Below are 55,952 nucleotides of genomic sequence, written 5' to 3'. Positions count from 1 at the left end.
GTGCTCGCGCAGCACCCGCACCTCCACCCGCCCGTGCAGCGGACTCCAGTCGGCGGACGCCAGGGCGGCGCCCTGGTAGTCGTCGAGCACGGCACAGCGCGGCAGCCGGTCGGGTGCAGGGGCAGGGGTCGGCGTCATACGGGCATGATCGCCCACCGTGATCGGGTACGACGACCCCCGGGAACAGCGTGACGCCCTCGCACGACGACCCGGGGGATCACCTGTCCGGACCCGCCCGGCGCGCGGACCCCCCGCCCCGCCCCCACATTGGCCCCATGGGAGCACCAGCCGGCGGGACCGACGACGAACTGACCGCTTTGCGGGCCCGGGTGGCGGCGCTGGAGGCGACGTCCGCCGGAGCCCCGCCCCGGCGGGAGCACCACCGCCTCCGCTCCTTCTTCTCCGGGCTCCTCGTGGTCCTCGGCTGTGTGCTCGTGCCGCTCGGCCTGGTCGCCGCCTGGACCGCGGACCTCCTCGGCGACACCGACCGGTACGTGCAGACGGTGACCCCGCTCGCCTCCGACCCGGACGTACAGGCGGCGGTCGCGAACCGGGTGACCGGCGCCGTGATGGAGCACATCGACCTCCCGGCGCTCCTCGAAGGCGTGGCCCCCGACGAGCGGCCGCTGGTCGAGAAGGCGCTCGGGAAGCTCGGCGGCTCGCTGGAGAGCGCGCTCTCCAGCTTCGTCCACGACCGGGCGCAGGACGTCGTCGCCTCCCCGGCCTTCGAGACGATCTGGACCGACGCCAACCGGGCCATCCACACCTCCCTCGACCGGGCCCTGACCGGCGACGAGGACGGGGCGGTGAAGATCGAGACGGACAGCGTGACGATCGACCTGGCGCCGGTCATCGAGCGGGTGAAGGAACGTCTCGTCGACGGCGGTCTCACGGTCGCCTCCAACATCCCCGAGATCCACACCGACTTCACGGTCCTGCGCTCCGACGACATCGGGAAGGCGAAGACCGGTTTCGCGCTGCTCCAGTCGCTGGGCCTGTGGCTGCCGGTGATCGCGGTGCTGTGCGTGGCCGGCGGCGTCCTGCTGGCCGTGCGCAGACGGCGGGCGCTGGTCGCCGCGGCCCTGGGCTTCGCGCTGGCGGCCCTCGTCCTCGGGATCGCCCTCACCGTCTTCCGTACCGTCTACCTCAACGCCCTGCCCGCCTCGGTCTCCCCGGCGGCGGCCGGCTCGGTCTACGACACCCTCGTGCGCTTCCTGCGCACCTCGGTCCGGGTCTGCGCGGTCCTCGGCGTCCTCGTCGCGCTGGCCGCCTGGCTGTCCGGGCCGAGCCGCCCGGCCGTCCTCGTCCGCGGACTGTGGCACTCGGGCATCGCCGCCACCCGCTCGACGGCGGACCGCGCGGGGATGCGACTGGGCCCGGTCGGCGGCTTCGTCCGCCGCTTCCGCACCTGGATCGTGTGGATCCTGGTGGCGGGCGCCGCGCTCGCCTTCGTCCTGTGGCCGCACCCGACCGGCTGGGTCGTGGTCGGCCTGGCCCTGGCCCTTCTCTTCGCCCTGGCGGTGACGGACTTCCTGGGGGAGGGCGAGGGGGAACCGGGCACGGACGGGAGGACCGGCGCGGGCGGCGACGCCGGTGGGGACCCGGGCGGGGGAGCGGGGATCGGCGGGGACGCCGGCGGGGGAGCGGGGACCGGCGCGGAGGGCAAGGTCTAGGGGAGCCGCGCGGCGAGGCCGTCGAGGAGCGCCGAGAGCCCGAACGCGAAGGTGTCGTCGGGCGCCTCGGCGTACGCGGCGGCGGCCGTGTCCATGGCCTCGACGCGGCTCATGAGGCGGGGGAGTCCGGCGGCGGCCGCGGCGGCCTCCTTCATCGTCGCGGCGAAGACCTCCTCGGGGTCGCGGCCCTCCCGCTGGATCCGGCGGGTGAGGACGGCGGTGGCGGAGGCGCCGGAGGCGTTGCCGAGGACGTACGTGAACACGGCGGCGGCGGCCCGGTCGGCCGCGCCGCCGGTGAAGCCCGCCGCCTCGTAGACGGCGAGGCTGTGGTCGTCGTGCCGGGCCTTGGCCTCGCCGTGGAAGAGGTACGTGCTGAGGGCCTGCACGAGCCACGGGTGGCGGGTGAGGACGGCGTGCAGGTCGTCGGCCATCGCGGTGGCGGCGGTGCGCCAGTCGACGGCGGCGAGGTCGGGCAGCCGGATCTCGGCCCAGACGCGGTCGCCGGCGAGGGCGACCAGGTCGTCCTTGTTCTTGACGTGCCAGTAGACGGCGGTGGCGGCGGAGTTCAGGCGCTGCCCGAGGGCGCGCATGTTGAGTCCTTCCAGACCGTCCTCGTCGAGGAGTTCGACGGCGGTGGTGACGATCTGGTCGCGGGTGAGGGCGGGGCGGGGCATGGGGTCACGATAGGTCACCCGGAAGGGACCTGCACTTAGTTCAAACGGTGCGGCGCCGAGTCCGCACAAGGGCTTGCACTTAGTTCAAGTCCGCCTCTATGGTTCCGGTGTCACCACTTGAACTAAGTGCAAGCGGTCCTGGACCAGAGAACGAGGACACCCTGTGAACACGCCCGCCGTCATCGCCGCCGTCGCCCAGATCGCCGTCGCCCTCGCCTTCCTGAGCATCCCCCTCCTGCGCCACCGCTTCGGCCCCGCCGCCAAGGCCGCCGCCGTCACCGAACTGAGGCGGCAGGGCGTCCGCCCCGAGGTCCTGGACGAGAACGGCCTCCGCTTCGACGCGAGCGGCCACGAGTGGTGGGCCCCCGGGTCCTTCGCCGCCGTCAACCTCGCCGTCGCCGCGCTCCACCTGACGGGCAACTCCTGGGGCACCACGCTGACCTGGGTCTTCTCCTCGATCGCCTTCCTCGCGAACCTCGCGATCCTGCACAGCCAGCTCGGCGCCGCGAAGTCCGTCACCGCCGCGTTCCGCCGCAAGGGCGACCCCGGGCTGGTCCGGATCGACGTCCCCGCCTTCCTCAAGGCCGCCGAGGGCGCCTTCCCGGCCTGGACCCGCACGCTGCAGAACGTGCGGCACGCGTTCGTCTTCGCCGGATCCGCTCTCGCCGTCACAGCGGTCACTCTGGTCTGACCGCCGCCTGCCACCGCCGCCCTCCACCGCCGCCCTCCAGTGCTGCCCGCACGCCCCGGCCGGCCCTCCGCCGGCCCTCGGTCAGCCTTCCACCGGCCCTCGGTCAGCCCCTCGCCCAGCCCTCGGTCGGCCTTCGCCCAGCCCTCGGCCGGTCCTCGGTCAGGATTCGAGAAGCGGCCCCGTACCCCGCCAACTACCGTGATCCGCATGGACATCACCATCCACACCACCGTCCTCCCGCACGAGGACCCCGACGCCTCCCTCGCCTTCTTCCGCGACGTCCTCGGCTTCGAGGTCCGCGGCGACGTCGGCCAGGGCAGGATGCGCTGGATCACCGTCGGCCCCGCCGGACAGCCCGGCACCTCGATCCTCCTCGCACCGCCGGCCGTCGACCCGGGCATCACCGAGGACGAGCGTCGCACCATCACCGAGATGATGGCCAAGGGCACGTACGGCTGGATCCTCCTCGCCACTCCCGACCTCGACGCCGTCTTCGAGAAGGTCTCCGCCGGCGGCACCGAGGTCGTCCAGGAACCGACCCGCCAGCCCTACGGCGTCCGTGACTGCGCCTTCCGGGACCCGGCCGGCAACCTGATCCGCGTCCAGGAACTCGGCTGAACCCCAGGGGGGACCGACATGTGCCAGCCGGCCTGGGCCGCGGCCCGTACCGAGGCGGTACGCCTCCGGGCGCTGAAGGACCTGCGCAGGGTCCGCGACCGCATCGACCGCGAGTACACCCGCCCGCTCGACGTACCGGCCCTGGCCAGGGCGGCGGGCCTCACCGCGGAGACCCTGCACCGCACGTTCACCCGGGCGTACGGCACCACTCCGCACGCCTTCGTCACCACGCTCCGCGCCACCCGGGGGAGAACCGCATGACCACCGCGTCCACATCCACATCCACGTCTGCGTCCACATCCACGTCTGCGTCCACGTCCGCGTCCGCACCGGGGGCCGGGGGTCCGGGGCCGAGGACCCGCGAGGAACGGCTGAAGGACACCCTGGCCCGCCTAAAAACGGACGTGGACCTGTGGGTCGCCACCCGGGGCCATCTGATCCCGCTCTCCTTCCTCTGGGACGGCGCCCGCGTCCTCGTCTCCACCCCGCGCGCCTCCCGCACCGCCCGCAACCTGCTCGCCGACGCGAGCGTCCGGCTCGCCCTCGGCCCGACCCGCGACGTCGTGATGATCGACGGCACCGCCGAGCCCGTGGACCTCGCCGACCTCCCCGCCGGCACCGGCGACGCCTTCGCCGCGAAGACCGGTTTCGATCCGCGCGAACTGGCCCGGCCGTACCAGTACTTCCTGATCACGCCCCGTCGCGTGCACGCCTGGCGCGAGGCCGACGAACTCGACGGCCGCACCCTGATGCGCGACGGAGCCTGGCTCGCCTGAGCCGCCCGTCCGGTCAGTTTCGGAGAAGCACCGGGAAGGCGCCGAACCTAGCCTGGGAACAGCACCGGGAAGACCGGCGAGGACGCGCCGGGAACGCCCACGACGAGGGGAAGAGCGACCGCCATGGCGACCAGGACCACCAGGACCACCAAGACCACCAGGGCCACCGACAGCACCGCGACCGCCGAGCCCGCCAAGTCCTACGACGGCTTCACCGAGGACGAGCGGGAGGCGATGAAGGAGCGCGCGAAGGAGCTGAAGGCCGGCAAGGCCCGCGCCTCCCGCGCCAAGGCGGCCGACGGCGAGGCCGACCTCCTCGCCAAGGTCGCCGAGATGCCCGACGAGGACCGCGTCCTGGCCGAGGGCGTCCACGCCCTGGTCAAGAAGGTCGCCCCGGACCTCACGGCCAAGACCTGGTACGGCATGCCCGCCTACGCCAGGGACGGCAAGATCGTCCTCTTCTTCCAGAGCGCCGCCAAGTTCAAGGCCCGCTACGCCACCCTCGGCTTCAACGACGCCGCCACCCTTGACGACGGCGACATGTGGCCCACCTCCTTCGCGCTCACCGCGCTGACCCCCGCCGTCGAGTCCCGCATCGAGGCCCTCATCGGGAAGGCCACCGCCTGAGGCCCGGTCCGAGGCACCCACCGCGCACGGGGGAGCCTCACATCGCCCGCATCCCCGCGCGGTGGTCCGCGTACCGAGGGGACCAGCCCAGTTCGCGGGTGGCCTTCGCGTGCGAGACGCGCAGGCGGGTGTCGAGCATGAGGGCGCCGAGGTAGGGGACGGCGAGCCGCAGCAGTCCGCCCGGCAGGCGGAGGCGGGAGCCGCGGGCGGCGGCCAGCTCGCCCCAGGTCGACGGCCGGTCGTCGACGATGTTGTACGCCTCGCCCGCCCGGCCCCGCTCCAGCGCCGCGACCGTCGCCTCGGCCGCGTCCTCGACATGGACCCACGACATCGTCCCGCCGCCGTTCATCGGGACGGGGAAGGGACGGCTGCCGGGCGTCGGGTCGAACCACGTGCCGGGACCGTAGAAGACGCCGTACCGCAGCGCCGTACCCGCCACGTGGTCCGCGGCGAACAGCCGGCCCTCCGCCTCGACCAGGCCCGTGATCACGTGGTCCGCGACGGTGCCGCTCCGGACGCCGAAGGGGTCCTCCTCGGTGACCGGCCGCTCGCCGCGGTCGCGGTACCCGTACCCCAGGACGAGGGACTGCGTGACGAACCGGGCCGCGCCGAGCACCCCCGCGGCCTCCAGCAGGTGCGCCGTGCCGCGCTCCCGCAGCACGTTGCTGGGGTCGTCCGCGGTGAGCCTCAGCTTCGGCGCCTTGAGCGCGGTCAGCTGGTGGACCACCGCGTCGGCGGACATCCCGTCGAGCGCCCGCAGCAGGCCCTCGCGGTCGAGGGCGTCCGCCCGCACGGGCGACGCGCCCAGCGCGCGTACCGCCTCCGCCGAACCGTCCGAACGGGCCAGGGCCAGCACCTCGTGCCCGTCCCGGACCAGAGCCCGGGTCAACGGCCGGCCGATGGCGCCGGTGGCACCGGCGAGCAGGATCCTCATGGTCCACAACCTCCAGATGGCTTTACCAGGAAGGTTGCCGAGCCCCCCGTTCCGTGACACCCCGACCCCCGCGAAGCGCGGTGATCCCCGTCACAGCGGGTGTGGGGCGGGGAGTGCGTCGTCGTACAGCCGGAACAGCCGCGGCCGTCCGGGACCCTGACCGCCCCCGTGCGCGTCCCCGCCCCCGCCTCCGTTCCGGTACTCGCCCCCGTCCCCCCTGTCCCGCCCGTCCCCGCCGTCCCCGAGGGCTTCCCAGCACTCCGCGGCCAAGGCGCGTGCGCGGCTGCCGGGCCAGGGGTGCGGGAGCAGTTCGGGGGGCAGCAGGGGGTCGGGTTCCATGGCGGTGGTGAAGGCCGCCGCCAGCTCGATCGCGTACGTGAGGCGCTCGGTGTCCGTGGTCCGGTCCGCCCCGGCCAGGCGGGCGAGGCGGGTCGAGGCGAGCGCGGCGAGGGCCTCGTGACGGTCCGCCACCTGCTGGAGCGGCCAGAGCAGGGCGGCCAGCCGGGCCGGGTCCGTCTCGTCCCCGACCCGCAGGTCGCGGCTGGTGAAGCGGGTGAGGGAGGCCAGGACGCCCAGCCGGCCGGCGTGGGCCTCGACGATCCCGCCGATGGCGTTGGCGCTGACGTAGAGCCCGCCCTGGAGAGGGGCCGCGCCGAGGTGCAGGAGGGTGTCGCGCAGGGTGTCGCGGGCCTGCCGCGCGGTCTCGGGGATGGCGAAGGCGAACAGGTGCCAGGTCCCGTCCCAGGGGGCCAGTCCCTGGTCCTGCCGGTAGGCGTGGCGGACGTACTCCACGTCCGGTGCGATCGCGCCGGTCGCGTCGGCGGTGGCGTGCAGCACCGCCTTGCGCCCCCGCCCGTCCTGGGTGAACCGGCCCTCGGCGACGAGCCGTTTCAGGCAGAGCCGGACCTGCTGGTCGGTCATTCCGAGGGCTTCGGCGACGGAGTACAGCTCACCGGCGTCGACGGTGCCGTCCTCGCGGACGAGGGCGAGGACCAGGGTCCGGGTGCCGATCTCCGGGGTGGCGGGCTCCGCCGCGCGGGCGTCCGTCGGTCTGCTGGTCATCGCTGTGGCTCCGAGGTCTCGTCGGGCGGGCCGGGCAGGTGGTCCGGGACGGTGCGACGCATCGTGGTGACGGCGCCGAAGCCCATCAGGTCCCGGAGGTACGGCGTCCGTTCGGTGTGTACGGCGGTGAAGCCGTGGCGTTCGTACAGGGCGCGGGCGCGCGGGTTGACGTCGATGACGTCCAGGCGGATCCGCGTGCCGCCGAGCTCGGCGGCGACGGCGGCGATCTCCGTCAGCAGCAGGCTCCCGATGCCCGTGCCGCGGCGGGCGGGGTCGACGGCGATGCCGTCCATGACGAGTTCCCCCGGCCTGGGGGTGCGTTCGAGCAGCGCCAGCAGGGCGAGCCGCGGCAGACCGCGGAGCGGCCCGTAGGCGGCGAGCACGTCGCGCGCGCCGCCGCCGGTGAGGCCCCGCGTCCCGAGCCGGTAGCCGGCCACGCCCACGACGTGTTCGCCGCCGGGGGCGAGCGCGACGACCGCGCGGTCGTGGTGGAGGTGGCGGGCGAGGAAGGCGCGCCCCCGCTCGTCCGGCCCCAGGGCGGCCCCGAGCTTGCGGCCGAAGGCCTCCCAGTACAGCTCGGCCACACGCTCCTCGGCGCCGGGGGGTACGCCGCGCCTGATGACGGTTGCCGCGTCCATGGCTCCTCCTCCGTGTTTCCGTCCCGCCCTCGCATTCTACGGACGAACTCGCTACGGTCGAAAGAGAAACGAGCGTTTTGATTTCGTTAGTTTTACAGTTCGTCCGTTCCCGTTCCTGGAGGGGCAGATGTCGACGAGACCTCGATGCGGGACCTCGACCCGCCGCCGTCGGGTGGCGCGGACCGTGCTCACGACCCTGGTGGCGCTCGCGCTGGTCGCGGCCGGCCTCGGCGGGGTGGTGGTCTGGCAGAACACCTACGACCTGCGGGAGGAGACGGTGACCGTGCGGCACGGCGGGCGGACCCTGCACGGTGTGCTGGCCCTGCCCGAGGAGGGCGAGGGGCCCTTCCCCCTGGTGGTGTTCGTCCACGGGGACGGCCCGGTCGACGCCACGCACGACGGGTTCTACCGGCCGATGTGGGAGTCCTTCGCGCGGGCCGGGTACGCCTCGCTCTCCTGGAGCAAACCGGGCGTGGCCGGCGCGCCGGGCGACTGGCTCGACCAGACCATGGAGGACCGCGCGCGCGAGGCCGTCGACGCGATCGCCTGGGCCCGGCAGCGACCGGACGTCGACGCCGACCGGATCGGCCTGTGGGGCGCCAGCCAGGCGGGCTGGGTGCTGCCCGGGATCGCCGCGAGGGACGGCCGGATCCGCTTCGCCGTCGCCGTCTCGCCCGCCGTCAACTGGCACCGGCAGGGCCGCTACCACCTCCTCGCCGAACTGCGCCGGGACGGCGCGTCGGAAGCCGAGGTCGCCGCGGCCCTGCGCCGCCGCGAGACCGGTCTCGAACTGCTCGGCAGGGGCGCCGCGTACGACGAGTACGTGCGGGCCGTCGGCGACCCGCAGGACATGACGGCCGCCCGCTGGCGGTTCGTCTCCAGGAACCACACCGCCGACGCGACCGCCGGCCTGCCGGCCCTGCGCGGGATCCCCGTCCTGCTGGTGCTCGCCGGCCGCGACGTGCACGTGGACACCGCCGAGACCGAGTCCGCCTACCGCCGCCTGCTCCCCGCGCCCCACCTGCGCGTCGCCCACTACCCCGACGCCACCCACGCCCTGCTCAGGCACGAGGTCGAGACGGACCCTCTGCGCCTCACCCTGACCGCCCTGTGCGCGCCGCGCTCCCTGTTCGCCGCCGGCTTCCTGTCCGACCAGCGGCGGTTCCTCGCCGACGTGGATACTTACGGATGAGAGCGCGTGACGGCCTCCCGCCGGCGTCCTCGAACGCCGCATCCGCGGATCCCCACCTCCACGACCGGGAGCACCCGTGACCGACAGCAAGAACATCAACAATCCCGTGGGCCAGGGCGGCGGTCAGCGCAAGAAGCAGTCCCGCGCCGAACGCCAGAACAACGGCCCCCACCGCAACCTCGACCGCCAGGGCGCCGCCGACCGCAAGGCGGAGCTGGTCCGCAAGATGCGCGAGAAGACCGGCACGGCCCCCGCCCCCGAGGGGGCGGACACCGGCACCACCCAGAACTGACGACGAAGGCCCTGGTCACCGACCAGGGCCTTCACTCACGAGCGGACGACGGGAACCGAACCCGCGCCACAAGCCGGGGACTCACCCGGCACCTGGCTGTGCGAGGGCTCCTGGCCTGCGGGAACGTTGGTTCACGGGGGGTGTCGTGGCGTTGTCCGGAGACCTCCGTCGTCCACGGTTCACCGCCCCTGCGGGCACGTCGGGGCGCGGCCCCGTCTCCCGGACGTCGTGTATGCGGCGGGGCTGTCCGGCTCCGGTACGCCGTGACCGGGCACGGCGGCCCTACAGTTTGCTCATCTTGGCGTACGGGCTCAGGATTCGCTGCTGCGTCGAGCCGAAATCCACGAGCGCCGCGATCTCGCCCTCGATGCCGATGACCCTGCCGAGGCCGTACACGTCGTGCGTGACCTGGTCGCCCACGGCGAACTGCCGGGGAGGCAGCGTGACCGGGGCCTTGAAGGGGCTGGTGGACAGATGGCGCTTCGGTGCACTGGACTTTGTCATTGCCGCCAGTATGCGCCCCCTGCGCAACCCTTCGCCCTGGCCGTTCATGTCCGCCGTGCGAGGCGGCCGAGGAGGGTCTTGATGAAAGCGCCAGATCCAGGCCGCTGACCAGCGGTTTCAGGCCTCGGCGGAATCGCCGGCAGGCCCCGCCTCAGTCCGAGGCCGGCGGCGGGGCCGATTCCGCGGCGCGGCGGTACTCGGCGTTGATGCGCTGGGCTTCCTCGAGCTGGTCCTCGAGGATGATGATGCGGCAGGCCGCTTCGATGGGGGTGCCCTGGTCGACGAGTTCCCGGGCACGTGCGGCGATGCGCAGCTGGTAGCGGGAGTAGCGGCGGTGGCCGCCCGCGGAGCGGAGCGGGGTGATGAGGCGGGCCTCGCCGATGGCCCGGAGGAAACCCTGGGTGGTGCCGAGCATTTCGGCCGCCCTGCCCATGGTGTAGGCGGGGTAGTCGTCGTCGTCGAGACGGTCGTACGAGTCATCTGCTGTCATTTGCACCTCTCAGGGAAACGCGTTGAGGGGCCCTGGTGCCGTACCGGCACCAGGGCCCCGAAGGAACTACTACACCACCTGCCGGCCCAGATACTGCGCGGGCCTTCTGTGTCCGCCGAACCGACCCGGTGACTGTCGGGTTCGCGGGGATCGCGGTTGCTCGACCGGAGACCACCTCACTGTCGCGATGTCCTGCGGTACCCGGGCTCAGGCGTACGCCCGGGCGATCCTGATGGCGTGGGTTCCTCCGTTCTTCCTCGGTGATCGAACTGTGCACTCACGGGTACCGCACCTGGCACGGCCACGGTCCCGCTCGTGGCGGCCCCTGATCACTGCGGGCCACCCGGTCCAGCCGTCAGTCCCGTCGCCGTCCTGCGAAAGCCCTGGCTCCGAAACTCCACCGCCGCACCGTCCTGCTCACTGCTACTGCCTGTACTGCCGGCCGGCAGTTCGTCTCTGCCAGGCCCTTGTTTCTCTCTGGGCTACGAGAGAAACCATAGCCAGGCTATGTCGCAATGTCTATCGCGGCCGACATAGATTTTTACGTGTCCGGCGAGCAGGTAATCGATCGCCAACGGCTCGGCCTCCCGTGAGGCCCCGTCCGGGCAGGACAGGGCAGGACCGGGCAGGACCGGGCAGGACTGGGCCAGGCAGGGCCCGGGCAGAGCAGGGCTGGGCGGGCGGCGGTCCGGTCAGGCTCTCGGGGCTCGCGAGGGCTCAGGCCGCCGCGTCGCCGGCGGAGCGCCGTCCGCCGGCGCGGCTCGCCGCCGAGGCGGGACCGCGCCGGCCGCGGGGGGCGGAGCCGCGTCGGCGCTGCTCGGCCGGCGGCGCGGTGATCGTCACGGGGATGCCGGAAGGGGTCCGGGCGCCCGTGATCCGGCGCAGCGCCTCCTCGCCGGAGCGGACCTGGGTGGTCGTGGGCACGATGCCGGCGGCCGACATGAGGCGGGTCATGTCGCGGCGCTGGCCGGCGGTGACCAGGGTGACGACGCTGCCGGACTCGCCGGCCCGGGCGGTCCGGCCGCCGCGGTGGAGGTAGTCCTTGTGATCGGTGGGCGGATCCACGTTGACGACGAGGTCGAGGTTGTCGACGTGGATGCCGCGCGCGGCGACGTTCGTGGCGACCAGGACGGTGACGTGCCCGGCCTTGAACCGGTCGAGGGTACGGGTGCGCTGCGGCTGTGACTTCCCGCCGTGCAGGGCGGCGGCCCGGACACCGCTGCGGAGGAGGTCCTCGGTGAGGCGGTCCACGGCGTGCTTGGTGTCCAGGAACATGATCACCCGGCCCTCGCGCGCCGCGATCTCGGTCGTCAGCCGCTGCTTGTCCGCGCCGTGCACGTGCAGGACGTGGTGCTCCATCGTGGTCACCGCGCCCTGCGAGGGGTCCACGGAGTGGACGACGGGGTCGACGAGGTAGCGGCGGACCAGGAGGTCGACGTTGCGGTCCAGGGTCGCGGAGAACAGCATGCGCTGGCCCTCGGGACGGACCTGGTTCAGGAGCGCGGTGACCTGGGGCATGAAGCCCATGTCGGCCATCTGGTCGGCCTCGTCGAGGACGGTGATCGCGACCTGGTTCAGCCGGCAGTCACCGCGCTCGATGAGGTCCTTGAGGCGGCCGGGGGTGGCCACGACGACTTCGACGCCGCTTCGCAGCGCGTTCGCCTGCCGGCCGATCCGCATTCCGCCGACGACGGTGGCCAGGCGCAGCTTCACGGCGCGGGCGTAGGGCGTGAGGGCGTCGCTGACCTGCTGGGCGAGTTCCCGGGTGGGGACGAGGATCAGCGCCAGCGGCTGACGGGGCTCGGCGAGCTGTCCGGCGGTGCGGGCCAGCAGGGCCAGGCCGAAGGCGAGGGTCTTGCCGGAGCCGGTCCGGCCGCGGCCCAGGACGTCGCGGCCCGCCAGGGAGTTCGGCAGGGTCGCGCCCTGGATGGGGAACGGGACGGACAGGCCCTGTGCGGTGAGCGCGTTCAGGAGGCGGCGGTCCAGGGCCAGTTCGGCGAAGGTCTCGACGGCGGGCAGCGCCGGAGTGATCGTCTTCGGCGGGGCGAACTCCCCCTGTACGGAGGCGGGACGCCTGCCTTGTCCGCCCGACCGGCTCGGGCGCGATCGGCTCGCGGCGGACGACCCGGCGCGACCGCCCCGGCCCGTTCCGGCGGAGAAGTCGTACGCGTGACCACCGTTGCGGCGGGTGCGGGAGGTGCGGCCGTCCGGGCGTGCGGGGTTCATTCAGAACCTTCCTGGAAACGGCGCGTTTCGAGGAATTCCGGCAGCGGGTGAACAGCCTCTGGAATGCCGGGGACGGCCGAAGGGGATGAGGAGGGGAGAGGGCCTCGACAAGGGGTGATCGGCGACAGCTCATCGGTCGCGGAATTGATATCGGCGAGGCGAGCGAGGCCGAGAATCGAATAAAATGAAGAAAGCTGGGTCCCGCACCCCGAGGGATGCGGGACCCAGCTGCCTACTGTGCGTCGGCGTCAGGCGGGAACGATGTTCTCGGCCGTCGGGCCCTTCTGGCCCTGCGCGATGTCGAAGGAGACCTTCTGGCCCTCCTGGAGCTCGCGGAAGCCCTGCGTGGCGATGTTCGAGTAGTGGGCGAACACGTCAGGGCCGCCACCGTCCTGCTCGATGAAGCCGAAACCCTTTTCCGCGTTGAACCACTTCACGGTGCCGGCAGCCATGTCATTTCTCCTCTGGGCAAGTACGACGGAATCCGTACCGTACGGATTCCGTGTCGCCGCGATGATGCCCTGCCCGGAAGACGACCGGAAATACGAAGCGTTCCCGTGCGGCGCGCGGCCGACGGGATGCGCTTGAAATTTTTGGGTACCAAAACTGCAACTGGCTTCGACGGTAGCACGTCGCCGCGGCCTGGGTGATGCGAAAATTTCCCTCTCCGTGTCACCAGTAAAAAGTCTGTCCGCGATGGCCGCTGAAATCTCAGGCCGCGAACACAGGTATGCGTTTTCCCCGAATGCGTGTTCCGGGAACGGGGCGGCGCCGACGCCTGCGTGGAGACGATCGGCCTGCTCGCGATGACGGACCCGGATCGGATCTCCCCGACCGCCGAGATGCCGGGACGCCGGCGAACGGGGCTCAACCCGACGCGGTGCCGCGGCACTTGTGGCACCAGGGCGGTGCGGGGGCTCTGCGGGATCCGGATGACGAAGGCTCAGGCCGGCGGTCCGGTGCGGCTGGACGGGTGTAGTTCGGTACCCGGCTCCGGCGCCGTCCGCCGGGAGCGCCGCTCGGCCGGATTACATGGGCCTGCGCCTCGGCGCGGGGCGTGCCGGTGGCCTTCACGGGCCCGGACCCGACGACTGGAAGAGCACCATGGCAGAGCGCCATCCTCGCAACCGCACCGGCCGCACCCCGCTACGTCGCGGGCTCGCCGCCGCCGTGCTCGCGGTCGGCATGCTGACGGCTTCGACGGGACCCGGACACGGGACCGGCCCGGCCACGCCGGCGCCCGGCCCCCAGTTCACGCCGTTGACGGCGGCCGTGATGACCGAACCGGCGCCGTTCCGCGCCACGGACGGCAAGACGCACCTCTCGTACGAACTGCTCACCACGAACGCGCTGCCCAGCAGCGCACGGGTGCGGCTGGACCGGGTCGAGGTCCGGGACGCCCGCACGCACCGGGTGGTGGGCTCGCTGAGCGGGCAGGCGCTGGCCGATGCCGCCAACCCGGTGGGCGACCCCCTGCCGGGCGCGGACGGGTACACGCCGGCGCCCCCGGGACCGACGCCGACCGTCATCCCGGGCTCCCAGCAGTGGGTCGTCTGGCTCGACCTGGCCCTCGACCGCGATCAGCGGGTGCCCAAGGTCCTCGAGCACCACCTCTCGGGTGCCGTCCTCACCGCTTCCGGGGCCTCCCCGTTCGAGGAGACGGTCCAGATCACCCCGACCGACCGCACCGCGCCGCTGAACCTGGAGGCGCCGGTCCGCCCCGGCACCTGGTACTCCAGCGAGTCGTGCTGCGGCAACACCCACCACCGGCGCGGCTTCGCCCCGATCAACGGCCGCTTCCACGTACCGCAGCGCTTCGCGATCGACTGGTACCGGGTCGGCGAGCGGGGACAGACCTGGGAAGGCGACCCCACGCGGCTCACCAGCTACCTGAGCTACCGACAGCCGGTCGTCGCCGCGGCCGGCGGCAGGGTGGTGGAGGTCCAGGACGGGATCCCGGACCAGACGCCGCCCGTATCGCCGCCGGTCCCGCCGATCGAGCAGACCGTCGGCAACCACGTCACCCTGGAGGTCGCGCCGGGCCGCTATCTGCTCTACGGCCACCTGAAGCCCGGCTCGCTCAGGGTCCGGGAAGGCGACCACGTCGAACCCGGCCGGGTTCTCGGGCTGATCGGCAACAGCGGCAACTCGACGACGCCGCACCTGCACTTCCAGGTGATGACCACGCCCGAGTTCTTCCCGACCGACAGCCCCCCGTTCACCTTCCGGGAGTTCCGCGTCGTCGGACAGGTCGAACCCCGGATCTGGGACGACAACCTGGGCCTGCAGCCGACCGGCGTCCTCCCGATCACGCCCTCGCCGTACGACGGTCCTCACCATGCGCGGTATCCGCTCGACCGCGAGGTGCTGGAGTTCTGACCGCTCCCGTCCGGCCCCGGCGCCCGGAGAGCCCCGGACAACGACGAAGCCCCAGGTCGCTGACCTGGGGCTTCGTTCAAGAGCGGATGACGGGAATCGAACCCGCGCTATAAGCTTGGGAATCACCGCCGCTCAGACCGCCCATATGGCCTCTGAACTGGGGATATGGCTTGTGATCGGCTGTGCCGAGACGGTCCTGAGAACCCGTGGTGACCGCTGTTCACCGCGTTGATGGGCACGGCTGGGGCACGCGGCCGGCAGAGTAACGACTGGGCGGCTCCCGGTGGGAGCACGGGATCCGGTTGCCCCGGTACCCGACTCCCCTCGCCGCGAGGAACACCCCTCCGGCGACGTGAGTCAGGGGAGGAGGACCAGGCCCGTCACCGCCACGGCGCAGATCGCCACACCCGCGAGAATCACGCACACCAAGAAGCGGATGTGACGCTCGGTCCCCGCGCGCTCATGGCGCACCTCGGCGATCGTCCCCATCCAGACGTTCTTGGACGGGTGCGCCGTCCGCACCATCGAATATGTCTCGCCCACGACGTGCAGGGGGTTGCGGCCGGCGGACGAGTTGTGGCGGGCCCGGGAACCGTCCGCGGTCGTGTACTCGTAGACGACCTGCAGGTAGGTCTTGTAAGGCTTCCGCGAGAGCAGGGTCGCCGGGACCTCGACGCCGGTGTCCTCCAGCTCCTTCATGTCACGGAGGGCGGCCGTGTGGAGGCCGATGATCACCAGACCGCCGACGAGCGGCACCAGGCCCACGAAGACGAACAAGATGAGTACCTGGGCGACTGCGTTCACAGCGCAGACCGTATGCCAGTGGGGTACTCACCGGGAACCCCCGCCCCTCACGATCGCCCGCATGTCGATCACCTTCCCGTCCGTACCCGTCCTCCTGGGCGCTCAGGGAGCTGAACTCCGTGCCGAGTCGGCCGGGTTGCTGCTGCGCGGCCCTCGCGAGGAGGTCCGCATCCCTCTCGCCGCCGTCGCGCGCGTGCACGCGGACGGGCGGGCGGTCGTCGTCGAGCTGACGGCACCCGCCGGGACCGAGCCGACCCGGTACCGGATCGAGGGGGTGCCCCGCGCCTCGGCGACCGTCTTCGGGGAAGCAGTGAACGGGGCGCTGCCCGAACGTCCCGCTGACGAGGAACCGGTGGACGGTTCGACGCTCGTGACGGTCACGCACGAGGGGGCGGAGAACGCCGAGCGGGAGGCGCGAGAGGAACGGGAAGCGCGGGCACTCAGGGAGAGGCAAGCCGAGGAGGACGCGGAGCCGAGAACGCCGGCCGCTCTCGTCCTCACCGGAGTGATGGCCGCACTCGGACTCGGACTCGCCGCCCTCTCCGTGGGCGTTGTCATAGCCGGGGACCACGTGTCGCGCGCACTCGCGGTGCTCCTGGTCGGTGCCGGCACACTGCTGATGACCCGGGTGACGATCGAGGCGTCGTCGGCCCCGTGGAACATCTGGTACCTGCCCCGCTATGGCGTCACGGTCGAGACGGTGCCCACCCTCATCCGCGGCCGGGGCCACTACGGCTACTCCGCCCCCGACGGAAAGGTCCGCCGCGCGCCCCACGACGGACACGCGGCGCCGTACAACATCGCCTACCACCTCAAGCACCCCGCCCGCGTGGTCGTGTGCAGGGGCCTGGACGCGTACTTCTGCAAGCGGCTGTTCTGGTCGGCCGTTTCGGCGGCCTTCACGGCCCTCCTCGGCTGGGGCACCCTCACACTGGCCCTTCCCGCCTTCGCCTAGCCCCCCTCGCAGTCCCATCCGCAATGGGCGACAACGACGAAGCCCCAGGTCGTTGACCTGGGGCTTCGTAGAAGAGCGGATGACGGGAATCGAACCCGCGCTATAAGCTTGGGAATCACCCGGCACTTGGGCGGGTGAACAGCGCCTGACCTGCGAGAATGACCATCGGTGGCCTCGTGTCAGTCGACTCGGCGAAGCCCCTGGTGACCGCTGTTTACCGCCTCTACTGGCACGTTGTGGCACGGGCTTCCGTTCAGGGGCCGGTGGAGGCGTCGCGCTCCTCCCGTGGGTGTCGCCGAGCCTTCCAACGTCGGCGGGCCCAGTCGCCGGTTTCGCCGATGGCAGCCATCACGGCGGCGGACGCGGCGCTCGCCGCGACACCGGCCGGGGGGCCCGTCGCGTGTCCCAGGAGCCAGAAGGTCAGGGTGAGCACGGCCCACCAGGCGGTGAGCGATACGGCCGCACGTCGCGCGCGGCTGGTCCGAGGTGCTGTTGTGGGCATGGGGTCAGCAGCCCTCGCGCGGAGCCACGGCAGGGCGGCGCTGACGCGTACGGGTGGTGAGTCCCAGAACCAGGCACCCGGCGACGGCGAGTACGCCGCCGGCTGCTGTGCAGGCGAGCGTCATCTCGGGGGAGGCGCCCGCTATGCGGGGGAGCGCGTTGGCGGGGGCGGTGGCATAGATCAGCAGGAGGGACCAGCCTCGTGGTCGTACAGGAGCCAGTCGGTGGCGCAGCCGCTCAGGGACTCGGTTCGTCGCCATGGCCAGGCCCCATGGCAGCAGGCCCGGTCACAGGAGGAGCAGCACCGCCGCACCCCACAGCGCCGACAGTGCCACGAGTGGCGGTCCGGCCGGCATGCCCTGCCGTCCCGCCGGTGCCTCTTCCCGCGGCCGTAGTTCCGGGTGGAGCAGCAGCGCCCGCAGCTCCTCGGCGGTGCGCACCGCATGCGGCTCGCGGCCGAGGCGGCGCTCCAGCCATGCCCAGCCGGTGGGGGACAGCTCGACGGGGGAGTCCTCGGCCCGGCCGATCCGGATGCCGTCGCCGGAGTGGTGCACGGACGTGATCACGTTCCACGGGACCCGCCTTACGCGCCACGCCCCGGTCACCCACAGCCCGTCACGGTCGGCAGTGATCCGCCAGGTGAGCGCCGTCGCCATGGCCGTCACCAGCCACGGCAGACTCACGGCGAGCCACAGCCAGTGCCACGACGGTCTGTCCTCGAGCGCGGCCCAGATGCCGCCGCCCTGCACCAGCAGCAGGTTGAGACCCACGACGCGCGAGAAGCCGTGGGCCGTCCACGTGCGCGGGCCCGCCGAGGGCGTCATGCCGGCGGCGATCTCGTCGTAGGGCCGCTGCGGGTTCTCCCGCTCGTGGCGCCGCTGTCCGCGCTCCACCGGCCCAGGGCCGGCCGGCTTCACCGCGGTGACGCTGCACTGCACCGACACCTCGACGTCGTCTTCGTCGTCGAACGCGACGAAGACGACTTCGGCGCCGGCGTAGGGGACGCCGTACAGAACGGCCTCCCGCAGCGGCGGGGGAGGATCCTCGCCCTTGAGGATCTCCGTGATCTTGTCGAGTTCGAGGACGGCTGCGTCGCCGTCGTCCTCGAACTCCTTTTCTTCCTTTTCTTCATCGAAGGCGTACAGCGAATGGAAGTGCAGGATCGGCCGAAGGCCCTCCGGGTCGTCGGCCGCGAACACCCAGGTGCGGCCGTCGTCGTGACCCTCTCGCACCAGCACGTGCAGCACCGGCAGCGGTTCGCGCCGCAGCCGCTGCGCACGCCTCCGTCCGTCCACGCCGTTGGCGAGGAACGCCAGCCCTACGACGGACCCGGCCACCGCCAGCAGCTCCCAGCCGATGGCGTCGTACGGCTCCGCGACCAGCGCCGCCCAGTCGCCGTCCACGACGATGTCGGCCCGGCTGCCCACGGGGAAGTCCTCGGGGTAGGCCGTCTCGAAGCGATGGGTACGCCCGTCGGCCTCCACCTCGACGATGTTGTCGTCGTCCTGCTCCAGGGCCGTGACCCGTCCGGACAGGTGCGTGGCTCCCGCGGCCCGTTCCTCGTACGCGTCGACGACCTGCTGCACCTGCCGGCAGCCGAACCCGGCGACGCCCAGCAGCAGGGCGGCCAGGACGAAGGAGAGCCGGCCCCGGCGGAACGTCCGCGCGGCGGCGGGCAGCGGTTGTGCGACCGGCCCAGCCGCCTCCAGGGCCCGCGCCCGCTGCCACCCGGCGGCGGCCAGTCGATGGATGAGCCCGGCGGTGGTGAACGCGGCGGCCATCAGGAACGCGAACGCGGACGGTTCGCCGAGCGCCGACGTGAAGCCGCCTTCCACGGCGCACCCCGCCAGCACGGCCGCGAGCCCCGCGAGCGCGAGCCGCGGCTGCCGCCACACCCAATACAGGGTCAGCGGCAACGCGACGGCCGTCCCGAGGCCCGGCCAGTCGGTGCCGCACGGGTCGGCGGACGTGCAGGGGGCGACGGGAGCCTCCGCGATGTCCCACACCAGCGAGGTGACCAGCGCCAGCAGCGCCCACAGAGGGTGTGCCCACCGGGCGGGCGCGGCAGCGAGCCAACGCTCGGCGTTCGGAGTCCGCCACTCGGCGGTGCCGGGCGGTATGTGTTCGGCGGGCAACGGCACGGGAGGTCTGTTCACCCGCGCATTATGATCACGCGCGATGTGCCGGACGGCTGGCGGGACGGCGAGGCCGGACACGAGCCCGGGCGTCCGGCCTCCTGCCGCCTTCTCACAAGGCCGGGGCTGTGAACCATCGGCGTGCGTGATCGACGCCCAGAGCGTCAAGACCTCCACCAGCGTTCCGGCCTCGAGCCAGGGCATCGACGCCGGCATGAAGATCGTCAGCAGGATGCGGAGCATCGTCACCGACACGCTCGGACTCCTCCTCGCAGTACTGGTGACCGCGGCCAACGTGCAGGACTCCATCGCCGGCACCCACCTCCTGGACCAGGTCGCCGCCGAACACCCGGACATCCGCAAGGTCTGGGTGGACGGCGGCGACCTCCAGCACCTCGTCGAGCACGCCGCGACCCTCGGCATCGACGTGGAGATCACCACCCGCAAGCCCGGGGCCAGGGGCTTCACCCCGATACCGAAACGATGGGCGGTGGAGCGGACCTACGGATGGCTCATGCTGAACCGCAGCCTGGCCCGCGACTACGAAACCCTGCCCACCCGCTCCGAAGCCCTGATCCACCTTGCCATGACCAGCCTCATGACCCGCCGCCTCACCGGCGAGAACACCGTCTGCTCGCGGGAGCCGAAGAAGACTAAAGAACGGCCGATCTCAGGTTGAAAAATTGGACGAAAACGATCTCTTACGGCGCCTGTATGGCACGCCAGCCCCGAGAAGTCTGGACAACGACGAAGCCCCAGGCCGCTGACCTGGGGCTTCGTTCACGAGTGGATGGGGGGAATCGAACCCGCGCGATGAGCCTGGGAATTACCCGGCACGACGTGAGGTTTGTGGTCGGCCTGGGAAGCGCAACGGGCGCCTACTGCCGGGGCTGGGTCTCCCGAGACTTCGCGTATGCCGCACACCGTAATCGGCTCAGGTGCTCTGCAGGCGCCAGCGCATCTTGATGGTCTCAGGGTTCCGGTCCAGCTCCGGACAGCGCGCGCTCAGGTCGCCGATGAGGTTGCCGAGAAACGCAACCGTCGCTCCGCGGAACTCGCTGCGCAGGCCACCCCTGCTGCCCACCTGACGCGGCACCGAGCGACGAAGCTGCCTCAGGGCGCGTATGAGGTTCCGGCCCCAGCCCGACCTAGCCCTCGTCTCCGACCAACTGCGCTTTCGGATTCGCCCCGCCGTGCTCGGCGAGGAGCTTCGCCACACCCTCAGCGACCGTGGACACGGCCCCCCAGGACACCTCGTCGGACGGGGAGCAGTCGACGAACCAACCCTGAGGCAGGTCGTCGTCCTCTTCGTCGTTCTCCATGATCTCGATCTGCCAGTCGTCATTGGTGATGAACTGGGGTACGGAATTGAAGACGCCGATAAGGGATGCGATCGACTCGGAAAGCGCGTCCCCGTCGACCTCACCGTCCGCGGTAATACGAATGAACATGATCCACCTCAATAAGGAGCTGCCCCGACATGGGGTGCCGGGGCAGCTTATCGTTCATTACTCGGTGGCGCTAGCGCCTCCTTGCATGTGCGCTCATCGCGTTCCTCTGAATATTGGAACAGGCGAGGCAGTGAGGGAGAAGGAGCTGGCGGCGCTTGTTCAGGAGTCCAAGCTTTTTGAGAACCGCGTTCGCCGGCCAGTGGTCAGGGATCCAGTTCTTCGCGCCGGGCGACTTCGTCCCGCAGCGGTGGCAGCCGAATCGGTTTCCGATGGCATTGACAGCCCGCCGCGTTGCTATACGGAAACGCTGCGCGCTGCTCGGAGCAAGGATTCCCATTCGGGCGTACTTGCCCGGCATGAAGATTCCATCGCCGTTTCGCATCCGCTTGGGAATCCTGCATTCACCGTTGGCGTTGTGGACCAGGGTCCCGACACTTCCCACCTTCACGGTGAAGGTGTGCAGGTCGGCAACCGTAAGGTTGAAGACGAGCTGGTCCGGGATTTCGCCGAGGTTGCGCACCTCCGTGACCGGCGCGGATTCCCCGGTCGGCGACTTGAGCCGATCTCCCTTCTTGATATCGGCTGCCGTGGTCCAACCCCTGCCCTCGACCCAGAAGGGGTGTTCAGCCGTGGCCTGGATCGGCGGTGTCGACGCGTTGAAGTCCGTATCGACCTCGATGATCCGCTTCAGGCCGAATCCGGTGATCACGTCGAGCACGGGCTCGGCCGATGTCTCCCCTGTCAGAGGGTCCGTCGCCTCGACGTAGTCCCCGACCTGGAGGGCGGCGATCGGCAGATACGATCCGTCAGCCATCAGTACGGCCGTGTCCGGCGTGAAGGAGTTGCACCGTGAACGCCGGAAGGCGCGCTTGGCACGTGAGTAGTACCGCTTGACGCGGCCTGCCTTGCGGAGTGCGCGTGCCGATTTGAAGCCTCTGACGGCGAGGCGGCCGGCCGAGCCGAAGGCGACGCCGACGCTCATCTCCGCGGCCTTGCGCCAGTTGCCAGTGGCGGCGTACGAGAGGGCGCCGACGGCGGAGGCGACGTTGCCGATGGGGCCGGGGATGTACGAGGCGATCTCCGCGACGCGGGCGACACGCTTGAACATCTTCTTGAAACTGAAGCCCCAGTTCCCGTCGAGGTCCGTGCAGTTGACGGGGTCGCCGCTGCAGTAGTCGTACGGGTTGGCGTTGCCTCCGGGCTGCGGGTCGACCTGGAGGAAGCGGCCGAGCGCGGGGGCGTAGAGGCGGGCTCCCATGAGGATGACGTCGTCGAGCGCCTCGGAGGAGCGCTGCTTGGCGCCGAGCCAGCCGTAGCGCTGGGTGGCCTGGCCCTCGGCCGGAACGCCGAACTCGTCGAAGGTGAGGACCTTCGGCGCGGTCATCGCGGTGTCGAGGGTGACGGCGACGTCGTCATGCAGGTTGACGAACTGCAGTTCCACGTCGCCGGTCGCGGACGTGGTGGCGGACAGGTCGCCGTCCGGGCCGGAGACGTTGCGGGTGAGGGTGCCCTGGGTGGTGTCCTCGATGATCCAGCGGGGCTCGTCGGAGTCGTCCCCGTAATGGTTCAGCTTGCTGGTTGAGTTGGCCCAGGTGCCGTCCGGCTGCTTCACCTCGGTGGTGAAGGCGGTGAAGCGGTGGGCCGGGTCGAGGGACCAGGACTGGCGGGTGTCGCCCTTCGTCTGGGAAGCGACGAGGTCGTTGTCCCAGTAGGTGTTGACCGAGCCGGTGCCGGTGGCCGTGGTGCGTCCGAAGGCGTCGTACGTGTAGCCGGCGGTCAGGAGCCGGTCGGCGCTGTCGTACGAACTGGTCGTGACCGTGCCGCCGGTGGACGTGCAGGAACCGTCCTCGGCAGCGGCGTACACCGTCTTGGAAGTGCGGTTCATGCGGCCGGCGATGCTGCGGCCAGCCTCGTCGAAGGCGTAGGTTCGGGTGGTGCAGCCGGCGATGGTGGTCTGGGCGGCCTTGGTCAGCCGGCCGAGACGGTCGTAGGTGTACTCCTTGCTGTCGGTGGAGTTGGAGTCGGCGGCGACGGCACCCTGGGTCGTCATGTCCAGGTGCTGGCCGTAGACGATCTCACCGTCGGAGACCCGGGTGTACGTGCGGCCGGTGGCGGCGCCGCTCGCGTTGTAGGTGTCCTTGCGGACGTAGCCGCCGGGGTAGGTCTGCTCGACCAGTTGGCCGTCGGGGCCGTACTTCGCGGTGAAGGTGCCGGCGACGGCATCGGTCACGGAGGTGACCATGCCGCGCGGTTCCTGCGTGCGGTCGTAGGTGTAGGTGGTGGAGCCGGTGTTGTCGCTGACCTTGACCGGCTTGCCGAACTTGTCGAACTCGGTCGTGGTCGTGCCGCCGTCGGCGTCCGTGTAGGACAGCAGGCGGTCGAGCGCGTCGAAGGTCCGGCTGATGGTCTTGCCGCTGGCCGTGGTCTTGACCGAGTTACCGGTTACCGGGTCGTACTCGGTGGTGACCTCGGGGAGGTCCTCGCCGAGATCGCCGGTGATCTTCGTGGAGACGATCCGGTCGGCCGCGTCGTAGACGGTGGTCGACGTGCGGGTCTCGCCCGCGTTGGTCTCGGTGGTCTCCTCGACTTCGCCGAAGCGGGAATAGCGGGTGACGCGCTTGACCGGCAGTGTGTCCGGCATGCGGGTGGTGTCCGCGCCGGTGGCCTTGCCGCCGGGGAGCGTGGCGCACGGGTTGCCGGCCCATTCGGGGCGGTTGCCGCAGGCGGCGTCGTCCGGGTTGGCACCGGCCGTGTAGAACACGGTCTTGACCGTCCCGGTGTCGACGCCGTTCGAGCCCGGCCTGCGGGACTCGACCGCGCGGCCGGCCGCGTCGTACTTGATGGTCGCGGTCAGGTTGGCGCCGCCGGTCACGGCGTCCGTGGTCACCGAGGTCTCGGTGCGCAGGGTCCACCCGGAGGTGCCGCCGATCGGGGTGCCGTAGCCGGTCTTGGTGACCCGGACCTCGACGTCGTTCGTGTACCCCTCGATGCGGGCACCGTCGAGGGTGGTGGTCTCCAGGTGGTAGGCCGCCCCGTCCGGCTTGCCCTCGTCGTACCGATGCACGGTGTGCTCGCGCGCGACCACCGAGGATCCGGCAGCGAGCGCGGGCATCGGCGGATCTGCCTGCGCCGGCACCGCCTCGTCGAGCAGTGCACGGAAGACCGGACCGGTCTCCTCCAGGAGGTCCTGGCCGTCGCGGCTGAAGACGCTGCGGGAGTCGAGCAGCGCGGCACGGGCCGCGGAGTCGTCCGGCAGCTCCAGCTCGACGACCTTCTCGTCCACGTTCTCGCCGAGACCGAGCGCCAGGAGGCGGCCGGTGGCATCGAGGGTGCGGACGGTGTTCCCGAAGCGGTCGAACTCGGCCGTGTCGATGTCACCGGCGCCCGTCGGGGACCAGGTGGCGGTGTTCACCTCCTGCGCCGAGGCGTTCAGGTAGTGGACAACCGCCTGCTGGTAGCCGTCCTTACCGGGGACGGTGGTGGTGGCCGTGTTCACGGCCGGGGTGGACTCGACGTCGAAGACGGCGGTTGCGTCCGTCGGCACGTCCGCCTGACCCCACTTCGCGGCGCTCACGCCGTCGAGGTCGTACGGACCGCCGGCCGCCTTGGTCAGCGGAACCTCGTAGACGACGGTCGAGGCGGTCTCGCCCTCGACGACGTCCTTGCTGCCCGGCTTGAGAGCCGGTCGGCGGACCTTGAGCAGGCGACCCGGGTCCTGGTCGGCCCCGGCCTTGCCGTAGTCGAACATCCACGGCAGCTCACCCGCGGTGTCGATCTTCGTGAGACGGTTCCCGGCGTCGTACGAGTACACCGTCTTGAAGACCGCTGTGTCCGCGGCCGAACCCTTACGCGGATCCCACGCCTCCACGAGCCTGCCGAGCGCGTCGTAACGGTAGGCGGCCACGTCGACGGCGTTCACCGCACCCGCAACCGGGTCCCACGACCAGACCTTCACGGCCTTCACCCGGTCGACGACGTCACCGGGCACGGTCGCCGTGGCGGTGGTCGCCGTCGCGTAGACGTACTCCAGCACCTCACAGCCACGTGCCGGGACGGCACCCGTGCACTGGCCGGTGTCGTCCACGCCCGGCTCGGCCTCGCCGATGACGCGCTTGACGAGGGACCGGCCGTCGGTCGTGTCATACACGTACCGGCTGGTCGACGCCGCGTCCGTACCGGAGACGGAGTCCACGACGTGGATGTCCGAGCCGGTCTGCTTCTTGAAGCGGGTGATCGTGCCGTCGTCATCGGTGAGGACGTAGTCGGCGCCGGACGCGGCGAGGACCAGTCCCTCAGAGCCGGGCTCGGGGCTGAACGTGCCGTCCGAGCTCTTCGCGAAGGTGATGGTCGAGTCGTCGTAGCCGGTGATGACCGCGACGTCCTTGCCCGGGAAGGTCAGCGCGTGCAGCTCGTTGTCCGTGACGCCGCCCGCGGCGCCGCCGGCCCACTGCGGACCGAACGGGGCGACCAGCTCACGCAGGGACAGGTGGTCGAAATAGACGGCCTTGCCCGAGTCTGCGACAAAGCCGTTGTACACGCGAAGGAAAGCCGCCGTGGCATCCTTCGGGACCGTGACGTCGAGCGTCAGCTCGGCCCATGCGTCGGTGTACGGCACCCTCCGGGAAACCTTCGCGACCGTGCCCGACGGGGTCGTGACCCCGGCATACAGGCTCAGACCACGCGAGAACTGCGGGGACAGGCCAGTGGCCGACGGTACGTAGGCCCAGGCGGAGAACCGGTAGGTCTTGCCCGGTTTCATGCCAAGACGCAGGGCACCTCCATCGCCGCCCACAGAGGCGAAGGTGTCCCCTACCGTGCTGCCGATCGGCAGGAGCTTGAGCGAGTCAGGAGACCCGTCCTGGCCGAGGTTGGTGACCCGGCTCAGGGCAGCGGTGGTGGCGGTGAAACCGGCCGTGTCGGTGGAGACGTCCTGCTGGTTGACGGTCAGGCGCTCGCCCTGCGGCATCCAGCCGCGCTCCGTGCCCCGAGAAGAGGCTGTACGAGACGACGACAGACCGAACTCGTCGGCGTCCGTCACGTTGACCGAGTAGTCACCGTTCAGCAGGTTGACCGAGCCGGGGCCGACATCATCCGAAGCGGCGCCGTCGGCGTTCGGGTCGACCGTGAAGCCGCGCCACTCACTGATGTACGCGGCATCCGCGGCGTTGTCCGTGTACAGAGTGGCACGGACCTCGACGACACCGCCGATCTGGCCGAGGGTCTCCAGGACCGACCAGTTCGCGTACTCACCGATCTGCGACAACGGCGTCTTGACCGTGGTGATCGGGGTGTTGTCCTGCTTGGTCAGGTTGGCGAGCGGGATGTTGTAGACGCTCGCGCCCGGACCACGACGCCACTGGTAGGTGACCTGCGTGTACTTCGGCTGCGCGTCGACCGCGATCTTCACCCGGCGGGCGCTGACCGCTCCTTCGGCCGGCTGGAGCATCGCGCCCTGGCCGACCAGGAAGTCGTACGCCACCGCCGTGGAGACGTTGCCGGCCTTGTCCTTGGTCTGGACCCGCAAGATGCGGTGACCGTCGGCAGGCGGGGTGATGGACACTGTGGTCGTGCCGGTCGCGGCGACGGTCACCGCGGCGGCGCCGTCCAGCGAGTAGATGTACCCGGACAGATCCGTGGTGCCCGACGCCGGGGTGAAGGTGAACTTGCCCGGTGTCCCACCGCCGCCGTGCCACAGGTTGTCCTGCGGGTAGTCAGTCGAGGAGACGAACGGCGCGCCGGGCTTGGTGGTGTCGACCGTGAAGGTCTGCCACGCCGACCACGTACCGTTCCAGTGCTGGCCGTCGTAGACCGCGGCCCGCCACTTGTACGAGCCTTGCGCCAGCGCTGTTCCGGGCGTCCAGGTCGCCGTTGCGCCGGAGGCCACGAACGTCGAGCTGCCGGTCTGCAGGGCAGCCGTGCCGTCCGACTTCCATATCTCGAACTTCAGCTGGACGGTGTTGCCGTCGGCATCGACCGCCTTGCCTGACAGGGTCGGCGTGGTGTCGTTCGTCGCCGCGCCGGTCAGCGGGGACAGCGGCGTCGCCGGGCCCGGCTTGGTGTTGTACGTGACCGAGACGTACGGCGTGTTGGAGGCGGCGTTACCGGAGTTGAAGCGCTTCCACGAGTACGGGTCGGACTCGTCGGTCGCCTTGATGCCCATGGCGTTGCTGCTGTTGCCGTTGGCGGCCCAGGCGGCGGCGAGGCTCGTGATGTTTTGTGAGACCCAGCCGTCCGCGCACGACGAGGAGAAGCCCTTCGTCGCGGTCGTGGTGGCCCACTTGGTGTTCCAGTTTGGCTGGCTGGTCCACCGGCTTGCGGTCGAGGCGTGCGGGGTGTCCCACACTTCCCAGCTGCTCGGTGTGCAGGACCACGAGTGGTAGTTCCACAGGTTCAGGTTCGCGCTCAGGATCTGCTTACCCGTGATCTGCGCCATGGGGAAGTGCAGGAAAGAACGCGCGATTTGATCGGTGCCGTTGTTGCCGATCTTCAGTTCCGTCGACGTCGACATGTCGGTCGTGTAGCCCTGCTGCACGAACGTGTCGAAGCTCACCCCGATGTTCACGGCAGGGTCGACCGTCACCGGGAACTGTCGCGCCGGGTCGGCGAGGAAGGCCGCGTCTGGCGTCAGCGTCAGGTCGACAGTGTCACCGTTCTGCGTGACCGCCAGCCCGACATCGGCCCTATTCTCATGTTCGCCGGTGTTCGGGTCGACCGCCGCGTCCCACATCACCGGCGCAGGCAGGACACCTGCCTCCTTGCCGGTCTCCTTGTCCAGGAACGTCACCGAGCGGTCGGCGTTGGCCTTGACCGTCAGTCCCTTGGCCTGGAGCGTCATCGTCACCGAGCCGTTGGCGTCGACGGCGCTGCGGTCCTTCAGCTCCAGGAATTGCTCGAAGCCGGTACGCGTCGACTCGATCACCATGTCGGTGCCGGTCGTGACACCCGGGTACCGGGCCTCGGTTCCCTCCACGACAGGATCGGGGAGAGCACCATGCCACGAGAGAGTCATCTCGTGACCCTCGCCGCTGTCGAGGGATACAAGAGGCACGGCCGGCGTCGTCTTCTCGCCCGGCTCCCCGCCCGATTCCTCAATCTTTGCGACCTCCGCCGCCGACGACTCGCCGGCCAGCGTCAGATCCAGGGGGTGGGCCACCGCATGGACCCCGCCGTCCGGCACGTCGACCAGGCTCGCATCGACCGTGCGCCACGTGCCGTTGTTGTCCTTAAACCGGACCGGGCCCGTGTACGACTCCAGCGACATCGAGCCGTCCGGATTCGCCCAGCTCGTCGTCGACTCGGTCCGCTCCCCCGTCACCTCGATCCGCCGGTCCTGCAGCCGTGCCATCAGCAACGCTGAAGCAGAATCCTCGGCCTCTGCAGGACCCTTGATCTGCGGTTCCTCGGCAGGGGCGGCCCGCGGCGGCTCCGCGGCCGCCATCCCTTCCATCAGCCCAAACGTCATCACCAACGCCGTGGCCAGGGCTATTCGCCTTATCCGGCCAGGTGACGGCAGCGGATGCCGCTCACGCAGAGCGGTCGTCCGTCGTCTCATCCTGTTCATTCCTCCGCATCACTTGTCACCAACAGGTGATCGGAGGGAACTTATCGAAATCGAATATCGATCAGATGTGGATGAGTAGTGATCAAATCCGCTTTCTGTACGGGAAACGTGCCGCAATCGTGCTCGGCGTGCCCAACACTGGGTCGCCGAGAAGCAGTCCCCCTCTTCTCATGAGGGGCCCGCTGCCAGCCGGGCAAGCGCGCGATTCAGGACCGCCAGTGGCAGGGCGCCCGCTCACCCGCTCACCCTCCATCTACCGCCGGGCGTGCTGGCGCTGCAGGCGGCGGGGGCACCGCATTCGGTGAGGCCGATACGCGCGCCCGGGCTGTCCGCTACCCGATGCACCACGGCAGCCCGTGGGCTGCCTGGCGGCTTCCCTGCGCCCCGTGAGCCCTTTCTCTGCGCGGCCACCGCGCCGACGGATCGAGGCCGTCGGCATCGGCGTCGCGGCAACACGCGGCTGCGACGACCACGACGCCGAGATGTTCTCCCTGGTCCTCCTCGGCACCGCCCTTCTTCACGCGGACCAGTCGACGACGCGGAACTCCACCAGAGCCACGCACTGGCTCGCTGCTGAGCGCCGCCGACGCCGGCAGCGAGTGCGCCGCCCGGAACAACCTCGCCGTACTGCTCCTCCGCATAGGACCGGCGAGCCGCTCGGCCCCCTAAAACCCGCCCTGTCCCTCGTCACCGGCTCCCACTGGATCAAGGCGTTTCCCTTGAACCTCGGCGAGGCTCACCTGCGACGGGACCGCCCCGAAGAGGCCTTGCAACGCTTGCGGGCCGCTCCGGCGACGGAGAGCCGCGAAGAAGACCGCCGTGTCGAGGGCATGGCGCTCCAGCTCCTCGGCGCGGCCCACCGCCACCTGGGCAAGTTTCGCCCCGCTCTGGACCACTATCACCAGGCAGTGGAGGCGCAGCCGTCAGCAATCGCTTGGCCAAGCCGGTGCCCTAGATCAACTGGTGCGCCTCTTCACGGGCCGCTACCCGGACGCTCTGACAGTCCGGGGATCGGCGGGCGCGGCCGTGGCCGATCTGAAGCCCCTTCTCAGCGCGCCAGCAGCGTTCGTGTAGCCCGACCGCAGCGCCGCGTCTTGGCCCGTGCCGTCGATCGGCAGAGGTTCCGGTTCTTCCGCTGCCTCCGCAGGCGACACTCCTTGCTCCAGCTGATACTCGATCGTGTGGATGGATCACCACTGAGCAGGGCAAGCGAGCTCGGCAGTCGTGGTGCGGTCGTGCTTCGGCAGTGGGGCGAGGGCGATTCCGTTGTGCAGCTGACGCGGCTGCTGCACCGTGCCTATTCCGCTCATGCGGCTGAAGGGCGAACCTTCTTTGCCTCGTACCAGTCGGAGGAGGACACGGCGCACAGGCTCGGCAAGGGTGAGTGTTGGCTCGCGCTGAGGGCCGGGGCAGTCGTGGGCACGGTGACGCTGGCAGCGCCGTACGAGGCACCTGAGGAGTATCCAGCTCCGGTGGGGGCGGGAGCGTTCTGGCAGCTGGCGGTGGATCCAGAGTGCCGCGAATGGGGACTCGGGCAGCGACTGCTCGCCTTGGCGGAAGAACGCATCAGTGCGCTCGGTTCGGAGCAGGTGGTGATTGATACGTCGGCTGAGGCGGTGGACCTGGTCGGTTGGTATCGCAGGCGTGGTTATGCGCCGGTCGGGTCCTGGCGGTGGGGTGTGACCAACTACGAGAGTGTCGTGCTCATGAAGGACCTTGCGCCGGGTGGGCAGGGGCGGTGACCGGATGGCCGGTGCTGCGTGTGGCGGCACCGGCCCTCTGAGTGGCTACTGGCCGAGCGCGCGGCCGGCCTCACGCGCGGCGATCGTGAGGGCTTCGTCCAGAGCCTCCACGCGGCGTCCGCCAGCGCTGGCAAGCGGGCCCTTGCCGCCGGTTCCGCCGCCGACCGTGCGGGCTGCCGGGATGAGGATGTGGCTGGCGTCGGTGCCGGTGGCGTGGAGGCTGTGGGTGATGGCGGCGGCCAGGAGAGCCTTGCCGTTGTGTTCGGTGCCCAGGACGACGACCGCCTGATCGCTGTTGAGGTGGTCGGCGGTTCGGTGGGCCAGGGTGCGGAGCTCGTCGGGGCTGAGGCCCGTCACCCTCTCGGTGACGACCCGGCCGCCGGTGACTGTCCTGGCGGAGGTGGCGAGGCGTCGGGCGTGGTCGCGCAGCTCGGTCTCGCGGAGGCGGGCGAGTTCCCGTTCGGCGGTGGCGAGGGTGTCGAGGAGCTTGCGGAGGGCGTCGGGGGCGTCTTGGGGACGGGTGCCGAGGAGGGTGGAGAGTTCTTCGAGGAGGCGGCGTTCGGTGTCGTAGTAGTCAAGGGCGTCTCGGCCGGTGAGGGCTTCGATGCGGCGGAGGTTGGAGCCGATGGAGGCTTCGCCGACGATGCGGACGGGGCCGCCGTTGGAGCCGTGGCCGATGTGGGTGCCGCCGCAGAGTTCGCGGGAGAAGTCGCCGATGTCGACGATGCGGACGTGTTCGCCGTACTTCTCGCCGAAGAGGGCGGTTGCCCCGGCGGCCTCGGCTTCGGCGCGCGAGGCGTGCCAGACGCGGACCTCGGGGTCGGCGAGGAGGCTGTTGTTGACGAGGGTCTCGATGGCGGCGAGCTGGGTGCGGTCGACGGCGGAGAAGTGGGCGAAGTCGAAGCGGAGGCGGCCCGCGTCAACGAGCGAGCCGTGCTGGCGGGCGTGGTCGCCGAGGGTGCGGCGGAGCATGGCGTGCAGGACGTGGGTGGCGGAGTGGGAGCGGGCGACGGCATCGCGGCGGGCGCCGTTTACCAGGGCCTCGACCTGCTCTCCGGTGCGGATCTCGCCTTCGGCGACGCGGACCGTGTGGACGTGGAAGCCCTCCAGACCCGGCTTGGTGTCCAGGACCTCCAGGAGCGTGCCGTCGGCGGTGCGGATGGTGCCCGTGTCGCCTACCTGGCCGCCGGCCTCGGCGTAGAAGGGGCTCCGGTCCAGGACCAGTTCGACGGTGCTTCCCTCGGCGACGTGGGGCACGACCGTACCGTCGGAGATGAGACCGAGGACGGTGGCCTCGGCGTCGAGGCGGTCGTAGCCGACGAAGTCCGTACGGCCGTGGCGGGCGGACAGTTCGCGGTAGGCGTCCTGACGGCGGAGGGTCTCGGCGGTCTTGGCCTTGCCGCCGGCCTTGGCGCGGCGCTGCTGTTCGGTGAGCAGGTCGGCGAAGCGGTCCTCGTCGACGGTCAGCCCGGCGTCGCGGGCGGCTTCGATGGTCAGCTCGACCGGAAAGCCGAAGGTGTCGTGTAGCTCGAAAGCGGTCTCGCCGGTCAAGGTCGTGGACCGGTTGTCGCGGCTGCGGGTGATCGCGGCGCTGAGGAGGCGGGTGCCCTGGGCGAGGGTGCGGGTGAAGGACTCCTCTTCGGCGGTGACAACCTGCTCGATGAGGGCGGCCTGGGCGGTCAGCTCGGGCCAGACGTCGCCGAGGTTGCCGATGACGCTGGCTGTGGTCGGGGCGAGGACGGGCTGGTCGATGCCGAGAAGGCGGGCGTGACGGATCGCGCGCCGCATCAGGCGGCGCAGGACGTACCCGCGACCGTCCTTGGCGGGCAGGACGCCGTCGGCGATCAGGTACGCGATCGAGCGGGCGTGCTCGGCGACGACCTGGAACGAGACCTTCTCCTCACCGCTGCCGGGGTACTCGCGGCCAGCGAGTTCCTGGACCGTGGTGAGGGTGGGACGGAGCAGGTCCGTGCCGCAGACGTTCTCGACGTCCTGGAGGATCGCGGCCAGGCGGTCGAGGCCGAGACCGGTGTCGATGCTCTGCTGGGCGAGGTCCCCGAGGATCGGGAAGTCGCCCTTCCCGTCGCCCTCGCCGCGCTGGTACTGCATGAAAACGAGGTTCCAGATCTCCACGTACCGCTCGCCGTCGACGGCCGGACCGCCCTCGCGGCCAAAGGCGGGCCCCCGGTCGTAGTTGACCTCCGAGCAGGGGCCGCAGGGGCCGGGGACTCCCATGGACCAGAAGTTGTCCTCCATGCCCAGGCGCTGGATGCGCTCGGCGGGGACGCCGATCTTGCGCCAGAGCTGTTCGGCCTCGTCGTCGTCCTGGTAGACGGTGATCCAGAGGCGGTCCTTCTCCAGCTGGTATCCCTGGGTGAGGAGTTCCTAGGCGAAGGCGATGGCGTCGGCCTTGAAGTAGTCGCCGAAGGAGAAGTTGCCCATCATCTCGAAGAACGTGGCGTGCCGGTTCGTCCGGCCGACGTTGTCGATGTCGGAGGTGCGGGCGCACTTCTGGATGGTGGTGGCGCGCGGGAAGTCCGGGGTGACCTCGCCGAGGAAGTACGGCTTGAACTGGTTCATGCCGGCGTTGGCGAGCAGCAGCGTCGGATCGGACGGGATGAGCGGGCTGGACGGGACCTGGCGGTGACCGCGCGAGGTGAAGAAGTCCAGGAAGGTGGAGCGGATCTGCGTCGAGCGCATGGTGGTGTGGCCCTCACGGAAGAGTCGTGGAGAGATGGGGGTCGATCACACGCCGAGCCGGGCCGAGAACAGGGACTGAGGGGTTCTCAGTTCTCCAGCTCGACGCAGATAGCTCGCGCCCCCACGGTGTAGACCATGACTCCAGATCCGTTGCTTGAGGTGGCGCAGCCGACACCGGACGCAACGGTCCGCTGCGACTGCACCACCCACGCTAGCGGGTCGGCAGTCAAGATCGCCGAGGTTTTCCCGTCCTGTCACTCCAACGAGATCAAGGACAGGAGCGCGTCGGCGAGGTGGGCGGTCTGGGGCAGGACGATGCTGGCGCCGGCCCGGGTGAGCGCCGTCGGGCTGGAGAAGCCCCATCCGGCGCCGATCGGGGTGACGCCAGCCGCTCGGGCCGCGTGCATGTCGGACGGCATGTCGCCGACGAACACGGCGTGGTCGGGCGCCACGCCGAGTTTGTCGAGGGCGAGCAGGAGGCCGTCCGGGGCGGGCTTCGGCGCCGCGTCCTCGTAGCAGACGACGACATCGATCAGGTCGAGGACGTCGGGCGGCAGGAGCCAGTCGACCCGGCGGCGATTCCGCAGGGTCACGAGGCCGGTGGCGGCGCCTGCTGCCCGGAGCTCGGAGAGGGCGGCTGCGACGAGCGGGAACGGCTCGGCGGTGAGGATGGCGGTGGCCGTGGCCGCGTCCCAGCTGTCCTGGTCGATCGTTCCCACGTGGCCGAGTTCGGCGAGGACGTGCTCGCGCGGGCTGGTCGCGGCCCATGATGGAGGGTCGGCGATGGCGACGCGGCGGCCGAGTGCGGAGGTCGCGAAGCCCGCCAGGGTGGCGAGCTGGGCGTGGTGGCTGTCGACGAGGACACCGTCGAGGTCGAACAGCACGGCCCGCTTCACTCGGCCCCGTCCTTCCGAGGTGTAGGCAGGTCGGCCTCGGTGAGGACGGTGTGGAGGGTGAGGTTGTGCTCGGCCAGCAGGGCGCGTCCGCCGAGCGGGCGCTCCAGGACGCAGAGCGCGTCGGTGACCGGGGTGCCGGCCATCCGCAGGATGCGGGCCATGGCGAGCAGCTGTCCGCCGGATCGGACCACGTCGTCGACGAGGACGGTCCTGCGGCCGGTGAAGGGCGCGCCTTCGATCTGCCGGCACGAGCCGTACCCCTTCGGCCGGCGGCGCAGGAAGACGGCGGGCAGGCCGGTGGCGGCGGACAAGGCGACGACGAGGGGGACTCCGCCGAGCTCGATGCCCGCGAGCAGCTCGGCCTCGTCAGGGACGAGGTCCGCCATGGCGGTGGCGGTGTCACGCAGGAGCTCGGGGTCGGAGGCCAGGCGGTACTCGTCGAAGTAGCTGTCGAGTCTCGCGCCGTCGGCAAGGTGGAAGGGGGCAGAGACGAGGGCGGTTTCGGCGAGCCGGAGGGTGAGGTCGGTCAGCCGGGTGTGGGTGGTCATGCTCCTCCGATCGAGGTGTGGTGGAGCGTGGCGAGGTGGTCGCGGAAGGCGTCGGCGGTCTCGACGGCGCGGAGGAAGCCGAGGGGCCGGGTCGGGGTCTCGTACAGCCACTTCTCCTCGCGCAGGAAGGCGAGCAGCCGCAGGGCAGTCGGCCCGGCGAGGAGGATCGGTACAGGGCGAATGAAGATTGAGCAACCACTACTCCCAGGGACAAGCCTGGGCGGTACGTCGCCGAGAGCGGTCTGGGACGGCTTCCACGCGCCCCGACTGACACAGGCGCGGCGTCTCGCCGGGCTCACGAAGCGCGAGGTCGCAGACGGCATTGGTGTGTCTGCGGCCGCTGTAGGCCAGTACGAGGCGGGCACCAGCCGCCCTCGCCCTGAGCTGATTCCTCGGCTCGCTGAAGTGCTGGACGTGCCGATTCAGTTCTTCGTCGCTGGCCGGCCGATGGGCAAGGTCGATACCTCCATGGCGCACTTCCGGGCTCTGCGTTCCACTTCCGGGGCCCAGCGAGAGCGAGCCCTCGGCTTCGTCGAGCAGGTATGGGAACTCACTCATGCCCTTGAGAAGCGGGTGCAGCTTCCACCCGTGAACCTTCCAGGCTTCACAGGGGGCGAGGTGTACCCCGGGGTCGATCTACCTGACGATCCGGTGGGCGCTGCACGAGCGCTACGGCGCCACTGGGGACTGGGCGATGGACCGGTGCGCCATCTGGCACGCCGGATGGAGTCACACGGCCTCATCGTGGTGGCACCTGTAGAGGCCGACGAGGCGGCATCCAAGGTCGACGCCTTCTCCAGTTCCGGCCTACTGCGTCCTGTCGTCGTGCTCACCCCCAATCGCGCTGATGATGTCTACCGATATCGCTTCAGCGCGGCCCACGAGCTTGGGCACCTGGTCCTCCATGCAGGTGCCACCGGTGACAGCCGTCTGGAACGGGAGGCAGATGCTTTTGCCGCAGAGTTCCTCACCCCTCAGAAATCGATCCTCCCTCTGCTGTCGCGGCGGGTGGACCTGGCGCAGCTGGCTGGCCTGTCCCAGACCTGGGGCGTGTCAGTGAGTTCGCTCATTTACCGGTATCGGGAACTCGGGCTCGTCTCAGACGCGACGATCAGCCGCGCATACCAGCGGCTCCGGGGCCTCAGCGGCCAGCCGGGCTTCGCTCCGGAATCGGTCCGCGGTTACCCCGGGGAACAGCCGGTGATGCTTCGCAAGGCATTCGAGCTGGCGGAACAGGACACTGGATTGACGATCCGCGCGCTTGCTGCGGAACTTGCTTGGAAGCCGGCGAGGGTGCGTGAGCTGTTGGGGATGCCCGACAGTCGCCCTGTGCTGAGGCTCGTCTGACGAGTCGCTGGGGAGGGGAGGGCTGCGCCGCTCCCTTCCCCAGCGGTTGCCAGCGTTCTGCGAGTTCCATTGCCGACAGACCCGGACATGGGATCTGTGCGCGGGGACGCCGCTTAATGTCCCGGCCTTAGCCCCGGCTTTCAGCGCAGGCCGTACGCGTGCTTGTAAGGGGTTTGGGCGTCCGTGGCCCGGAGGAAGTGCGGCTCCTTCTTGGGCCTGCCGCCAGCCGTCCTGCAGGCTACTCCGATCGGGGCGCCGCAATCGCGGCACTCCCAGTCCAGGGCTTCCGTCAGCCCTTGCTGCTTGATCTCGGCCATCACAGCCCTGCGCTGTTTCCACCAGGCTTCCCTCTCGGGGCCCGTTGCAGGTGGCTCCGATTCCTGCTGCAGACGGAACGCACGCTGGCGTTCGGGGTCCGCGAGAGGTCCCGACAGGGCCTTGGTGACGACGGCGGTCTCAGCCGCTGCTTCGCCGGTTTCCAGCTCCGCCTTCAAGTCGTCGATCTGCTGACGCAGGTGCCGCTCGAAGTCGTCCAGTGTTGCCCCGGGATGCGCTTCTGAGAAGTCCTGGGTCTCCAGGTAGAAGCGGCAAAGAGCGTTGAGTGTGGATCGCGCCCTGTGGTTGGTGAACTCGCGCATTGCGGTCCTGTTCGTCCTCTCTTCTGGTGTGGCCGTGCGGGTGGGCTCAGAGGTGCTGAGTGAATGCGGTCTCCAGGCGCTCGACGGCGTCTCCATGGGCGCTCAGATGCGGCTGCATCACCCATACGTCCTCACGGAAGGGCCCGAACCCCAAGGATCGCCACGTGCGTTGCACCACAGCCTTCTCCCGCGCTTCCCGGGCCGTGTCCTCCCGTTCGTCGACAGGGATGTCGATCGGGTACGGATGTGTCGCCACGAGCGCCGCTTGGCCGGCCACCCAGCGGAGCAGCCGGCCGATCAACAACCGGCCGACCCCGCCCAACCCGCGCCACGCCTGCGCGATCCGAACCCGGTCGATGATGACGACCTGGTCACCGCTTACCAGGCCCTCCTCCAGGTCGGGGTGCAGACCGAGTTCTCCCGCCTTCTCGAAGAGCGGCATGAAGTGCGCGTAGTCGGCGTCGCGCGCGTCCAGCGACACGGAGATGCTTCCGATGCGCCACAGGTCCACCGTGAGACCGGACATCGAGAGGATCGTCAGCTCTTGGCCCTCGTCGTGGGACGACTGGGCCAGCGATACGCCAGGGGCCAGGAGCCGCGCATTGGCGGCCTCGGTCTCCTCGTCGTCCGGCTCCCACAGGGGCAGGACGGCGCGGCAGTGCCATTCCAGCGTTGCGGGATCGTCGTGGGCATCGGATGCGACCAGGGAAGCGGACGAGTCGAAACGTAACTCCAGACGGTTCAGATGCGTCAGGAGGTCCGCCCCGGAGGGTGCGGCGTCGGTCATAAGGCCACACGCTAGCCACGCGGCCGGCCTCGGATGGGGCGATTCCCGAGACCGGTGGTCATCCTCTCGGCAGCCGTTTCGGCGCAGGTGGTGCGAGACGGTGCGCCGCGTGCCCTCCGAGCTGGGCATCCCCGTGAGATGGGGCACGCGGAGGGCACGGCAGCCCCCAAGAGGTCTAGACAACGACGAAGGCCCTGGTCTCTGACCAGGGCCTTCGTGGAAGAGCGGATGACGGGAATCGAACCCGCGCTATAAGCTTGGGAAGCTCATGTTCTACCATTAAACTACATCCGCATTGCGGCCGGATGAGCCGGTCGCATCGTTGCACACTGTACCCCATGCGCCACTGGTGGCGTAGTTCGGCTCTCTTCCGTGCGTCGGAGTGCCGCGTGGAGGGTGTCCCGTTGATCCCCTAATGTGGCTGTCTCGTTCAGCATGTGTGTAGGGGAAGGGACTTGATGGGTTCCGTGGAGCGCACCGTCGTCCGCTGTGCCGAAGGGCACGTGTTCAGTACCGCCTCGTTTCCGCTTCAGCAGCTCGGTGCCGGGCGGATCGGGCCCGGGCGGCTCATCCGGTGTCCCCGGTGCGCGCGGTTGAGGCACGCGGTGCCGGTGGAGGCTCAGCAGCGCTGACCTGGGCGGGTGAGCAGGGCGTGGGCCGGTCCCGATTGGGGAGGTCCGCGCCCTCTGCGTATCGTGGGGGCGTGCTTCTCTCAGACAAGGACATCCGGGCCGAGATCGATGCCGGGCGGGTTCGCATCGACCCGTACGACGAATCCATGGTGCAGCCGTCCAGCATCGACGTGCGTCTCGACCGCTTCTTCCGGGTGTTCGAGAACCACCGCTACCCCCACATCGACCCCGCCACCGAGCAGCTCGATCTGACGCGCGAGGTGGAGCCGGAGGGCGACGAGGCGTTCATCCTGCATCCGGGCGAGTTCGTGCTCGCCTCGACCTACGAGGTCATCACCCTGCCGGACGACATCGCGTCGCGCCTGGAGGGGAAGAGTTCCCTCGGGCGGCTCGGGCTCGTCACGCACTCGACGGCCGGGTTCATCGACCCGGGCTTCTCGGGGCACGTGACGCTGGAGCTGTCGAACCTCGCGACCCTCCCCATCAAGCTGTGGCCGGGGATGAAGATCGGGCAGCTGTGCATGTTCCGGCTGAGCTCGCCCGCCGAGTTCCCGTACGGCAGCGAGCGGTACGGCTCCCGGTACCAGGGGCAGCGCGGGCCGACGGCCTCCCGCTCGTACATGAACTTCCATCGGACCCAGGTGTGAGGCGGTAGCCGGACATGAGTGAAGTACGCGAGAACCTGACGTACGAGGGCTTCGGGACCGCCGTCCGCGAGCTGGCGCAGACCATCGCCGACGACGGCTACGAGCCCGACATCGTCCTCTCCATCGCCCGCGGCGGCGTCTTCGTGGCCGGCGGTCTGGCCTACGCGCTCGACTGCAAGAACATCCACCTCGTGAACGTGGAGTTCTACACGGGTGTGGGGACCACCCTGGAGATGCCGGTCATGCTGGCGCCGGTCCCGGACGCGATCGACTTCTCCGACAAGAAGGTCCTGATCACGGACGACGTCGCCGACACCGGCAAGACGCTCAAGCTCGTCCACGACTTCTGCGTCGACCACGTCGCCGAGGTCCGCTCCGCCGTGATCTACGAGAAGTCCCACTCCCTCGTGAAGTGCGAGTACGTCTGGAAGAAGACGGACGAGTGGATCAACTTCCCGTGGTCGGTCGAGCCGCCCGTGGTGAAGCGCGAGGGTCAGGTCCTCGACGCCTGAGCCCCACCCCCTGATACGCGAAGGAGCCCCCTGACAGGGGGCTCCTTCGCGTATCAGGGGGCTCTTGCGGCGTGCCCGGCCTTCGGTTACAGCGTGCCCAGCTTGATCAGGCTCAGGAGGGCCGCCAGCTGGATCGCCGAGGCGCCGAGCGCCTTGGGCCAGGGGAGGTCGTGGGAGCGGCTGACCATCAGGGTGAAGAGGAAGCCGGCGGCGAGCCAGGTGGCCCAGCCGATGACCTGCACCAGGCCGTTCTCGCCGCCCAGGAAGAGGGCGAAGAGGAGGCGGGGGGCGTCCGTGAGGGACATGATCAGCATGGAGAGGCCGATCGTCGGCTGCCACGCGCCGTCGCCGCCGAGCTGGCGCGCGAGCGTGTGGGTGACCGCGCCCAGGATCAGGCCGCCGACGACGAAGCCGACGCCGGTCATGAGGACGTACGGGATGGTCGTGGACAGCGTCGCGTTCAGCACCTCCTCGCGGGCCTGGTCGAAGCCGAAGATCGCCAGGAGTCCGTAGAGGAAGGTGACGATCAGCGCCGGGCCCCAGACCGCGTGGTCGCGCATGCGGAGGAAGGTGTCCGCCGGGCGCAGCACGATGCCGCTCAGCAGGGGCTTCCAGCCGAGGCGCGGGCCGACGGGGGCCGGGGGAGCCTGGTAGCCGCCCTGCGGGCCGTAGGGGTCGTCGACGCTGAACATCTGGGTGTGGCCCGGGTTGTTCGCCGTCGCCGCGTGGGGGTGCTGCGCGTGCGGGTCGCCGAAGTACTCGGGCTGCCCGTACGGCTGCTGCTGCGGCGGCTGTTGCTGCCACTGCTGCTGCGGGTACGCCTGCGGGGGCGTCGCGTTGTGCCCGTACGGCGCCTGCTGCGGTCGATGCTGTTGCGGGGGGCGGTTGTCCCGGCCGCGTCCGTTCCTGAATCCAGCCACGTCATTGAACGTACCCGTTCGAGCGGCGGACCCGCTCCTTCGGTGCCGAGCTGTGACATCCCCTAGGGGTCGCCGGCCGATCGCGCGGTCGTTGTTACAAAACGGACGTATCACCTCAATATGTGGTCCGTAGCTTCGGTGGGGTCAGCAGCGAAACCCCTCTGGAGTTCTCCATGCTTCTCAACCGCCGTACCCGCGTCCTCCGCACCGTCGCCGTCGCCACCGGCACCTCGGTCGCCCTCCTCCTCCCGGCCGCCGCCGCCTTCGCCGAGGACGCGCCGCAGCCGGTCGCGGGACAGGAGGAGCACGGCTCCGTCTCCGACTGGCCGCTGGCCGACGGGTCCACCGCCCTGGTGCGGCAGACCGGCGAGGGTTCGTACAGCGCCGACGTCGTGGGCCGGGACGGGGTGCTGATCGGCAGTCTGGCCAGTACGGGAGGGCGGCCCGCGTACGCGGAGAACAACGGGCTCCACATCGTGCTCCAGCCCGACGGGACCGTGAGCTCCTGGAAGGAGGAGGTCCCCCCGCCCGTGCCCACCCCCGAGCCGAAGCCCGAGCCGAAGCCGAAGCCTGAGCCGGCCCCCCACCCGAAGCCCGCCCCCAAGCCAGCCCCCAAGCCCGCCCCCAAGCCCGCCCCGAAGCACCGGAAGGCGCAGGCCAGGCTCGCCGACGGCACCGTCGCCACCTTCACCGAGCACGCCGTCAACGGGCACACCGTGAACGGGCGCGCCGTCAAGGGGCCCCGCGTCGAGGTCGCGCGCGCCGACGGCAAGCGGGTCGCCACCGTCGACCCGAAGCACCTCACCGGCGGGCACCGCGGCTGGACGTACAAGCTGGCCGTGCAGCCCGGCAAGCACCGGTACCTCTTCGTCGTCGTGGACACCCCGCAGCGGGGCGGCAACAGCTGGGTCTACGACCTGAAGGGCGGGCTCGTCGCCACTCACCACGCCCAGAAGCCCGTGAAGCGGTAGAGCACAGGGGAAGGGCCGCCCCACCGGCTGGTGGGGCGGCCCTTCCTCGTGACGCGTTACGCGGCCGGCTCGGGCTCCGGCTCGTCCGCGGGCTCCGGCTCCGGGTCGACCGGCGTCTTGACCGAGTCGAGCAGCAGCTGGGCCACGTCGACGACCTGGAGGCTCTCCTTGGCCTTGCCGTCGTTCTTCTTGCCGTTCACGGAGTCCGTGAGCATGACGAGGCAGAACGGGCAGGCGGTCGAGACGATGTCCGGGTTGAGGGACAGGGCCTCGTCGACGCGCTCGGTGTTGATGCGCTTGCCGATCCGCTCCTCCATCCACATCCGCGCGCCGCCGGCGCCGCAGCAGAAGCCGCGCTCCTTGTGGCGGTGCATCTCCTGCTGGCGCAGGCCGGGGACGGCCGACATGATCTCGCGCGGGGGCGTGTAGACCTTGTTGTGGCGGCCCAGGTAGCACGGGTCGTGGTAGGTGATGAGGCCGTCGACCGGGGTCACCGGGATCAGCCTGCCCTCGTCGATGAGGTGCTGGAGCAGCTGGGTGTGGTGGATGACCTCGTACTCGCCGCCGAGCTGCGGGTACTCGTTGGCGATGGTGTTGAAGCAGTGCGGGCAGGTCGAGACGATCTTCTTGGCCGACTTCGGCTTCTTCGTCTCCGGGTCGTCGTCGTCCTCGCCGAACGCCATGTTCAGCATGGCGACGTTCTCCTGGCCGAGCTGCTGGAAGAGCGGCTCGTTGCCCAGGCGGCGGGGGGAGTCACCGGTGCACTTCTCGTCGCCGCCCATGATCGCGAACTTGACGCCCGCGATGTGCAGCAGCTCCGCGAAGGCCTTGGTGGTCTTCTTGGCGCGGTCCTCCAGGGCGCCGGCGCAGCCGACCCAGTAGAGGTAGTCGACCTCGGAGAGGTCCTCGACGTCCTTGCCGACGATCGGGACCTCGAAGTCGACCTCCTTGGTCCACTCGACGCGCTGCTTCTTGGCCAGACCCCAGGGGTTGCCCTTCTTCTCCAGGTTCTTCAGCATCGTGCCGGCCTCCGACGGGAAGGCGGACTCGATCATGACCTGGTAGCGGCGCATGTCGACGATGTGGTCGATGTGCTCGATGTCGACCGGGCACTGCTCGACGCAGGCGCCGCAGGTGGTGCAGGACCACAGGACGTCGGGGTCGATGACGCCGTTCTCTTCCGCGGTGCCGATGAGGGGGCGCTCGGCCTCGGCCAGGGCCGCGGCGGGCACGTCCTTCAGCTGCTCGGGCGTGGCCTTCTCGTTGCCCTCCATGTCCTTGCCGCCGCCCGCGAGCAGGTACGGCGCCTTGGCGTGCGCGTGGTCGCGCAGCGACATGATGAGGAGCTTGGGGGAGAGCGGCTTGCCGGTGTTCCAGGCGGGGCACTGCGACTGGCAGCGGCCGCACTCGGTGCAGGTGGAGAAGTCGAGCAGGCCCTTCCAGGAGAACTGCTCGACCTGGGAGACGCCGTAGACGTCGTCCTCGCCCGGGTCCTCGAAGTCGATCGGCTTGCCGCCGGTCGTCATGGGCAGGAGCGCGCCCAGCGCGGTCCCGCCGGTGGCGTTCCGCTTGAACCAGATGTTCGGGAAGCCGAGGAAGCGGTGCCAGGCGACGCCCATGTTGGTGTTCAGCGAGACCACGATCATCCAGATGAACGAGGTGCTGATCTTCACCATGGCGGTGAAGTAGATGAGCGTCTGGAGGGTGGAGAGGGAGAGGCCCTTGAAGAGCAGGACGAGCGGGTACGAGGCGAAGTACGCGGCCTCGTAGTGCTCGACGTGGTGGATCGCGCCCTCCAGGCCGCGGAGCACGTAGATCGCGAGGCCGATGGTGAGGATCACGTACTCGACGAAGTACGCCTGGCCGGCCTTGGAGCCGGCGAAGCGGGACTTGCGGCCGGCCCGGCCGGGGAGGCTCAGCAGGCGGATCACGATCAGGGCGGCGATGCCGAGGATCGTCATGACGCCGATGAACTCGATGTAGAGCTCGAAGGGCAGGAAGCCGCCGATGACCGGCAGGGTCCAGTCGGCCTGGAAGAGCTGGCCGAAGGCCTGGGCGAGGGTCGGCGGGAGGGTCAGGAAGCCGACCGCGACGAACCAGTGCGCGAAGCCGACGATGCCCCAGCGGTTCATCCGGGTGTGGCCCAGGAACTCCCGGACCAGGGTGACGCTGCGCTGGTAGGGGTTGTCCGTACGGGTGCCGGCCGGGACCGGCTGGCCCAGCTTGAAGTACGCGACGAACTGGCCGATGGCGCGAGCGAGCAGGGCAACGCCGACCACGGTCAGCGTCAGCGACACGATGATCGCGGCGAGTTGCATGACGGGCTCCTCGGGCGGGCCTGGGGCGCGGCGGGGGCGGCCGGTGCTCGCCGTGCCCTCACTCTCGCCTTGAGCCTACTAAGCGGTAACTTAATTAGTCCGTGCTGAGATTACCGGTACGGGCGCCCCACTTGTAGCGGCCCTCGCGGTGATCTGTGTCGCTCAGGCAAGCCTTGCCGGACGGGCGGAGGCGCGCCGCAGGCGACGTCGGCGGACTGCTGGAAGCGTACGCGCCAGAACGGCCAGGTCCATGCCGAGCCAGTGGTGGTCCACATAGTGGAGGTCCAGCAGTTCGCGCTCCTCCCAGGGCAGGTCGGAGCGGTCGCTGATCTGCCAGGGTCCGGTCAGTCCCGGGCGTACGGTGAGCCGGCGGCGGGTCTCGCCGCCGCACTCCCGGTGGGTGGGGGAGAGCGGGCAGGGGCCGACGAGCGACATCTCGCCCCGTACGACGTGCAGCAGCAGCGGCAGCGCGGCCAGCGGGCTGCGGGTGCGGAAGGTCAGCATGGTGAAGGGGCGGCCGTCCAGGCCCGCCACCGTGCGGCGGCGCAGCAGCGGGGCGCCGCCCGGGTGCGGGGCCGCCAGGGTGAGCGTGAGGGCGACGGCGCCGAGGAGCGGCGCGAGCGCCAGCAGCAGGGCCGTACCTCCCAGCAGGTCGAAGGCGCGCTTGAGGCCCGTCCCGCGGCGCGGAGGGCGGGTGAGCTGTGGGCGGGTGTGCTGGGTGTGCTGCGTACGGTTCGCCGTCATGCCCCGGACCCCTCCGGCTGAGATCATGGGATGTTCGTGGAATATGCCCGCTTTGCCCGACAAGGGGCATCAGGACTCTCCCATTTCCCGCCTCCCGCGTCAGGGAGCGACGCGCTTCTCGCGTCTCTTTGAGTGATCGGGCCGACGAAGAGTTGAGTCACCTCGACTCAGGTCTGTTGACGTCGGCCATCCCGTCGTGCATCCTTGAGTCAGTTCCACTCAAGTCAGTCAGCTGGAGGAATCGAAATGGCACGTGCGGTCGGCATCGACCTGGGCACGACTAACTCCGTCGTCAGCGTTCTGGAAGGCGGCGAGCCCACCGTCATCACGAACGCGGAGGGCGCCAGGACCACGCCGTCCGTCGTCGCCTTCGCGAAGAACGGCGAGGTGCTCGTCGGCGAGGTGGCCAAGCGCCAGGCCGTCACCAACGTCGACAGGACCATCCGGTCGGTCAAGCGCCACATGGGCACCGACTGGAAGATCGAGATCGACGGCAAGAGCTTCAACCCGCAGCAGATGAGCGCCTTCATCCTGCAGAAGCTGAAGCGCGACGCCGAGGCCTACCTGGGCGAGAAGGTCGTCGACGCGGTCATCACCGTCCCGGCGTACTTCAACGACTCCGAGCGCCAGGCCACCAAGGAGGCCGGTGAGATCGCGGGCCTCAACGTCCTGCGCATCGTCAACGAGCCGACCGCGGCCGCCCTGGCCTACGGCCTCGACAAGGACGACCAGACGATCCTCGTCTTCGACCTCGGTGGCGGCACCTTCGACGTGTCCCTCCTGGAGATCGGCGACGGCGTCGTCGAGGTGAAGGCCACCAACGGCGACAACCACCTCGGTGGCGACGACTGGGACCAGCGTGTCGTCGACTACCTGGTGACCCAGTTCAAGAACGGTCACGGCGTCGACCTGGCGCTCGACAAGATGGCCCTCCAGCGCCTCCGCGAGGCCGCCGAGAAGGCGAAGATCGAGCTCTCGTCCTCGACCGAGACCTCCATCAACCTGCCCTACATCACGGCCTCCGCCGAGGGCCCGCTGCACCTGGACGAGAAGCTCACGCGCGCCCAGTTCCAGCAGCTCACCTCGGACCTGCTGGAGCGCTGCAAGGTCCCGTTCCACAACGTCATCAAGGACGCGGGCATCGCCCTCTCCGAGATCGACCACGTGGTCCTGGTCGGCGGCTCGACCCGCATGCCCGCCGTCGCCGAGCTCGTCAAGGAGCTGACCGGTGGCAACGAGGCCAACAAGGGCGTGAACCCGGACGAGGTCGTCGCCATCGGCGCCGCCCTCCAGGCCGGCGTCCTCAAGGGCGAGGTCAAGGACGTCCTGCTCCTCGACGTCACCCCGCTGTCCCTCGGCATCGAGACCAAGGGCGGCATCATGACCAAGCTCATCGAGCGCAACACCACGATCCCGACCAAGCGGTCCGAGATCTTCACGACGGCCGAGGACAACCAGCCGTCCGTGCAGATCCAGGTCTACCAGGGCGAGCGTGAGATCGCGGCGTACAACAAGAAGCTCGGCATGTTCGAGCTGACCGGCCTCCCGCCGGCCCCGCGCGGCGTCCCGCAGATCGAGGTCGCCTTCGACATCGACGCCAACGGCATCATGCACGTGACCGCGAAGGACCTGGGCACGGGCAAGGAGCAGAAGATGACCGTCACCGGCGGCTCCTCGCTGCCGAAGGACGAGGTCGACCGCATGCGCCAGGAGGCCGAGCAGTACGCGGACGAGGACCACCGTCGCCGCGAGGCCGCCGAGTCCCGCAACCAGGGCGAGCAGCTCGTCTACCAGACCGAGAAGTTCCTCAAGGACAACGAGGACAAGGTTCCGGGCGACGTGAAGTCCGAGGTCGAGGCCGCTCTCGTCGAGCTGAAGGAGAAGCTCAAGGGCGACGACGCCGCCGAGATCCGCACCGCCACCGAGAAGGTCGCCGCCGTCTCGCAGAAGCTCGGCCAGGCGATGTACGCGGACGCCCAGGCCGCGCAGGCCGGCGCCCCCGCCGGTGAGGCCAAGGCCGACGACGACGTGGTCGACGCCGAGATCGTCGACGACGAGCCCAAGAAGGACGGTCAGGCGTGAGCGAGGAGACCCCGGGCTTCGAGGAGAAGCCCGACGTCCCCTCCGGCGACGCCACCGAGGCCGCCGAGTCCACCGAGGACACGGCGGCCCCGGCCGGGGACGCGAACAGCACGCCGGCGGCCGACGCCGGACTCACCGCCGCCCTGGACCAGGCCCGCGCCTCGCTCTCCGAGCGCACCGCGGACCTCCAGCGGCTCCAGGCCGAGTACCAGAACTACCGGCGCCGGGTCGAGCGGGACCGGGTCACGGTCAAGGAGATCGCCGTGGCGAGCCTCCTGTCCGACCTGCTCCCGGTCCTCGACGACGTCGGCCGGGCCCGGGACCACGGCGAGCTCGTGGGCGGCTTCAAGTCGGTCGCCGAGTCGCTGGAGACCGTCGTCGCCAAGATGGGGCTCCAGCAGTTCGGCAAGGAGGGCGAGCCCTTCGACCCGACGATCCACGAGGCCCTGATGCACTCGTACGCGCCGGACGTCACCGAGACGACCTGCGTCGCGATCCTGCAGCCGGGGTACCGGATCGGGGAGCGGACCATCCGGCCCGCCCGCGTGGCCGTCGCCGAGCCCCAGCCCGGGGCGCAGGCCAAGGCCGAGGAGTCGGAAGACGCCGACACGTCCGAGAAGGACAGCGAGTAACAGCCGTACCCGCGTGCGGGAGGAGGGACGTCGATGAGCACGAAGGACTTCGTCGAGAAGGACTACTACAAGGTCCTCGGCGTCCCCAAGGACGCCACCGAGGCCGAGATCAAGAAGGCCTACCGGAAACTCGCCCGGGAGAACCATCCGGACGCCAACAAGGGCGACACCAAGGCGGAGGAGCGCTTCAAGGAGATCTCCGAGGCGAACGACGTCCTCGGTGACCCCAAGAAGCGCAAGGAGTACGACGAGGCGCGCGCCCTCTTCGGGAACGGCGGCTTCCGGGCCGGCGGTCCCGCGGGCGGCGGCTCGTTCAACTTCGACCTGGGGGACCTCTTCGGCGGCGCCCAGGGCGGAGCCGGCGGCTTCGGTGGCGGCGGCGGGGGCGGAATCGGGGACGTCTTCGGAGGTCTGTTCAACCGCGGCGGCGGTGCGGGTGCCCGCACCCAGCCGCGCCGCGGGCAGGACATCGAGTCCGAGGTGACGCTCAGCTTCACCGAGGCCATCGAGGGCGCCACGGTGCCGCTGCGCATGTCCAGCCAGCAGCCGTGCACGGCCTGTTCGGGCACCGGCGACACGAACGGCACGCCCAGGGTGTGCCCGACCTGCGTCGGCACCGGCCAGGTCTCGCGCGGCAGCGGCGGCGGCTTCTCGCTGACCGACCCGTGCGTGGACTGCAAGGGCCGCGGCCTGATCGCCGAGAACCCCTGCGAGATCTGCAAGGGCTCCGGCCGGGCCAAGTCCTCGCGGACCATGCAGGTCCGCATCCCGGCGGGCGTCTCCGACGGGCAGAAGATCCGGCTGCGCGGCAAGGGAGCCCCGGGCGAGCGCGGCGGACCGCACGGCGACCTGTTCGTCGTCGTGCACGTCGACGCCCACCCGGTCTTCGGCCGCAAGGACGACAACCTCACCATCACCGTGCCGGTCTCCTACACGGAGGCGGCGCTCGGCGGTGACGTCAAGGTGCCGACCCTCGGCGGCCCCGCGGTCACCCTCAAGCTGCCCGCCGGCACGCCGAACGGCCGCACCATGCGCGCCCGGGGCAAGGGCGCGGTCCGCAAGGACGGCACCCGCGGCGACCTGCTGGTGACGGTGGAGGTCGCGGTGCCCAGGGAGCTGGACGACAAGGCCCGCGAGGCCCTGGAGCAGTACCGGACGGCGACCGCCGACGCGGACCCCAGGGCGGAGCTGTTCGAGGCGGCGAAGGGAGCGTGACGCGGTGGACGGACGCAGACGCAATCCGTACGAACTGACCGACGAGACCCCGGTGTACGTCATCTCGGTGGCGGCCCAGCTGTCGGGGCTGCATCCGCAGACCCTGCGCCAGTACGACCGCCTGGGTCTCGTCTCACCGGACCGTACGGCCGGCCGCGGCCGCCGCTACTCGGCCCGCGACATCGAACTGCTCCGTCAGGTGCAGCAGTTGTCGCAGGACGAGGGCATCAACCTGGCCGGGATCAAGCGCATCATCGAGCTGGAGAACCAGGTCGCGGCGCTCCAGGCCCGTGTCGCCGAGCTCTCGACCGCCGTCGAGGGCGCGGCCGCCGCGATGCGGCAGCGCGAGGCCCAGGTGCACGCCTCCTACCGGCGCGACCTGGTCCCGTACACCGACGTGCAGCAGGCGAGCGCGCTGGTGGTCTGGCGTCCGGCGCCGAAGCGCGGCGAATAGCGCGCAGCGGAGAGGGCCCCTTCCCGTCCGGGGAGGGGCCCTCTTCGCGTGTTCAGATCAGTTCGCCGATGATGTCGCCGAGCGTCTCCCACCAGGGAGAGGCGCCGGTGCCGAACGCGGCGGCCAGCGCGGTGCCGACGGCGAGGTCGAGCGGGGTGGGCTCGACGCCCTCGTCCCACTCGTCGATCACCCGCCCGTCGCCGCTGGAGCTCAGCAGCCCGAGCGCCTTCCCGTCCCGGCTGAGCCGGCTCTCCCCGTAGGAGCAGGGCACGAGCCGGTACCGCAGGCCGCCGGCGCGGACGTCGACCCGGTACGAGCGCCGCAGCAGCCGGCCCCGGGCCGGGCGGATCGAGGCGGGCGCGCCGTCGACGGTGAGCGTCAGCAGGGCGGCCTTCCGGGTGCCGATCGGCGTGTGCTCGTCGGCCGGCGTCCCGGCCGTCCGGACGAGCTCCACGGCGGGCAGGCCGTCGCCGGAGACCCGGAGGGTGCCGGCGGGGCCGTCGAGCGTGATGTGTGCGTGCAAGGTGGTCAGTTGTCCCGTTCGAGAAGGCCGGACCGGGCGATCAGGTAGCCGAGCTGCGCCCGGCTCCCGCTGCCCAGCGTGGCCGCGAGCTTGGCGATGTGCGCCCGGCAGGTCCGTACGTTCATCCCGAGGCGGCGGGCGATGGCCTCGTCGACGTGGCCCTCGACGAGGAGCCGGGCGATGGAGCGCTGGACCCCGCCGATGCCGTCGACCGCGGGGCTGTAGGTGACCTCCTCGTCCCACGGGACGCCGTGCAGCCAGAACTGCTCGAAGACCCCGACGAGATACTCGACGAGGCCCTCGTGGCGCAGTTCCAGGGCGACCTGGCGGTCGCTGCGGGCGGGCACGAAGGCGACCTTGCGGTCGACGATGATCAGCCGGTCGACGATCTCCTCCAGCGTGCGCAGGGTGAGCCCGTAGGGGGCGGCCCGCTCGACGTACGCGAGGGTGGCGGGGTGGTGCCGGGCGGTGTGCTGGTAGAGGGTGCGCATGGTGATGCCGCGGTCCAGCAGGGGCTCCATGCGCCGCAGGGCCTTCTCCAGGGTCTCGGGACGGCGCCCGCTGCCCGGCTGGATGGTGAGCAGTTCGACGGCGCACTCGCCGGTGGCCCGGTCGAGCGCGGCGTTGATGACGCTGAGTCCTTCGAGGACCGTGATCGCCTGGGTGGCGGAGGGGTCCTGCGTGTGGATGGTCATGAACGGCTCGAAGGCGTCGGCGAGGGCCACGGCCTGCCGGCGGCGGGTGTGGATCTCCTGCTCGATCGGGCGGATGAGCTGGTTGAGCGCGAGGGACGGGGGCACCGGGTGCAGCCACTGGCTGTCGTCCGGGTCCGGGTGCAGGAGCGCCATGTCCGCCAGACAGGGGGCGGCCGCGGCCTCGGAACGGGTGATGCGACCCTTGCGGAGAGCGGACGCGTACAGCTCCCGTCCCACATCGCATAGCTCACCGTGACTGTGGCTATGGGTTGATATTTCGCCTTCTCGCCCCATACGCACCCCCCTCAGGGTCATGAATTACAGGAACATGATGCCCGGCCTGGGTGGTGGAAAGGGATGCGTGTGAGCCATCGTTCTAGGCGCGGGGGAGGTAGTGATCAATAGAGGTGGAGATCGGCCATGACCAGGATGGTTCGTGCACTTAGCGCCATAGCCGTTGCGGCGGCTGCTCTCGGCGCGCTCGCCGGGGTCGGTGAGCCCTCGTGGGAGAGCACCCCGCACTCGGTGCAGGCGCAGCCGAATGAGCCCTCGTGGGAGAGCACCCCCGCGCAAGAACTGCTCGCATCCCCCTCCGAGCCTTCGTGGGAGATCGCCCCCAAGGGCGCAGACGCATGACCGTCCCTCCGGACGACCGGGTCTTCCGCAGGGAGATGGCTTCGGCCTACCGGTCCGGTTGGCACTTCATCGATCTCGTCACGGCCATCCCCCACCGTGGCGACTCGCTGAAGGTCACCCTGTTCGGAGAACCTGTGGTCGTCGCACGGGAGCAGGACGAGGACGTCAGGGCCTACCGGTGCCTCAGGCGCCCGAGGGGCGCGCCGCAGCCCATCCGCTGCGCCGTCCGGTACGGCATGATCTTCGTCAATCTCGACCAGCGGGACCACCAGCTGATCGAGCCCGAGACCCTCACCGCCACCCCCCGCAGTGCCTGAGCGATGCCCCCGTCGTTCTAGATCGCTCAGGTGCTTCCCCCACACAACGGCGCCATCGCGGACCTGAAACGCGATGGCGCCGTTGTGCTGCCCGGACGCGGTGCCGCCCCGGCGTGGTCCCGGCGCGGTGCGGTCCGGCCCCGGCGCGATGCGGTGCGGTTCCGGCGTGGTCCCGGTCCGGTGCTCAGGCCCGGCCCATCGCCCGGGTGAGGGCGATCTCGATCACGACCCGGTCCGGGTTGGGCGTCGGCGTGCGGCCGTAGCGGTCCGCGTAGCGGGCCACCGCGTCGGCGACCGCGTCCGCCTCCGTACGGATGCGGGCGACGCCCTCCAGGGTGGCCCAGCGCCCCTTGTCGACCTGGCAGACCGCGACCCGCGCCCCCTCCGGGCCGGCCGCGAGCACGTTCGCGACCTTCCGGCTGTGCCTGTTGGTGATGACCCGCGCCAGCCCGTTCCCGGGGTCGTACGTGACGCCGACGGCCACCACGTGCGGGGTGCCGTCCGGGCGCGGGGTGGTCAGCGTGCACATGTGGTACTCGCGCCAGAAGCTGAGATACGAGTCCGCGGGGTTCCTCGGGTCAGTCGCCATGCCCGGAAACTACCGCCGTCCCCTCCACCTCCGATACCTTGAGCGGAATAGACTCAACTTTATGTACGCTATATGAGTCAGTACAGGCAAGGACCCAGAGGACCACCGCCCCAGGAGGAGAACCCGCACGTGGACGCAGAACTGACCAACAGGAGCCGGGACGCGCTGAACGCGGCCAGCAGCCGCGCCGTGTCCCAGGGGCACGCCGATCTGACCCCGTCGCATCTTCTGCTCGCCCTGCTGACGGGTCAGGACAACGAGAACATCGTCGACCTCCTCGCCGCGGTCGAGGCCGACCAGGCCGTCGTCCGCGGCGGAGCGGAGCGGCTGCTCGCCGCCCTGCCCAGCGTGACCGGCGCGACCGTGGCGCCCCCGCAGCCCAACCGCGAGCTGCTCGCCGTCATCGCCGACGCCGCCGACCGCGCGAAGAAGCTCGGCGACGATTTCCTGTCCACGGAGCACCTGCTCATCGGCCTCGCCGCCAAGGGCGGGCAGGCCGGCCAGGTCCTGGACCAGCAGGGCGCGACCGCCCGCCGGCTCCAGGACGCCTTCGAGAAGGCCCGGGGAGGCCGCCGCGTGACCACCGCCGACCCGGAGGGCTCGTACAAGGCCCTGGAGAAGTTCGGCACCGACTTCACCGCCGCCGCCCGCGAGGGCAAGCTCGACCCGGTGATCGGCCGTGACCACGAGATCCGCCGCGTGGTGCAGGTGCTCTCCCGGCGCACCAAGAACAACCCGGTCCTCATCGGCGAGCCCGGCGTCGGCAAGACCGCCGTCGTCGAGGGCCTCGCCCAGCGGATCGTGAAGGGCGACGTCCCCGAGTCGCTGCGGAACAAGCGCCTGGTCTCCCTCGACCTCGGCGCGATGGTCGCCGGCGCCAAGTACCGCGGCGAGTTCGAGGAGCGGCTGAAGACCGTCCTCTCCGAGATCAAGGAGAGCGACGGCCAGATCATCACCTTCATCGACGAACTGCACACCGTCGTCGGCGCGGGCGCCGGCGGCGACTCCGCCATGGACGCCGGCAACATGCTCAAGCCGATGCTCGCCCGCGGCGAGCTCCGCATGGTCGGCGCCACCACCCTCGACGAGTACCGCGAGCGCATCGAGAAGGACCCCGCCCTGGAGCGCCGCTTCCAGCAGGTCCTCGTCGCCGAGCCGTCCGTCGAGGACACCGTCGCCATCCTCCGCGGCCTCAAGGGACGCTACGAGGCCCACCACAAGGTGCAGATCAACGACTCCGCGCTGGTGGCCGCCGCGACCCTCTCCGACCGGTACATCACCTCCCGCTTCCTGCCCGACAAGGCCATCGACCTCGTCGACGAGGCGGCCTCCAGGCTCCGCATGGAGATCGACTCCTCCCCGGTCGAGATCGACGAGCTCCAGCGCTCCGTCGACCGCCTCCGCATGGAGGAGCTGGCCCTCGCCAAGGAGACCGACCCGGCCAGCGTCCAGCGCCTGGAGAAGCTCCGCCGCGACCTCGCCGACCGCGAGGAGGAGCTGCGCGGCCTCACCGCCCGCTGGGAGAAGGAGAAGCAGTCCCTCAACCGGGTCGGCGAGCTGAAGGAACGGCTCGACGAGACCCGCGGCCGCGCCGAGCGCGCCCAGCGCGACGGCGACTTCGACACCGCCTCCAAGCTGCTCTACGGCGAGATCCCCACCCTGGAGCGCGAGCTCGCCGAGGCCACCGAGGCCGAGCGCGAGGTCCAGAAGGACACCATGGTCAAGGAGGAGGTCGGACCCGACGACATCGCCGACGTCGTCGGCGCCTGGACCGGCATCCCCGCCGGCCGCCTCCTGGAGGGCGAGACGCAGAAGCTGCTCCGGATGGAGGACGAGCTGGGCCGCCGGCTCATCGGCCAGACCGAGGCCGTCCGGGCCGTCTCCGACGCGGTGCGCCGCACCCGCGCGGGCATCGCCGACCCCGACCGCCCCACCGGCTCCTTCCTCTTCCTCGGCCCCACCGGCGTCGGCAAGACCGAGCTGGCCAAGGCCCTCGCCGACTTCCTCTTCGACGACGAGCGGGCCATGGTCCGCATCGACATGTCGGAGTACGGCGAGAAGCACTCCGTCGCCCGCCTGGTCGGCGCGCCCCCCGGCTACGTCGGCTACGAGGAGGGCGGACAGCTCACCGAGGCCGTCCGCCGCCGCCCGTACAGCGTCGTGCTCCTCGACGAGGTCGAGAAGGCGCACCCGGAAGTCTTCGACGTCCTGCTCCAGGTCCTCGACGACGGCCGGCTCACCGACGGCCAGGGCCGCACGGTCGACTTCCGCAACACGATCCTGATCCTGACCTCGAACCTGGGCAGCCAGTACCTCGTCGATCCGCACACCTCCGAGGCGGAGAAGCGGGACCGGGTCCTGGAGGTCGTCCGGGCCAGCTTCAAGCCCGAGTTCCTGAACCGTCTCGACGACCTCGTCGTCTTCTCCGCGCTCGACCGGGCCGAGCTGGGCCGCATCGCGCGCCTCCAGGTCGACCGGCTCGCCAGGCGGCTCGCCGACCGCCGGCTCACCCTGGAGGTCACCCCGGAGGCCCTGGAGTGGCTGGCGGAGGAGGGCAACGACCCCGCGTACGGCGCCCGCCCGCTGCGCCGCCTCATCCAGACGGCCATCGGCGACCGGCTCGCCAGGGAGATCCTGGCCGGCGAGGTCCGCGACGGCGACACCGTCCGCGTGGACCGGGCCCGAGCCCTCGGCGAGCCGGGGGAGACCCCGGCCGAGGACGGCCTGGTCGTCGGCGTGGCCCGGTAGGCGGGGCCCGGATCGAGTCAGCCCGCAGCGGATCTCCCCCGGCGGGGCTTGCCACGGACCGGCTGGGATGGGGGAGGATGGCAACAACCGTACGAAGGGAAATACACGGTGAGCATCGACCCGTCCTCGATTCCGAATTTCGGGGGACAGCCCCAGCCCCAGGCAGGACCGGCGGGCCCCGTCGTCCCCGACCAGGACCTGGTGAAGCAGCTCCTGGAGCAGATGGAGCTGAAGTACGTCGTCGACGACGAGGGTGACCTCGCGGCGCCGTGGGAGGACTTCCGCACGTACTTCATGTTCCGCGGCGAGAACGAGCAGCAGGTGTTCTCGGTGCGCACGTTCTACGACCGCCCGCACGCGGCCGACGACCGGTCCAGGATCCTCGACGCGATCGACGACTGGAACCGCCGCACCCTGTGGCCCAAGGTCTACACCCACCTGCACGAGGAGGAGGACGGCTCCGCCACCCTCCGTCTCATCGGTGAGGCGCAGATGCTGATCGGCACCGGCGTCGCCCTGGAGCACTTCGTGTCCTCCACGGTGAGCTGGGTCCGCGCCTCCATCGAGTTCGACAAGTGGATCATCGAGCAGTTCGGCCTCGCCTCCCCGGAGGAGAAGGCCGAGGGCGACGAGGCCTGAGCCTCCGTCCCGCTCGCGCGGAAGCCGGGTCCCCCACGCGGGGACCCGGCTTCCGGCGTCTCAGGCGAGCCGCTTGAGCCGGTCCACTGCCTCCTGGAGGACCTCGGTGCGCTTGCAGAAGGCGAAGCGGACGAAGGGCGCGCCGGCCTCGCGGTCGTCGTAGAAGACGGCGTTCGGGATCGCGACGACGCCGGCCCGCTCCGGCAGCGAGCGGCAGAAGGCGAAGCCGTCGTCGGCGCCGAGCGGGCGGATGTCGGTCGTGACGAAGTACGTGCCCTGCGGGCGGTAGACCGCGAACCCGGCCTCGGCGAGCCCGTCGCTCAGCAGGTCCCGCTTGGCCTGGAGGTCGGCGCGCAGCCCGTCGTAGTAGGCGTCGGGGAGGCGCAGAGCCTCGGCGACGGCGTACTGGAAGGGGCCGGAGGAGACGTAGGTGAGGAACTGCTTGGCCGAGCGGACGGCCGCCGTCAGCTGGGGGCTCGCGGTGGTCCAGCCCACCTTCCAGCCGGTGAAGGAGTACGTCTTGCCGGCCGAGCCGATGGTGACGGTGCGGTCCCGCATCCCGGGGAGGGTCGCGATCGGGACGTGCGCGGCGCCGTCGAAGACCAGGTGCTCGTAGACCTCGTCGGTGACGACGAGGAGGTCCCGCTCGACGGCCAGCTCGGCGATCGCGGTGAGCTCGGCGGGGGTGAGGACGGTGCCGGTGGGGTTGTGCGGGGTGTTGAGGAGGATCAGGCGGGTGCGGGGGGTGACGGCGGCCCGCAGCTCGTCGAGGTCGAGGACGTAGCGTCCGTCGGCGGCGCCGCCGCGGGGTCCCTCCTGGGGGCGGAGGGTGACCGGGACGCGGGTGCCGCCGGCCATCGCGACGCAGGCCGCGTACGAGTCGTAGTACGGCTCCAGGGCGATGACCTCGTCGCCGGGCTCGACCAGGGCCAGCAGGGCCGCCGCGATCGCCTCGGTGGCGCCCGCGGTGACCAGGACCTCGCGGTCGGGGTCGTACTCCAGGCCGTAGCGGGCGCGCTGGTGGTCGGCGATCGCGGCGCGCAGCTCGGGGACGCCGGGGCCCGGCGGGTACTGGTTGCCGTGGCCGTCGCGCAGGGCCCGGACGGCCGCCTCGCGCACCTCTTCGGGGCCGTCGGTGTCGGGGAAGCCCTGCCCGAGGTTGATGGACCCGGTCGAGGCGGCGAGTGCGGACATCTCGGCGAAGATCGTGGTCCCGAACTCCGCGAGCCGGCGGTTCAGCAGTGGCCTTGTCATGCCGGTCATCCTGGGCCGAAGCTCTGGACTTGCTCAAGTGCGCTTTGGGGCGCGCGCGGGGCGGGAATCCCCGGTGCGGAGGCGGCAGCGAGCCGCCGGACACGGGGGAGACGACGATGGAGTTCGTGTTCGTCATGATCGTGGTGGTGCTGTTCGCCGGGCTGTACGCCTGGGGCGGCCGGGGGAGCGGTGGCCGCGGGAGGCGGCGCGGCGGATGGTCCGACGGCGGCAGCTCCTGCGGGGGTTCGAGCTGCGGGGGCGGTGGCGGCTGCGGCGGGGGCGGCGGCGACTGACGGGGCCCGTGGGGCGAGGGTCGCCGGACGGGGCGGGAGGGGCGTGCCGCGCGCTTCTGTCGCCCGCCCGGCGAGCGAGCCCGTTTGAACAATTGCACTGTGGGGTCCCCGAAGAGGATGGAAACCACGGCAAGTTGGGTAAAAACGCTGCGAGTCGTCCGGCCCACGTGGTTCTCTCGCTCCTGTCAGAGACAGCCCTCGGACCGTATGTGGACCCGAGCCGGCGCATCCCCCCATCGCGTGGAAACCCTCTCCGGGGCGTCCCCGGCCCACCCGTCGAACCGTGTTTG

General features: G+C 70.5%; 49 protein-coding genes, 1 tRNA gene and 3 pseudogenes (1 of these 53 running past the window's edge). 25 read left to right on the top strand and 28 right to left on the bottom strand.

What is annotated here, in order from left to right; translation table 11 throughout:
* Positions 1 to 138 carry the beginning of a D-2-hydroxyacid dehydrogenase family protein gene (locus tag ACF1BN_RS23775; RefSeq protein ID WP_392333598.1) on the bottom strand. It extends 858 nt beyond the left edge of the window, so only the first 138 of its 996 coding nucleotides appear in the window; the start codon lies at positions 136 to 138; its stop codon lies beyond the left edge, outside the window.
* Between the two features lie 137 nt (positions 139 to 275).
* Between ACF1BN_RS23775 and ACF1BN_RS23770 the strand changes: the two genes are divergently transcribed.
* Positions 276 to 1,673, top strand: a complete 1,398-nt coding sequence (locus ACF1BN_RS23770) for a hypothetical protein (RefSeq protein ID WP_392333597.1) — start codon at positions 276 to 278, stop codon at positions 1,671 to 1,673.
* Here the strand turns inward: ACF1BN_RS23770 and ACF1BN_RS23765 are convergent.
* The gene (locus ACF1BN_RS23765; RefSeq protein ID WP_392333596.1) at positions 1,670 to 2,347 is read right to left on the bottom strand and encodes a TetR/AcrR family transcriptional regulator; all 678 of its coding nucleotides are present in this window, start codon (positions 2,345 to 2,347) and stop codon (positions 1,670 to 1,672) included. The genes ACF1BN_RS23770 and ACF1BN_RS23765 overlap by 4 nt on opposite strands.
* Before the next feature lie 163 nt (positions 2,348 to 2,510).
* On the opposite strand from ACF1BN_RS23765, the gene ACF1BN_RS23760 reads away from it, so the two are divergent.
* From ACF1BN_RS23760 to ACF1BN_RS23740, 5 genes are all read left to right on the top strand, one after another.
* Positions 2,511 to 3,038 carry a hypothetical protein gene (locus tag ACF1BN_RS23760; RefSeq protein WP_392333595.1) on the top strand — a complete coding sequence of 176 codons (528 nt, stop codon included), beginning with the start codon at positions 2,511 to 2,513 and terminating at the stop codon, positions 3,036 to 3,038.
* A 207-nt stretch (positions 3,039 to 3,245) separates the two neighbouring features.
* A complete protein-coding gene (locus ACF1BN_RS23755) occupies positions 3,246 to 3,656 on the top strand; it encodes a VOC family protein (RefSeq protein WP_392333594.1) in 411 nt (136 codons plus the stop codon).
* Positions 3,657 to 3,674: 18 nt separating this feature from the next.
* Positions 3,675 to 3,917 carry a hypothetical protein gene (locus tag ACF1BN_RS23750; protein WP_392333593.1) on the top strand — a complete coding sequence of 81 codons (243 nt, stop codon included), beginning with the start codon at positions 3,675 to 3,677 and terminating at the stop codon, positions 3,915 to 3,917.
* Positions 3,918 to 4,060: 143 nt separating this feature from the next.
* Complete coding sequence (locus ACF1BN_RS23745) at positions 4,061 to 4,432, top strand: pyridoxamine 5'-phosphate oxidase family protein (RefSeq protein WP_392333592.1); 372 nt, start codon at positions 4,061 to 4,063, stop codon at positions 4,430 to 4,432.
* 123 nt (positions 4,433 to 4,555) lie between these two features.
* A complete protein-coding gene (locus ACF1BN_RS23740; protein ID WP_392333591.1) occupies positions 4,556 to 5,059 on the top strand; it encodes an iron chaperone in 504 nt (167 codons plus the stop codon).
* Positions 5,060 to 5,096: 37 nt separating this feature from the next.
* On the opposite strand, the gene ACF1BN_RS23735 is transcribed toward ACF1BN_RS23740, so the two are convergent.
* From ACF1BN_RS23735 to ACF1BN_RS23725, 3 genes are all read right to left on the bottom strand, one after another.
* Entirely contained in the window at positions 5,097 to 5,993 is an 897-nt protein-coding gene (locus ACF1BN_RS23735; RefSeq protein WP_392333590.1) for an NAD-dependent epimerase/dehydratase family protein, read from the bottom strand.
* 90 nt (positions 5,994 to 6,083) lie between these two features.
* Complete coding sequence (locus tag ACF1BN_RS23730; RefSeq protein WP_392333589.1) at positions 6,084 to 7,055, bottom strand: PaaX family transcriptional regulator C-terminal domain-containing protein; 972 nt, start codon at positions 7,053 to 7,055, stop codon at positions 6,084 to 6,086.
* Positions 7,052 to 7,693, bottom strand: a complete 642-nt coding sequence (locus ACF1BN_RS23725) for a GNAT family N-acetyltransferase (protein ID WP_392333588.1) — start codon at positions 7,691 to 7,693, stop codon at positions 7,052 to 7,054. The genes ACF1BN_RS23730 and ACF1BN_RS23725 overlap by 4 nt, the downstream gene beginning before the upstream one ends.
* 184 nt (positions 7,694 to 7,877) lie before the next feature.
* Between ACF1BN_RS23725 and ACF1BN_RS23720 the strand changes: the two genes are divergently transcribed.
* Both ACF1BN_RS23720 and ACF1BN_RS23715 read left to right on the top strand, forming a co-directional pair.
* Positions 7,878 to 8,885 carry an alpha/beta hydrolase family protein gene (locus ACF1BN_RS23720; RefSeq protein ID WP_392333587.1) on the top strand — a complete coding sequence of 336 codons (1,008 nt, stop codon included), beginning with the start codon at positions 7,878 to 7,880 and terminating at the stop codon, positions 8,883 to 8,885.
* A gap of 76 nt (positions 8,886 to 8,961) precedes the next feature.
* Positions 8,962 to 9,177: a DUF6243 family protein gene (locus ACF1BN_RS23715; RefSeq protein WP_392333586.1), complete on the top strand. Its 216-nt coding sequence runs from the start codon at positions 8,962 to 8,964 to the stop codon at positions 9,175 to 9,177.
* 282 nt (positions 9,178 to 9,459) lie between these two features.
* On the opposite strand, the gene ACF1BN_RS23710 is transcribed toward ACF1BN_RS23715, so the two are convergent.
* The 4 genes from ACF1BN_RS23710 to ACF1BN_RS23695 all read right to left on the bottom strand — a co-directional run bounded on the left by ACF1BN_RS23710 (position 9,460) and on the right by ACF1BN_RS23695 (position 12,849).
* Positions 9,460 to 9,681, bottom strand: coding sequence for a hypothetical protein (locus ACF1BN_RS23710; RefSeq protein ID WP_392333585.1), 222 nt, complete (start codon positions 9,679 to 9,681; stop codon positions 9,460 to 9,462).
* Positions 9,682 to 9,832: 151 nt separating this feature from the next.
* Entirely contained in the window at positions 9,833 to 10,171 is a 339-nt protein-coding gene (locus ACF1BN_RS23705; RefSeq protein ID WP_361411056.1) for a MerR family transcriptional regulator, read from the bottom strand.
* A gap of 717 nt (positions 10,172 to 10,888) precedes the next feature.
* Positions 10,889 to 12,397 (bottom strand): DEAD/DEAH box helicase, encoded by a 1,509-nt coding sequence (locus ACF1BN_RS23700; RefSeq protein WP_392333584.1) that lies wholly within the window; start codon positions 12,395 to 12,397, stop codon positions 10,889 to 10,891.
* Positions 12,398 to 12,645: 248 nt separating this feature from the next.
* Positions 12,646 to 12,849: a cold-shock protein gene (locus ACF1BN_RS23695; protein WP_190223980.1), complete on the bottom strand. Its 204-nt coding sequence runs from the start codon at positions 12,847 to 12,849 to the stop codon at positions 12,646 to 12,648.
* 652 nt (positions 12,850 to 13,501) lie between these two features.
* Between ACF1BN_RS23695 and ACF1BN_RS23690 the strand changes: the two genes are divergently transcribed.
* Positions 13,502 to 14,776 (top strand): M23 family metallopeptidase, encoded by a 1,275-nt coding sequence (locus ACF1BN_RS23690; RefSeq protein ID WP_392333583.1) that lies wholly within the window; start codon positions 13,502 to 13,504, stop codon positions 14,774 to 14,776.
* A 357-nt stretch (positions 14,777 to 15,133) separates the two neighbouring features.
* Here the strand turns inward: ACF1BN_RS23690 and ACF1BN_RS23685 are convergent, their stop codons facing one another.
* On the bottom strand, positions 15,134 to 15,580 hold the full coding sequence (locus ACF1BN_RS23685) for a hypothetical protein (protein WP_392333582.1): 447 nt from the start codon (positions 15,578 to 15,580) through the stop codon (positions 15,134 to 15,136).
* Positions 15,581 to 15,641: 61 nt separating this feature from the next.
* On the opposite strand from ACF1BN_RS23685, the gene ACF1BN_RS23680 reads away from it, so the two are divergent.
* Complete coding sequence (locus tag ACF1BN_RS23680) at positions 15,642 to 16,535, top strand: hypothetical protein (RefSeq protein WP_392333581.1); 894 nt, start codon at positions 15,642 to 15,644, stop codon at positions 16,533 to 16,535.
* 506 nt (positions 16,536 to 17,041) lie between these two features.
* On the opposite strand, the gene ACF1BN_RS23675 is transcribed toward ACF1BN_RS23680, so the two are convergent.
* Together ACF1BN_RS23675 and ACF1BN_RS23670 are read right to left on the bottom strand one after the other, a co-directional pair.
* On the bottom strand, positions 17,042 to 17,296 hold the full coding sequence (locus ACF1BN_RS23675; RefSeq protein WP_392333580.1) for a hypothetical protein: 255 nt from the start codon (positions 17,294 to 17,296) through the stop codon (positions 17,042 to 17,044).
* Positions 17,297 to 17,323: 27 nt separating this feature from the next.
* The gene (locus ACF1BN_RS23670) at positions 17,324 to 19,192 is read right to left on the bottom strand and encodes a hypothetical protein (protein ID WP_392333579.1); all 1,869 of its coding nucleotides are present in this window, start codon (positions 19,190 to 19,192) and stop codon (positions 17,324 to 17,326) included.
* A gap of 94 nt (positions 19,193 to 19,286) precedes the next feature.
* On the opposite strand from ACF1BN_RS23670, the pseudogene ACF1BN_RS23665 reads away from it, so the two are divergent.
* Positions 19,287 to 19,850, top strand: a pseudogene (locus tag ACF1BN_RS23665) (transposase); the annotation flags it as partial.
* Between the two features lie 469 nt (positions 19,851 to 20,319).
* Here ACF1BN_RS23665 and ACF1BN_RS23660 read toward each other — a convergent pair.
* Both ACF1BN_RS23660 and ACF1BN_RS23655 read right to left on the bottom strand, forming a co-directional pair.
* A complete protein-coding gene (locus ACF1BN_RS23660; protein WP_392333578.1) occupies positions 20,320 to 20,622 on the bottom strand; it encodes a hypothetical protein in 303 nt (100 codons plus the stop codon).
* 70 nt (positions 20,623 to 20,692) lie between these two features.
* Complete coding sequence (locus ACF1BN_RS23655) at positions 20,693 to 27,967, bottom strand: DNRLRE domain-containing protein (protein ID WP_392333577.1); 7,275 nt, start codon at positions 27,965 to 27,967, stop codon at positions 20,693 to 20,695.
* 698 nt (positions 27,968 to 28,665) lie between these two features.
* Here ACF1BN_RS23655 and ACF1BN_RS23650 point away from each other — a divergent pair.
* Together ACF1BN_RS23650 and ACF1BN_RS23645 are read left to right on the top strand one after the other, a co-directional pair.
* Positions 28,666 to 29,091, top strand: a pseudogene (locus ACF1BN_RS23650) (tetratricopeptide repeat protein); the annotation flags it as partial.
* 249 nt (positions 29,092 to 29,340) lie between these two features.
* The gene (locus ACF1BN_RS23645; protein ID WP_392333614.1) at positions 29,341 to 29,925 is read left to right on the top strand and encodes a GNAT family N-acetyltransferase; all 585 of its coding nucleotides are present in this window, start codon (positions 29,341 to 29,343) and stop codon (positions 29,923 to 29,925) included.
* Positions 29,926 to 29,970: 45 nt separating this feature from the next.
* Here the strand turns inward: ACF1BN_RS23645 and alaS are convergent.
* The 4 genes and pseudogenes from alaS to ACF1BN_RS23625 form a co-directional block, all read right to left on the bottom strand.
* Positions 29,971 to 32,625 (bottom strand): annotated as a pseudogene (gene alaS / locus ACF1BN_RS23640) (alanine--tRNA ligase).
* Between the two features lie 254 nt (positions 32,626 to 32,879).
* Positions 32,880 to 33,521, bottom strand: coding sequence for an HAD family hydrolase (locus ACF1BN_RS23635; RefSeq protein WP_392333576.1), 642 nt, complete (start codon positions 33,519 to 33,521; stop codon positions 32,880 to 32,882).
* Positions 33,518 to 34,069: an orotate phosphoribosyltransferase gene (locus ACF1BN_RS23630; RefSeq protein WP_392333575.1), complete on the bottom strand. Its 552-nt coding sequence runs from the start codon at positions 34,067 to 34,069 to the stop codon at positions 33,518 to 33,520. The genes ACF1BN_RS23635 and ACF1BN_RS23630 overlap by 4 nt, the downstream gene beginning before the upstream one ends.
* On the bottom strand, positions 34,066 to 34,368 hold the full coding sequence (locus tag ACF1BN_RS23625; RefSeq protein ID WP_392333617.1) for a hypothetical protein: 303 nt from the start codon (positions 34,366 to 34,368) through the stop codon (positions 34,066 to 34,068). Before ACF1BN_RS23625 ends, ACF1BN_RS23630 begins: the two co-directional genes overlap by 4 nt.
* Here ACF1BN_RS23625 and ACF1BN_RS23620 point away from each other — a divergent pair.
* Positions 34,250 to 35,416: a helix-turn-helix domain-containing protein gene (locus tag ACF1BN_RS23620; protein WP_392333574.1), complete on the top strand. Its 1,167-nt coding sequence runs from the start codon at positions 34,250 to 34,252 to the stop codon at positions 35,414 to 35,416. The genes ACF1BN_RS23625 and ACF1BN_RS23620 overlap by 119 nt on opposite strands.
* 140 nt (positions 35,417 to 35,556) lie before the next feature.
* Here the strand turns inward: ACF1BN_RS23620 and ACF1BN_RS23615 are convergent, their stop codons facing one another.
* From ACF1BN_RS23615 to ACF1BN_RS23605, 3 genes are all read right to left on the bottom strand, one after another.
* Positions 35,557 to 36,054: a hypothetical protein gene (locus ACF1BN_RS23615; protein ID WP_392333573.1), complete on the bottom strand. Its 498-nt coding sequence runs from the start codon at positions 36,052 to 36,054 to the stop codon at positions 35,557 to 35,559.
* 46 nt (positions 36,055 to 36,100) lie between these two features.
* Positions 36,101 to 36,841: a hypothetical protein gene (locus ACF1BN_RS23610; protein ID WP_392333572.1), complete on the bottom strand. Its 741-nt coding sequence runs from the start codon at positions 36,839 to 36,841 to the stop codon at positions 36,101 to 36,103.
* Between the two features lie 223 nt (positions 36,842 to 37,064).
* Positions 37,065 to 37,135 (bottom strand) — tRNA-Gly (locus ACF1BN_RS23605).
* Positions 37,136 to 37,544: 409 nt separating this feature from the next.
* Between ACF1BN_RS23605 and dcd the strand changes: the two genes are divergently transcribed.
* Together dcd and ACF1BN_RS23595 are read left to right on the top strand one after the other, a co-directional pair.
* Positions 37,545 to 38,120 carry a dCTP deaminase gene (gene dcd / locus ACF1BN_RS23600; protein ID WP_362104232.1) on the top strand — a complete coding sequence of 192 codons (576 nt, stop codon included), beginning with the start codon at positions 37,545 to 37,547 and terminating at the stop codon, positions 38,118 to 38,120.
* 14 nt (positions 38,121 to 38,134) lie between these two features.
* Positions 38,135 to 38,632 (top strand): phosphoribosyltransferase, encoded by a 498-nt coding sequence (locus ACF1BN_RS23595; RefSeq protein ID WP_024755952.1) that lies wholly within the window; start codon positions 38,135 to 38,137, stop codon positions 38,630 to 38,632.
* 86 nt (positions 38,633 to 38,718) lie between these two features.
* Here ACF1BN_RS23595 and ACF1BN_RS23590 read toward each other — a convergent pair whose 3' ends face one another.
* Complete coding sequence (locus ACF1BN_RS23590) at positions 38,719 to 39,552, bottom strand: Yip1 family protein (RefSeq protein ID WP_392333571.1); 834 nt, start codon at positions 39,550 to 39,552, stop codon at positions 38,719 to 38,721.
* A gap of 173 nt (positions 39,553 to 39,725) precedes the next feature.
* Here ACF1BN_RS23590 and ACF1BN_RS23585 point away from each other — a divergent pair, with 173 nt between their 5' ends.
* Positions 39,726 to 40,523: a hypothetical protein gene (locus ACF1BN_RS23585; RefSeq protein WP_392333570.1), complete on the top strand. Its 798-nt coding sequence runs from the start codon at positions 39,726 to 39,728 to the stop codon at positions 40,521 to 40,523.
* 56 nt (positions 40,524 to 40,579) lie between these two features.
* Here ACF1BN_RS23585 and ACF1BN_RS23580 read toward each other — a convergent pair whose 3' ends face one another.
* Together ACF1BN_RS23580 and ACF1BN_RS23575 are read right to left on the bottom strand one after the other, a co-directional pair.
* On the bottom strand, positions 40,580 to 42,841 hold the full coding sequence (locus ACF1BN_RS23580) for a (Fe-S)-binding protein (RefSeq protein WP_392333569.1): 2,262 nt from the start codon (positions 42,839 to 42,841) through the stop codon (positions 40,580 to 40,582).
* A gap of 162 nt (positions 42,842 to 43,003) precedes the next feature.
* On the bottom strand, positions 43,004 to 43,585 hold the full coding sequence (locus tag ACF1BN_RS23575) for a sugar transferase (protein WP_392333568.1): 582 nt from the start codon (positions 43,583 to 43,585) through the stop codon (positions 43,004 to 43,006).
* A gap of 246 nt (positions 43,586 to 43,831) precedes the next feature.
* On the opposite strand from ACF1BN_RS23575, the gene dnaK reads away from it, so the two are divergent.
* Genes dnaK through ACF1BN_RS23555 form a run of 4 tightly spaced genes read left to right on the top strand, consistent with a single transcriptional unit; the run spans position 43,832 to position 47,968 of the window.
* On the top strand, positions 43,832 to 45,667 hold the full coding sequence (gene dnaK / locus ACF1BN_RS23570; protein ID WP_392333567.1) for a molecular chaperone DnaK: 1,836 nt from the start codon (positions 43,832 to 43,834) through the stop codon (positions 45,665 to 45,667).
* Positions 45,664 to 46,299 carry a nucleotide exchange factor GrpE gene (gene grpE, locus ACF1BN_RS23565; protein ID WP_392333566.1) on the top strand — a complete coding sequence of 212 codons (636 nt, stop codon included), beginning with the start codon at positions 45,664 to 45,666 and terminating at the stop codon, positions 46,297 to 46,299. Before dnaK ends, grpE begins: the two co-directional genes overlap by 4 nt.
* 33 nt (positions 46,300 to 46,332) lie before the next feature.
* Entirely contained in the window at positions 46,333 to 47,514 is a 1,182-nt protein-coding gene (gene dnaJ / locus ACF1BN_RS23560; protein WP_392333565.1) for a molecular chaperone DnaJ, read from the top strand.
* Between the two features lie 4 nt (positions 47,515 to 47,518).
* Complete coding sequence (locus tag ACF1BN_RS23555; RefSeq protein ID WP_392333564.1) at positions 47,519 to 47,968, top strand: heat shock protein transcriptional repressor HspR; 450 nt, start codon at positions 47,519 to 47,521, stop codon at positions 47,966 to 47,968.
* Positions 47,969 to 48,020: 52 nt separating this feature from the next.
* On the opposite strand, the gene ACF1BN_RS23550 is transcribed toward ACF1BN_RS23555, so the two are convergent.
* Both ACF1BN_RS23550 and ACF1BN_RS23545 read right to left on the bottom strand, forming a co-directional pair.
* On the bottom strand, positions 48,021 to 48,491 hold the full coding sequence (locus ACF1BN_RS23550; RefSeq protein ID WP_392333563.1) for a hypothetical protein: 471 nt from the start codon (positions 48,489 to 48,491) through the stop codon (positions 48,021 to 48,023).
* Positions 48,492 to 48,496: 5 nt separating this feature from the next.
* Entirely contained in the window at positions 48,497 to 49,501 is a 1,005-nt protein-coding gene (locus ACF1BN_RS23545; protein WP_392333562.1) for a helix-turn-helix transcriptional regulator, read from the bottom strand.
* Positions 49,502 to 49,818: 317 nt separating this feature from the next.
* Here ACF1BN_RS23545 and ACF1BN_RS23540 point away from each other — a divergent pair, with 317 nt between their 5' ends.
* On the top strand, positions 49,819 to 50,139 hold the full coding sequence (locus tag ACF1BN_RS23540; protein ID WP_360307075.1) for a (2Fe-2S)-binding protein: 321 nt from the start codon (positions 49,819 to 49,821) through the stop codon (positions 50,137 to 50,139).
* A gap of 184 nt (positions 50,140 to 50,323) precedes the next feature.
* Here the strand turns inward: ACF1BN_RS23540 and ACF1BN_RS23535 are convergent, their stop codons facing one another.
* Positions 50,324 to 50,728, bottom strand: a complete 405-nt coding sequence (locus ACF1BN_RS23535; RefSeq protein WP_392333561.1) for a pyridoxamine 5'-phosphate oxidase family protein — start codon at positions 50,726 to 50,728, stop codon at positions 50,324 to 50,326.
* A gap of 129 nt (positions 50,729 to 50,857) precedes the next feature.
* Here ACF1BN_RS23535 and clpB point away from each other — a divergent pair, with 129 nt between their 5' ends.
* Together clpB and ACF1BN_RS23525 are read left to right on the top strand one after the other, a co-directional pair.
* Positions 50,858 to 53,476 carry an ATP-dependent chaperone ClpB gene (clpB, locus tag ACF1BN_RS23530; protein WP_392333560.1) on the top strand — a complete coding sequence of 873 codons (2,619 nt, stop codon included), beginning with the start codon at positions 50,858 to 50,860 and terminating at the stop codon, positions 53,474 to 53,476.
* Between the two features lie 108 nt (positions 53,477 to 53,584).
* Positions 53,585 to 54,115: a YbjN domain-containing protein gene (locus ACF1BN_RS23525; RefSeq protein ID WP_392333559.1), complete on the top strand. Its 531-nt coding sequence runs from the start codon at positions 53,585 to 53,587 to the stop codon at positions 54,113 to 54,115.
* A 60-nt stretch (positions 54,116 to 54,175) separates the two neighbouring features.
* Here ACF1BN_RS23525 and ACF1BN_RS23520 read toward each other — a convergent pair whose 3' ends face one another.
* Positions 54,176 to 55,378, bottom strand: coding sequence for a pyridoxal phosphate-dependent aminotransferase (locus ACF1BN_RS23520; RefSeq protein WP_392333558.1), 1,203 nt, complete (start codon positions 55,376 to 55,378; stop codon positions 54,176 to 54,178).
* Between the two features lie 107 nt (positions 55,379 to 55,485).
* Here ACF1BN_RS23520 and ACF1BN_RS23515 point away from each other — a divergent pair, with 107 nt between their 5' ends.
* Positions 55,486 to 55,662, top strand: a complete 177-nt coding sequence (locus ACF1BN_RS23515) for a hypothetical protein (RefSeq protein ID WP_392333557.1) — start codon at positions 55,486 to 55,488, stop codon at positions 55,660 to 55,662.
* The last annotated feature ends 290 nt before the right edge of the window (positions 55,663 to 55,952 follow it).

It is taken from the genome of Streptomyces sp. NPDC014861, assembly GCF_043081625.1.
GTDB lineage: Bacteria > Actinomycetota > Actinomycetes > Streptomycetales > Streptomycetaceae > Streptomyces.
Note: the sequence above shows the minus strand (reverse complement) of the source record. Positions and strands in the feature narration are given on the sequence as shown.

Coding starts and splice junctions, on each gene's coding strand:
- ACF1BN_RS23660 (WP_392333578.1), bottom strand. CDS start 20,622: ATGTTCATTCGTATTACCGCGGACGGTGAGGTCGACGGGGACGCGCTT.
- ACF1BN_RS23655 (WP_392333577.1), bottom strand. CDS start 27,967: ATGGCACGGCTGCAGGACCGGCGGATCGAGGTGACGGGGGAGCGGACC.
- ACF1BN_RS23595 (WP_024755952.1), top strand. CDS start 38,135: ATGAGTGAAGTACGCGAGAACCTGACGTACGAGGGCTTCGGGACCGCC.
- ACF1BN_RS23690 (WP_392333583.1), top strand. CDS start 13,502: ATGGCAGAGCGCCATCCTCGCAACCGCACCGGCCGCACCCCGCTACGT.
- ACF1BN_RS23755 (WP_392333594.1), top strand. CDS start 3,246: ATGGACATCACCATCCACACCACCGTCCTCCCGCACGAGGACCCCGAC.
- ACF1BN_RS23585 (WP_392333570.1), top strand. CDS start 39,726: ATGCTTCTCAACCGCCGTACCCGCGTCCTCCGCACCGTCGCCGTCGCC.
- ACF1BN_RS23630 (WP_392333575.1), bottom strand. CDS start 34,069: ATGACCACCCACACCCGGCTGACCGACCTCACCCTCCGGCTCGCCGAA.
- ACF1BN_RS23545 (WP_392333562.1), bottom strand. CDS start 49,501: ATGACCCTGAGGGGGGTGCGTATGGGGCGAGAAGGCGAAATATCAACC.
- ACF1BN_RS23735 (WP_392333590.1), bottom strand. CDS start 5,993: ATGAGGATCCTGCTCGCCGGTGCCACCGGCGCCATCGGCCGGCCGTTG.
- ACF1BN_RS23520 (WP_392333558.1), bottom strand. CDS start 55,378: ATGACCGGCATGACAAGGCCACTGCTGAACCGCCGGCTCGCGGAGTTC.
- dnaK (WP_392333567.1), top strand. CDS start 43,832: ATGGCACGTGCGGTCGGCATCGACCTGGGCACGACTAACTCCGTCGTC.
- ACF1BN_RS23710 (WP_392333585.1), bottom strand. CDS start 9,681: ATGACAAAGTCCAGTGCACCGAAGCGCCATCTGTCCACCAGCCCCTTC.
- ACF1BN_RS23615 (WP_392333573.1), bottom strand. CDS start 36,054: ATGCGCGAGTTCACCAACCACAGGGCGCGATCCACACTCAACGCTCTT.
- ACF1BN_RS23740 (WP_392333591.1), top strand. CDS start 4,556: ATGGCGACCAGGACCACCAGGACCACCAAGACCACCAGGGCCACCGAC.
- ACF1BN_RS23695 (WP_190223980.1), bottom strand. CDS start 12,849: ATGGCTGCCGGCACCGTGAAGTGGTTCAACGCGGAAAAGGGTTTCGGC.
- ACF1BN_RS23750 (WP_392333593.1), top strand. CDS start 3,675: ATGTGCCAGCCGGCCTGGGCCGCGGCCCGTACCGAGGCGGTACGCCTC.
- ACF1BN_RS23675 (WP_392333580.1), bottom strand. CDS start 17,296: ATGGCGACGAACCGAGTCCCTGAGCGGCTGCGCCACCGACTGGCTCCT.
- ACF1BN_RS23610 (WP_392333572.1), bottom strand. CDS start 36,841: ATGACCGACGCCGCACCCTCCGGGGCGGACCTCCTGACGCATCTGAAC.
- ACF1BN_RS23770 (WP_392333597.1), top strand. CDS start 276: ATGGGAGCACCAGCCGGCGGGACCGACGACGAACTGACCGCTTTGCGG.
- ACF1BN_RS23620 (WP_392333574.1), top strand. CDS start 34,250: ATGAAGATTGAGCAACCACTACTCCCAGGGACAAGCCTGGGCGGTACG.
- dnaJ (WP_392333565.1), top strand. CDS start 46,333: ATGAGCACGAAGGACTTCGTCGAGAAGGACTACTACAAGGTCCTCGGC.
- ACF1BN_RS23700 (WP_392333584.1), bottom strand. CDS start 12,397: ATGAACCCCGCACGCCCGGACGGCCGCACCTCCCGCACCCGCCGCAAC.
- ACF1BN_RS23535 (WP_392333561.1), bottom strand. CDS start 50,728: ATGGCGACTGACCCGAGGAACCCCGCGGACTCGTATCTCAGCTTCTGG.
- ACF1BN_RS23725 (WP_392333588.1), bottom strand. CDS start 7,693: ATGGACGCGGCAACCGTCATCAGGCGCGGCGTACCCCCCGGCGCCGAG.
- ACF1BN_RS23580 (WP_392333569.1), bottom strand. CDS start 42,841: ATGCAACTCGCCGCGATCATCGTGTCGCTGACGCTGACCGTGGTCGGC.
- ACF1BN_RS23680 (WP_392333581.1), top strand. CDS start 15,642: ATGTCGATCACCTTCCCGTCCGTACCCGTCCTCCTGGGCGCTCAGGGA.
- ACF1BN_RS23730 (WP_392333589.1), bottom strand. CDS start 7,055: ATGACCAGCAGACCGACGGACGCCCGCGCGGCGGAGCCCGCCACCCCG.
- ACF1BN_RS23765 (WP_392333596.1), bottom strand. CDS start 2,347: ATGCCCCGCCCCGCCCTCACCCGCGACCAGATCGTCACCACCGCCGTC.
- ACF1BN_RS23705 (WP_361411056.1), bottom strand. CDS start 10,171: ATGACAGCAGATGACTCGTACGACCGTCTCGACGACGACGACTACCCC.
- ACF1BN_RS23540 (WP_360307075.1), top strand. CDS start 49,819: ATGACCGTCCCTCCGGACGACCGGGTCTTCCGCAGGGAGATGGCTTCG.
- ACF1BN_RS23515 (WP_392333557.1), top strand. CDS start 55,486: ATGGAGTTCGTGTTCGTCATGATCGTGGTGGTGCTGTTCGCCGGGCTG.
- ACF1BN_RS23575 (WP_392333568.1), bottom strand. CDS start 43,585: ATGACGGCGAACCGTACGCAGCACACCCAGCACACCCGCCCACAGCTC.